Origin of the sequence: Colwellia chukchiensis, assembly GCF_002104455.1 — a bacterium.
In the GTDB taxonomy this organism is placed as follows: domain Bacteria; phylum Pseudomonadota; class Gammaproteobacteria; order Enterobacterales; family Alteromonadaceae; genus Cognaticolwellia; species Cognaticolwellia chukchiensis.
The window spans coordinates 1-53,810 of record NZ_NBOC01000020.1 but is presented as its reverse complement, the minus strand read 5'-3'; the positions used below and the strand labels follow the sequence as shown (position 1 = coordinate 53,810).

The 53,810-nt window shown below is 38.8% G+C and carries 47 protein-coding genes and 1 pseudogene; 28 read left to right on the top strand and 20 right to left on the bottom strand.

The window, feature by feature from the left end; genetic code table 11:
* Positions 1-127 precede the first annotated feature (127 nt).
* The 4 genes from B6K83_RS16315 to B6K83_RS16300 all read right to left on the bottom strand — a co-directional run bounded on the left by B6K83_RS16315 (position 128) and on the right by B6K83_RS16300 (position 5,327).
* Complete coding sequence (locus tag B6K83_RS16315) at positions 128-1,177, bottom strand: DUF2955 domain-containing protein (protein WP_085285931.1); 1,050 nt, start codon at positions 1,175-1,177, stop codon at positions 128-130.
* 8 nt (positions 1,178-1,185) lie between these two features.
* On the bottom strand, positions 1,186-2,250 hold the full coding sequence (locus B6K83_RS16310; RefSeq protein WP_085285930.1) for an HlyD family secretion protein: 1,065 nt from the start codon (positions 2,248-2,250) through the stop codon (positions 1,186-1,188).
* A gap of 160 nt (positions 2,251-2,410) precedes the next feature.
* Positions 2,411-3,598 (bottom strand): two-component system response regulator, encoded by a 1,188-nt coding sequence (locus tag B6K83_RS16305; protein ID WP_085285929.1) that lies wholly within the window; start codon positions 3,596-3,598, stop codon positions 2,411-2,413.
* Between the two features lie 46 nt (positions 3,599-3,644).
* Positions 3,645-5,327 carry a response regulator gene (locus B6K83_RS16300; protein ID WP_085285928.1) on the bottom strand — a complete coding sequence of 561 codons (1,683 nt, stop codon included), beginning with the start codon at positions 5,325-5,327 and terminating at the stop codon, positions 3,645-3,647.
* A 281-nt stretch (positions 5,328-5,608) separates the two neighbouring features.
* On the opposite strand from B6K83_RS16300, the gene B6K83_RS16295 reads away from it, so the two are divergent.
* On the top strand, positions 5,609-8,965 hold the full coding sequence (locus B6K83_RS16295) for an ATP-binding protein (RefSeq protein ID WP_158088372.1): 3,357 nt from the start codon (positions 5,609-5,611) through the stop codon (positions 8,963-8,965).
* Positions 8,966-9,197: 232 nt separating this feature from the next.
* Here B6K83_RS16295 and B6K83_RS16290 read toward each other — a convergent pair whose 3' ends face one another.
* Positions 9,198-9,617 (bottom strand): hypothetical protein, encoded by a 420-nt coding sequence (locus B6K83_RS16290; RefSeq protein WP_085285926.1) that lies wholly within the window; start codon positions 9,615-9,617, stop codon positions 9,198-9,200.
* 52 nt (positions 9,618-9,669) lie between these two features.
* On the bottom strand, positions 9,670-9,945 hold the full coding sequence (locus B6K83_RS16285; protein ID WP_085285925.1) for a hypothetical protein: 276 nt from the start codon (positions 9,943-9,945) through the stop codon (positions 9,670-9,672).
* A gap of 159 nt (positions 9,946-10,104) precedes the next feature.
* Between B6K83_RS16285 and B6K83_RS18180 the strand changes: the two genes are divergently transcribed.
* From B6K83_RS18180 to B6K83_RS16275, 3 genes are all read left to right on the top strand, one after another.
* Complete coding sequence (locus B6K83_RS18180; RefSeq protein ID WP_092251492.1) at positions 10,105-11,004, top strand: endonuclease/exonuclease/phosphatase family protein; 900 nt, start codon at positions 10,105-10,107, stop codon at positions 11,002-11,004.
* A gap of 12 nt (positions 11,005-11,016) precedes the next feature.
* Positions 11,017-11,673, top strand: coding sequence for an esterase/lipase family protein (locus tag B6K83_RS18175; RefSeq protein ID WP_092251490.1), 657 nt, complete (start codon positions 11,017-11,019; stop codon positions 11,671-11,673).
* 232 nt (positions 11,674-11,905) lie between these two features.
* On the top strand, positions 11,906-12,247 hold the full coding sequence (locus B6K83_RS16275) for a hypothetical protein (RefSeq protein ID WP_085285924.1): 342 nt from the start codon (positions 11,906-11,908) through the stop codon (positions 12,245-12,247).
* 18 nt (positions 12,248-12,265) lie between these two features.
* Here the strand turns inward: B6K83_RS16275 and B6K83_RS16270 are convergent, their stop codons facing one another.
* The 3 genes from B6K83_RS16270 to B6K83_RS16260 all read right to left on the bottom strand — a co-directional run bounded on the left by B6K83_RS16270 (position 12,266) and on the right by B6K83_RS16260 (position 14,500).
* Positions 12,266-12,727, bottom strand: a complete 462-nt coding sequence (locus B6K83_RS16270; RefSeq protein WP_085285923.1) for a c-type cytochrome biogenesis protein CcmI/CycH — start codon at positions 12,725-12,727, stop codon at positions 12,266-12,268.
* 197 nt (positions 12,728-12,924) lie between these two features.
* Positions 12,925-13,983, bottom strand: coding sequence for a CNNM domain-containing protein (locus B6K83_RS16265; RefSeq protein WP_085285922.1), 1,059 nt, complete (start codon positions 13,981-13,983; stop codon positions 12,925-12,927).
* 145 nt (positions 13,984-14,128) lie between these two features.
* A complete protein-coding gene (locus tag B6K83_RS16260) occupies positions 14,129-14,500 on the bottom strand; it encodes a hypothetical protein (protein WP_085285921.1) in 372 nt (123 codons plus the stop codon).
* Between the two features lie 266 nt (positions 14,501-14,766).
* On the opposite strand from B6K83_RS16260, the gene B6K83_RS16255 reads away from it, so the two are divergent.
* Positions 14,767-15,153 carry a DUF1428 domain-containing protein gene (locus B6K83_RS16255; RefSeq protein WP_158088371.1) on the top strand — a complete coding sequence of 129 codons (387 nt, stop codon included), beginning with the start codon at positions 14,767-14,769 and terminating at the stop codon, positions 15,151-15,153.
* 177 nt (positions 15,154-15,330) lie between these two features.
* On the opposite strand, the gene B6K83_RS16250 is transcribed toward B6K83_RS16255, so the two are convergent.
* Complete coding sequence (locus B6K83_RS16250; RefSeq protein WP_085285919.1) at positions 15,331-16,239, bottom strand: alpha/beta hydrolase family esterase; 909 nt, start codon at positions 16,237-16,239, stop codon at positions 15,331-15,333.
* A gap of 124 nt (positions 16,240-16,363) precedes the next feature.
* Here B6K83_RS16250 and B6K83_RS16245 point away from each other — a divergent pair, with 124 nt between their 5' ends.
* From B6K83_RS16245 to B6K83_RS16235, 3 genes are all read left to right on the top strand, one after another.
* Complete coding sequence (locus tag B6K83_RS16245) at positions 16,364-18,421, top strand: winged helix-turn-helix domain-containing protein (protein ID WP_085285918.1); 2,058 nt, start codon at positions 16,364-16,366, stop codon at positions 18,419-18,421.
* A 94-nt stretch (positions 18,422-18,515) separates the two neighbouring features.
* The gene (locus B6K83_RS16240) at positions 18,516-18,890 is read left to right on the top strand and encodes a hypothetical protein (protein ID WP_085285917.1); all 375 of its coding nucleotides are present in this window, start codon (positions 18,516-18,518) and stop codon (positions 18,888-18,890) included.
* A 94-nt stretch (positions 18,891-18,984) separates the two neighbouring features.
* Complete coding sequence (locus tag B6K83_RS16235; protein WP_085285916.1) at positions 18,985-20,985, top strand: TonB-dependent receptor plug domain-containing protein; 2,001 nt, start codon at positions 18,985-18,987, stop codon at positions 20,983-20,985.
* A gap of 98 nt (positions 20,986-21,083) precedes the next feature.
* Here the strand turns inward: B6K83_RS16235 and B6K83_RS16230 are convergent, their stop codons facing one another.
* Entirely contained in the window at positions 21,084-21,839 is a 756-nt protein-coding gene (locus B6K83_RS16230) for a hypothetical protein (RefSeq protein WP_085285915.1), read from the bottom strand.
* Positions 21,840-22,086: 247 nt separating this feature from the next.
* Positions 22,087-22,296, bottom strand: a complete 210-nt coding sequence (locus B6K83_RS16225; protein WP_085285914.1) for a hypothetical protein — start codon at positions 22,294-22,296, stop codon at positions 22,087-22,089.
* 535 nt (positions 22,297-22,831) lie between these two features.
* Here B6K83_RS16225 and B6K83_RS16220 point away from each other — a divergent pair.
* Positions 22,832-22,939: pseudogene (locus B6K83_RS16220) on the top strand (IS110 family transposase); the annotation flags it as partial.
* Between the two features lie 330 nt (positions 22,940-23,269).
* Here B6K83_RS16220 and B6K83_RS16215 read toward each other — a convergent pair.
* Both B6K83_RS16215 and B6K83_RS16210 read right to left on the bottom strand, forming a co-directional pair.
* Positions 23,270-23,566: a type II toxin-antitoxin system RelE/ParE family toxin gene (locus B6K83_RS16215; RefSeq protein WP_085285913.1), complete on the bottom strand. Its 297-nt coding sequence runs from the start codon at positions 23,564-23,566 to the stop codon at positions 23,270-23,272.
* Positions 23,554-23,811 (bottom strand): type II toxin-antitoxin system Phd/YefM family antitoxin, encoded by a 258-nt coding sequence (locus B6K83_RS16210; protein WP_085285912.1) that lies wholly within the window; start codon positions 23,809-23,811, stop codon positions 23,554-23,556. The genes B6K83_RS16215 and B6K83_RS16210 overlap by 13 nt, the downstream gene beginning before the upstream one ends.
* 795 nt (positions 23,812-24,606) lie before the next feature.
* On the opposite strand from B6K83_RS16210, the gene B6K83_RS16205 reads away from it, so the two are divergent.
* From B6K83_RS16205 to B6K83_RS16195, 3 genes are all read left to right on the top strand, one after another.
* Positions 24,607-25,263, top strand: coding sequence for a Qnr family pentapeptide repeat protein (locus B6K83_RS16205; protein ID WP_085285910.1), 657 nt, complete (start codon positions 24,607-24,609; stop codon positions 25,261-25,263).
* 185 nt (positions 25,264-25,448) lie between these two features.
* Positions 25,449-26,072 (top strand): tyrosine-type recombinase/integrase, encoded by a 624-nt coding sequence (locus B6K83_RS16200; RefSeq protein ID WP_085285911.1) that lies wholly within the window; start codon positions 25,449-25,451, stop codon positions 26,070-26,072.
* A 360-nt stretch (positions 26,073-26,432) separates the two neighbouring features.
* Positions 26,433-27,089, top strand: coding sequence for a Qnr family pentapeptide repeat protein (locus B6K83_RS16195; protein ID WP_085285910.1), 657 nt, complete (start codon positions 26,433-26,435; stop codon positions 27,087-27,089).
* A 172-nt stretch (positions 27,090-27,261) separates the two neighbouring features.
* Here the strand turns inward: B6K83_RS16195 and B6K83_RS16190 are convergent, their stop codons facing one another.
* The 4 genes from B6K83_RS16190 to B6K83_RS16175 are packed head-to-tail and all read right to left on the bottom strand — an operon-like array spanning position 27,262 to position 32,435.
* The gene (locus B6K83_RS16190; protein ID WP_233144071.1) at positions 27,262-28,926 is read right to left on the bottom strand and encodes a TniQ family protein; all 1,665 of its coding nucleotides are present in this window, start codon (positions 28,924-28,926) and stop codon (positions 27,262-27,264) included.
* 8 nt (positions 28,927-28,934) lie between these two features.
* Positions 28,935-29,906, bottom strand: coding sequence for a TniB family NTP-binding protein (locus B6K83_RS16185; RefSeq protein ID WP_158088370.1), 972 nt, complete (start codon positions 29,904-29,906; stop codon positions 28,935-28,937).
* Positions 29,907-29,919: 13 nt separating this feature from the next.
* A complete protein-coding gene (locus B6K83_RS16180; protein WP_085285907.1) occupies positions 29,920-31,806 on the bottom strand; it encodes a DNA-binding domain-containing protein in 1,887 nt (628 codons plus the stop codon).
* A gap of 2 nt (positions 31,807-31,808) precedes the next feature.
* Positions 31,809-32,435 carry a hypothetical protein gene (locus B6K83_RS16175; protein WP_085285906.1) on the bottom strand — a complete coding sequence of 209 codons (627 nt, stop codon included), beginning with the start codon at positions 32,433-32,435 and terminating at the stop codon, positions 31,809-31,811.
* 515 nt (positions 32,436-32,950) lie between these two features.
* Here B6K83_RS16175 and B6K83_RS16170 point away from each other — a divergent pair.
* The 12 genes from B6K83_RS16170 (at position 32,951) to msrA (ending at position 47,588) form a co-directional block, all read left to right on the top strand.
* Positions 32,951-33,565, top strand: a complete 615-nt coding sequence (locus tag B6K83_RS16170) for a restriction endonuclease subunit S domain-containing protein (RefSeq protein WP_085285905.1) — start codon at positions 32,951-32,953, stop codon at positions 33,563-33,565.
* A 1-nt stretch (position 33,566) separates the two neighbouring features.
* Positions 33,567-35,063, top strand: a complete 1,497-nt coding sequence (locus tag B6K83_RS16165; protein ID WP_085285904.1) for an N-6 DNA methylase — start codon at positions 33,567-33,569, stop codon at positions 35,061-35,063.
* A gap of 420 nt (positions 35,064-35,483) precedes the next feature.
* Positions 35,484-36,122 carry a DUF2971 domain-containing protein gene (locus B6K83_RS16160; RefSeq protein ID WP_085285903.1) on the top strand — a complete coding sequence of 213 codons (639 nt, stop codon included), beginning with the start codon at positions 35,484-35,486 and terminating at the stop codon, positions 36,120-36,122.
* A gap of 852 nt (positions 36,123-36,974) precedes the next feature.
* Complete coding sequence (locus tag B6K83_RS16155) at positions 36,975-37,232, top strand: hypothetical protein (RefSeq protein ID WP_139175624.1); 258 nt, start codon at positions 36,975-36,977, stop codon at positions 37,230-37,232.
* Positions 37,233-38,465: 1,233 nt separating this feature from the next.
* Positions 38,466-41,375, top strand: coding sequence for an AAA family ATPase (locus B6K83_RS16150; RefSeq protein ID WP_139175627.1), 2,910 nt, complete (start codon positions 38,466-38,468; stop codon positions 41,373-41,375).
* A gap of 96 nt (positions 41,376-41,471) precedes the next feature.
* On the top strand, positions 41,472-41,657 hold the full coding sequence (locus B6K83_RS16145) for a hypothetical protein (RefSeq protein WP_143327783.1): 186 nt from the start codon (positions 41,472-41,474) through the stop codon (positions 41,655-41,657).
* Positions 41,658-41,983: 326 nt separating this feature from the next.
* Positions 41,984-42,349, top strand: coding sequence for a hypothetical protein (locus B6K83_RS18225; protein WP_139175630.1), 366 nt, complete (start codon positions 41,984-41,986; stop codon positions 42,347-42,349).
* Between the two features lie 3 nt (positions 42,350-42,352).
* A complete protein-coding gene (locus B6K83_RS16140; protein WP_085285899.1) occupies positions 42,353-43,090 on the top strand; it encodes a hypothetical protein in 738 nt (245 codons plus the stop codon).
* Positions 43,091-43,128: 38 nt separating this feature from the next.
* Positions 43,129-44,436 (top strand): hypothetical protein, encoded by a 1,308-nt coding sequence (locus tag B6K83_RS16135; RefSeq protein WP_085285898.1) that lies wholly within the window; start codon positions 43,129-43,131, stop codon positions 44,434-44,436.
* Positions 44,437-44,472: 36 nt separating this feature from the next.
* Positions 44,473-46,068: a GapS1 family protein gene (gapS1, locus tag B6K83_RS16130; protein WP_085285897.1), complete on the top strand. Its 1,596-nt coding sequence runs from the start codon at positions 44,473-44,475 to the stop codon at positions 46,066-46,068.
* Between the two features lie 575 nt (positions 46,069-46,643).
* Positions 46,644-47,087: a peptide-methionine (R)-S-oxide reductase MsrB gene (gene msrB / locus B6K83_RS16125; protein ID WP_085285896.1), complete on the top strand. Its 444-nt coding sequence runs from the start codon at positions 46,644-46,646 to the stop codon at positions 47,085-47,087.
* 3 nt (positions 47,088-47,090) lie between these two features.
* On the top strand, positions 47,091-47,588 hold the full coding sequence (gene msrA, locus B6K83_RS16120) for a peptide-methionine (S)-S-oxide reductase MsrA (RefSeq protein ID WP_085285895.1): 498 nt from the start codon (positions 47,091-47,093) through the stop codon (positions 47,586-47,588).
* 79 nt (positions 47,589-47,667) lie between these two features.
* Here the strand turns inward: msrA and yihA are convergent, their stop codons facing one another.
* Positions 47,668-48,318: a ribosome biogenesis GTP-binding protein YihA/YsxC gene (gene yihA / locus B6K83_RS16115; protein WP_085285894.1), complete on the bottom strand. Its 651-nt coding sequence runs from the start codon at positions 48,316-48,318 to the stop codon at positions 47,668-47,670.
* Between the two features lie 198 nt (positions 48,319-48,516).
* On the opposite strand from yihA, the gene B6K83_RS18470 reads away from it, so the two are divergent.
* Positions 48,517-49,749, top strand: a complete 1,233-nt coding sequence (locus B6K83_RS18470) for a c-type cytochrome (RefSeq protein ID WP_198951701.1) — start codon at positions 48,517-48,519, stop codon at positions 49,747-49,749.
* Between the two features lie 225 nt (positions 49,750-49,974).
* Complete coding sequence (locus B6K83_RS16100) at positions 49,975-50,595, top strand: c-type cytochrome (protein ID WP_085285893.1); 621 nt, start codon at positions 49,975-49,977, stop codon at positions 50,593-50,595.
* A gap of 75 nt (positions 50,596-50,670) precedes the next feature.
* Here the strand turns inward: B6K83_RS16100 and B6K83_RS16095 are convergent, their stop codons facing one another.
* Positions 50,671-51,180 carry an outer membrane beta-barrel protein gene (locus B6K83_RS16095; RefSeq protein ID WP_085285892.1) on the bottom strand — a complete coding sequence of 170 codons (510 nt, stop codon included), beginning with the start codon at positions 51,178-51,180 and terminating at the stop codon, positions 50,671-50,673.
* Between the two features lie 228 nt (positions 51,181-51,408).
* Here B6K83_RS16095 and B6K83_RS16090 point away from each other — a divergent pair, with 228 nt between their 5' ends.
* Positions 51,409-52,005, top strand: a complete 597-nt coding sequence (locus B6K83_RS16090) for a HutD/Ves family protein (RefSeq protein WP_085285891.1) — start codon at positions 51,409-51,411, stop codon at positions 52,003-52,005.
* 120 nt (positions 52,006-52,125) lie between these two features.
* Complete coding sequence (locus tag B6K83_RS16085; RefSeq protein WP_175474854.1) at positions 52,126-53,649, top strand: S10 family peptidase; 1,524 nt, start codon at positions 52,126-52,128, stop codon at positions 53,647-53,649.
* Positions 53,650-53,810 lie beyond the last annotated feature (161 nt).

Genomic DNA, 53,810 nt, shown 5'->3' with positions numbered 1-53,810 from the left:
GTTTTACTGCTTCTTCTCTGAACTCATCTGTATAATTTCTTGGTTTTCTTCTTTGCGTCATTTTCACACCTTTATTAATGGATTAATTATCCTTCATAAAAGTGTGCGGTTCTATTTAATCAGATCATTATTCATAGGTGTGATGTCGGGTAACACTAAAACGATTTAGCATATGATGTACGATATAAATGGCACTCAAACTAACAATTACTGCCACACAAACTGAGCTAAATCGATACAAAGCACTGTAAATGAGATCTTGCCCTGGCCCTAACGACTGACCAAATAAAATGCCAAAGGTGGTTAAAACGCCAAATCCAACACCCGGCGCACCACCACTTAAAATATGAAAGCGACTAAAAATAAAAGACAACGACCATAGCAATAGCACAGGAAATAATAAAAAGTCGCTATGGGTATACAATAGTAGTTGTGCCAGTAGTGCCGCATTACAGCCAATCAAAGTGCCGATAATACGCTGCCAACTTGCAATGCCAGCCGCTTTCCAACATAGCGAAAATAAAATAATAACAGAGGCAGCTTGCGCAGATATGGAGTCTTGTAGATCCAACACTTGAAACACCACAAATGACATGGTCGCCACCAGACTACAAAGTAACACTTCATGGCGCACACTTTCAGCACTTTTACTGGGCATCACCCGAATAGCTCGGCGACTAACATCAGGGAACAAACCATGCATCAATAACGCAATCAGCACGGTTAAACCAATCGCGAAGATATTACTAAAAATTAACGGATAAATACTGTTACCGCCCGTAACATAACTGGCAAAGTGCAATTGAATGGATAAACTGACAGCGCCCATAGCGCCAAATAAAAACGCTGCCCCCGTACTCATTTGATAAAACAAGATAACAAATGCCGCCAATGCACACAGTGTCATCAACACAGGTAAGTGAGCAAACAAGCCTTGTACCAGCAAAACCACAGTCGCACTATAGGCGGCACTGGCAATAAACTGTCGTATTATTGCCCAATTAATCGTCGGCACTAAGCCTAAGAGCAACATAGGGTACACTGTAAAAAAAATGCCGTTAGGCCACTGCATTAATTTACTCAGCGTAAAACCCAGTGTACAGCCTCCGGCAATACGCAGCGCTTGACGTAAGCCATTGTTATCGAGTTGAGGAGGCGGGTTTATTTTTTGACTCATAACGGCCACTAATAAATATAATGTAGCCAGCTAATAAAGCGTATTTGCATGCTAGCTAACACCTGACCTAGGCTGGAGTTAGGCAGTAACTGCACTGTTGCCCGAGCACCACTTGGCATGGTTTGTAACAACTCAGGATTATGAGTTAACGCTAAGTGAATACGCTGGCGTTGCGCTTCGCGTACCCAACGATTACTGGTATCTGTACTACTAAGCAAACCATTGGCATTTAATTGCCCTTCACTAACCCCAGCTTCAAAGCTCATTATTTTTGCATCAAAAACTTGACCGGGCAGACTATCAAACACTACTTTGGCTAAGCTACCCGGCTGCATATTTAACAATGACTTTTCTCGAAAGTCCGCAACTAGGTCAGCATTATTTGCGACAATAGCCAGCAAAGGACTGCCACGCAAGGCATACGCACCTTCAAGCAATTGCAAGTTAGTGACCACACCATCAACGCGCGAGCGCACCTGCGTACGCGATAAATTAAGTTGTGCTTGCGCCAATAGATTTTCTGCATGACGTAACGCCAAATTGTGTTTGCCGACTTCACCACGGGCTAACATGGCCTCGTCAAGTTGTGCTTGCAACGCCGTAACACTGGCTTTACTGGCAACGAAACTGGCCCGAATATTCTCTAATTTTTGTTCCGATAAGGAGTCTTGTTGGTATAATTTTTCGCCACGCGTTTTTAGTAGCTCTTGCTCATGCTGTTTGGCCAACGCAGCACTAATTTGTGCTTGCAACGCTTTAATTTTAGTGTCTATTTGTTGATTTTGTAAACTTGCCTCAGCAACCGCTAACTCCGCTTGCTCACGCGCTAACAAATAGCTGCTATTGTCGATTTCAAATAATAAGTCGCCAATTTTCACCGGCTGATTATTAACCACTAAAACCTGAGTAACGCGACCACTAATTTGCGGGGCTACTTGTACAACGGGATGAAAAACCCGTGCTTGTGGTGTTACTGGCAGCCAAATATCGGCAATGATGTAATAGATAAAAGCGAGAATAAATCCAGTAAGTGAAAGCCTCACATAGCGAGCAAATTTTTGTTCTGGCGTCATTCTTATCCTTAGTCATTTGAAAATGTTGATGTTAACTGGCGGCGGTAACTCTACCAACCGAACATTATAAAGCACAGTGTAAACTACTGCGCTGAAAATGCGTGATACTACTGTGACTAAATACCCAGAACTAGCAGTGTTTTAACAATGTTTCTGCCCGTTATTTTGACTGGAAGTGCTGGCACCACTGTAAAAACTTTTCAGCCGGTAACGCTGGTGAGTAATTGTAACCTTGCAGAATATTGCAACCTAAATGTTTTAATTCCTTAGCTTGTTCTTCCGTCTCCACGCCTTCAGCAACCGATCGTAAATTTAAATGTTTAGCCAAATACAATGACGCCTTAACCGCCGTATAGCTTTTAGGGTCAACAAACATATTACGAACAAAAAATTGATCGACTTTTAACTCTCTAAACGGACTAGTGATCAGTTGCAACATTGATGACGAACCGGTACCAAAGTCATCTATTGAGATTTCAACACCTTTAATTCGCAGTCGACTCATAGTTTCCAGCGCCTTGCCTAGATGGTTACAAATTTCAGTTTCAGTAATTTCTAAGGTAAGGTATTTAGCTGGCAGTTGATAATGATTTAAAATTTCAAATACCCGGTCGGCAAAGTTAAGATCTGTTAAATCTAGCGGGGAAACATTTACTGATATGCGATACTGCGTCCCCTGCTGGTGCCAACTTACACAAGTTGCAATGGCTAAATCCAATATCGTAAGCGTCAGCTTGTTGATTAAACCAAGCTTAGTTAATTTTTTGAGAAATGCATCGGGTGATAAAACCCCTATTTTAGGATGTTGCCAACGCACTAACGCTTCGGCACCGCAGATCTGGTTATTAGTAGCATTAATATGTGGTTGAAAAAACGGCACAAATTGACCATATTGCAAGCCATTGATTATCTCCTGATCACTGGCTTGATAGCTGACGTTAAATTGGTCAACTTTTTTTTCTTCTAATTGCTCCAATTGTGTAAACAAGCTCTCTAAAGATTTATAATTGATAGGCTTTTTTAGGCTTAATACATTCAATAAGCCATAAGTATCCGCCATTTTGATTACCGAAGATAAAACCTCAGTTTCTGCCACACTAGTAATCACAATTTGGCTATTTAGCTTTTGTTGCGATACCTTTCGCAAAAACTCTATACCATCCATTTTTGGCATATTGAGGTCACAAAAAATCAAATCAGGCTTATGAATATGATTTAAGTGGCTCAGTGCTTCTTGACCATTGGCAGCACGTTGAACACTAGCATGAGTCAATTTTTCTAAAAATCGCGTCATAAGCTGCACCTGAAATCGATCATCTTCTATGATCAGAACTTTTTTAATATTCAAACGTCATTCCTTGTAGCTTTATTATATTGGCACTGTTAAAAATTTTTCACCTTGTACCTAATAAATTATCACTCGCAGATGGCCACTGTATCAGCTCTTTAATATCTAATTGCGCAACTAATATCTGACAATTACGCCGATAGGCTGCGGTATTAAATTTTGATGTGCTGACCAAGCGACATTTTAGTGCTAAACGAGACACCTCTTGCTTACTCCACCCTGCAGGCCAAGCCTTAGTTAAACAAAAAATTAACATACTAGCGACCTCTTCATCTAAGGCATTAAGCTCTTGAGCTTTTATTAATTTTTCCAAGGCCATACCATAACTTTTATTATGCAATAAATTTTTACTTGCCGTTTTCAAGTTTGAAATTTGCGCACTTATCCGCTCAACTTGTTCGCACCAGCGTGCCAAATATCGCCTAAAAGCTTGATGCTCAATGGTTGTGCTATCGCGATTAAACTCGCGCGCGAGCACTTGCATTGTTGCTTGGTAGGCGTCAATGTTGTTAAACATCAAGTACACTTTTGCGAGCTCAATTTGCTCATTAACACTAGCTGGCTGCGACTTTGCTTTTTTAATATACTGCTGATATTCATCAAAATATGCTATTGCTTTAGTAATAGCGCCACCAAGACCGCTAGCACGCGCCATTAAGAGTAATTCAAACCTTTTATATTCTTTAAAGTCAAATCGATTACGCCAACTCTGACATTGTAACGTAAAACGATTTAGGTATTTTTGTTTGTCTTTTGTATCGGCAAACTGACTTCTATCCAAAGTTAATTGGGCAGCAAAATGATGCAATGCCAGTGTTTCTCGAAACGAATTACTAGCCTCCTTTAACGCTCCTGCTGCCCCCTGATACGCTGTTTTCAAATCAAACTGCGCCATCGCAATATGCGCTTTCATAAGATGACGGACAATGTGTTTAGGTGATTTAGCGACTGATTCCACTATTTTTTTCAGTGCTAATTCAAATAAGGCTTGTTTAAATAATACCTCCGCTGATAATTGTAATGCTGCTGTGCAGGTGATTGGGTCTTTTTCCAGCGGCTTTAATACTGTCTCACACAATTTAAATTGCTTTTGTTTAAAGGCAATTTGCGCTAACTCTAGCTGAATTAGGGAGCTTTCAGGGGCGTCATTTATCGATATTAAAACATTTCTCGCGTCATCTAATTTATTGAGCGCAATGAGCGCACGAGCTTTCAATAATAGCGCACTATTGGTCATTTCTGTCGCGCTATCTACCGCGTCCTCAGCTAACTTGATAGCATGATTAAAATCACCACCTGCATAGGTAGTTAGCACCTGACTTATCATACGTTTTCTGCGAATAATTTTGGGTAGGCGTTGCTGCAACGTAAGGAAATTAACCGGCTTTACCAGAAAACCATCTGGCTTGAGATCAGCAAAACCTCGCACTACTTCAGTCGATGCATTCCCGGTAACTATGACTATTGCGCAATCTGCCGGCAACAATTTTCGATAGATCATTTCATCTAATAATTGGTGGCCATTGGTATGACTGCCTAAGTTATAATCACAAAGCACGAGCTGAAACGACTCTGTTTGACAAAAATCCAAGGCTGTTGAGGCGTCTTTAGCCAACAAGATTTGCTCAGGGTTAAGGCCTAGTTTTAATAACATAGTTTTTGATGCGACGCGGTATATTTGACAGTCATCAATCACCAATACGGGCCGTTGGTTATGAAACTCTTTCATCTTGTTTTGACTTAAAACCTCATTAGCGTCAATTTATAGCCTTATCTGCTATATTTTTCTTGAAAGTACATTATAAAAAAATATACTGGTTGACCATCAGTATACTTGAGCACTCCATAAAATTGTACAGATTACATTTTATTGTAATATAACTGTAATAATTTCATTGACAAATTAATGTTAGACTACACTTGCACCATTCGTGCTATACAATTGATAAATTTATGCTTTTTATATTTAATGAGAAATTAACAAAGATGGCTTTGCTGCTAATGCGATCATTGAAAATTTTACAATTTTGGGGTCGTACCATAGCGGCGGCCTTGACGCTTTTCGTGCTTACTAGTACTTTTTTACTGACCTCAGCCGCTAAAGCGAGTCAGCAAGTAGCAAAGCAAAATGATACGACGATAGCATCTAAAGCTGTAATCGTCGGTATTCCGACAATGCTGCAGTCATCAATGGAAGCTGACCCTGAGCTTTTTCAAACAGAAACCCTGATCCTAAGTCAAATGCGTAATTTTTCCATCAGCTTTTGGCGCAACTGGGGTGAAACGTTTGGCTATCAAGTGAGTTTCAAAGATGTACCATACATGGACCCTTTACCGGCACTGATGCGTGATGAAATTCAAATTGTAGCTATGGGTACCTACACTGAATCTTATGCTGACAAGGTCTATTTCAGCTTACCTTATCTTGAAATTCCAAGTGCTCTTTATCGAGCTGCGGGTGAGATATCGACACCAAAAACAATCGCTATACACGCCCCTAAGGGTGCTTACATTCCCCTGATTGAGCAGCAAAAATCGCTACGTACCTATAGCGAAGACCTCAATACCTTGCTTGATGAAAATACACACTTTGATTTCTTGTATTCGTGGCAACCAAAACGCTTTAAGCAAAATTTAATAAAGCGTCAATTACGCGACCAATACCAGCGTATTGACCATGGTAATTTAGCACTGAGCATCCGCTCAATCGTATCACGCAAAAACCGAGCATTGATGCGAGACATTAATGAGGGCCTTCGTCGAATGGATAGGCAAGCCGCGACAGAGCTATGGTATAGCGTAGTACCTACGGACAAAGAGCAACAGTACCTTAGGTTGATACTTGGCCATCATTTGCCAGAAATATCGTTACCATTGCAAGAGTATGTTATCGATTATCCGGTCCTCAAATACGGTACGCTAAAACAAGGTTATCCGCCTTATCAAATAATTCAAAATAACCAAATATTAGGTCTTAGTGAAGATTTGTTTAGGCTGATAAGTTTATATACTGGTGTAGAGTTTCAGCCTGTTACCTATCCTAGCTTTCAACAACAGTTGCATGCGCTTCAGCGCCAAGAAATATCGATATTAGCGACAGTCAATAAATCACAACAGCGCGAAGAAGCCTTGTTATTTACCAGTGCAATCGATAATGCCAGCACCGTACTGGTAAGCAAAAAAAATAATAATATCAGAAGCTTAGAAGGTTTAGGTACACAGCGCCTTGTGGTTATTCGCAGTTTTTTAATTACTGACATCATTAAGGAGAAGTTCCCTAATAGCAATTTTGTGTATGTTGATACAGTGCCTGATGCATTAAAAGCTTTAGCTACAGGGCGCGCAGACGCTTTTGTCGGTAACACCTTAAATACTGAGCATCTACTCAAACGATTCAATTACACCCAGTTCCAATTGCAACATATTGAACTAGATGACGCAGCAACAAAATTTCATATGGCGGTGGAAAAAACAAACGCGCCTTTACAGCAGCTACTTAATATCGGTTTAAATAGTATCGATGAGCAACAACTACAACAGTTGCAGTTCAAATGGCATGGTCATATTACACCGGTGCGAAACAACCACCAGCAAATCGATAAATTAAATGCTAAAAGCCTTATAACCCAAGTAATTACCGTACTTATTATCTGTCTGTTGCTTATGCTTTTCTTGGTTTTTAAGTACTACAGGTTTAAAGCTGATATTCGCATCTCGTTAAACCAAGCGCAAAAATCACAGCAATTGGCAGAGCGTTCAGAGCAAGCGAAAAGTGAGTTTTTAGCACGCATGAGTCATGAAATACGCACACCAATGAATGGTGTGCTTGGTATGGCTGAAGCATTGTCGTTCACTAGCCTTGATGAAACTCAACAAGATCTACTTAACACCTTAAACCGCTCAGCAAATAATTTGATGGCGCTATTAAATGATGTGCTTGATTTTTCGAAATTAGAAGCTGGAAAATTTACCTTAGAAAACATACCTATGAACCTGAGTACCTTGGCAAAAGATGTGCTCGATAGTTTCTCCTTTCAGCTCAATCAAAAAGGCTTAGAGTCATTCCTAACCTTAGACAATAGTTTACATTCAAGTTACTACGGCGATCCAACACGCTGTCAGCAAGTGCTCAATAATTTAATTTCTAATGCGATAAAATTTACTGAGACCGGACACATAGAATTAAGCATAACGCGACTAGACTATGACCAGTTGATTAAAGACGAAAGTCAACACTGGCATAAGATAAAAATTGAAGTTAGAGATACGGGCATAGGTATTGCAGCTGAGCGGCAAAATATTTTGTTTGAAGCATTTTCGCAAGCAGAAGGCAGCACTACCCGCCATTTTGGCGGCTCAGGGCTAGGCCTAAACATCTGCAAGGAAATAGTCGACGCTATGGGTGGCGATATTTATGTATCATCTATCCCTAACCGTGGCAGCTTATTCACTATTATTGTTGCGCTGCGTTTAAGCCAAGAACCCGCCGACACATTAAGCAATACTGCCCCTACCTCTATTGCGACAGCAAACCAAACGGTTGACATTGAGCACCTGAAAGTCTTAGTCGCAGAAGACAACGAGATTAATCGAAAGGTGCTGATTGGTCAAATTCAACGTTTAGGACCTAGCGTTGACAGTGCAGAAGACGGGGAACAGGCCTATAGCATGTTCCAACAAAAAGATTATGATATTGTACTTTCTGACTGTCATATGCCTCACATGGATGGCTTTACCCTAGCCTCGCTTATCAATACCGAACGTCAAAGTAAACGCCCAATTTTATTAGCCATTACAGCTGATGCCATGAGTGACGCTGCACAAAAATGTTTAGATTCAGGCTTTGACGATTACCTTTCCAAACCGTGCCAAATTGCGACTTTACACACCAAACTGATCGAAGCTTGCCAGAGCCTCACCAAGCTTCACGCATCGCGCCACGACAGCAAAGTCGATGGCGTCACACTTGTCAAACAAAACCTCGTTAATGAAGTAAAGACGAACGCTCGACCCGATCAACTCCTAAATCGTGCTTATATACTAGAGCTTAGTGGTGGTGACTATGAGTTGGTTTTCGAAGTTTTACAAGCTTACAAAGAAACTAGCGTCAATGACTGTACCGAGCTTTTATCCGCCTATGATAATTTTAGCGATAAAAAAGTAACTGATTTAGCACATCGCATAAAAGGCAGCCTGCGCTACCTAGGTGCCGACTTGTTAGTGAAACACACTGAAAATATCGAGCTTATTGCCATGAACGGAGCAACACCTGAGCTCGACGCTTTAATCAATGATTTAACACTCGGCATTAAAGTATTAACTGAGGAAGTTACACAGTGGTGTGATGAAATTAGCGCTAAAACTTAAGCTAATGACCCGTGTTAGAACGCTGGGAGGAGGTGTAATCAGACAAAAAAAAGGCCCCTCAAAAGAGGAGCGTCAAAAAACAATAATAAAACAAAACCGAGGGGAGAATCTCTTGCTAAGTAAGAGCGTTATAACTCGCATTAGTTCAAATTGATTATTGATTATTTTTGACATCGCCACCCAGAAAACACTAATCCCTTGTTTTAAATATAAAAATATTTTTATTTTGTTGTTATATTTTTTCAAGACCTCGCTGCTTAGCAATGATATTTAATATTTTTGTCAATTTTTTCGCTAAAAATCCTGTCACTACTTTCGGATTTTGCTGCAACAAATTTAATTCTGACTCCGTAATGGCGAGATAACAATCCTGAGCATGCAAACTCTGATCATAGATTAGTACATCGTCCGCTAAAAATAGGGGCTTTGCGCGCGCTGCTATTTGGCGTTGCTGGGCAAATTCAGTATGGCTTTGCAGCATAAATTTGATCTGAATAAGGTTTGCTTCATCGCCGTACCAATTAGCGGTCATGGTATGAAAATTTAGCTGTGCACTCAGCTTATTACTGATGGCGGCAATCTTGTTGAGTTGTGCCTGTAAATCTTCACTCACCACGATACTAATAGGCAGTGCGTCGTTCATCATATCCATTAATTCTACTACCTTAATTAAATTCTTATCATGCTAGCTCGTTGGCTTGCGGTTAGAGGCGAGCTAATCTAATGACTTGTTTCATTACCATCATCATCAAAAAGTAGCCTAGGTATTGCGCGCTGAGAAAAATCAGCATTTTTGGCCAAAAGGCAGTTTCTGGGCTAAAAAAGCTTAAAGCAAATATGGCCGGCGCCGTGATCAAGCGATAACCGGGCAAAGTGCTGTCAATAAAGGTGTAATGATAGCCAAAGGCCAACAAACCAAGCAGCACACCAATAACCCCAGCGCCTTGGGCTAAACGATAATTAATCTTCAACAATACCATAGCGCTCCATATTTATCGTGCTGCTTAGTGTTGGCATAAGTTAGCCTATTGGCGCACGGTAACCATAGCAAGATTTTTAGCTTACAAACTATTAACATGCTTGAATTTGAAACTCTAACCGTTACTATAGCTAGCCAATCGCTAACCTAGAATACTAACATGCAAAAATTAATGCCAGTGCTTAGCTTTGCTATAGCTTTATTGAGTTTTTCAAGTACCGCCGAGACAATAAAAGTTGCCTCGTGGAATATCGCTTGGCTTGGCTCTCATGAATACAATCAACGACAAGCAACCGATTACCAAAAATTAGCCCGCTATGCGCGTGAGTTAGATGCTGACGTTATTGCCTTGCAAGAAGTTGAAAGCGCAAAATGGGCAAAAAAAGTGTTTGGTGATGAGTATGATTACTTTTTTACCACTAAAGATTGGGTGCAACGCGTTGGTGTTGCGGTAAGAAAAACAAGCGGCTTGCAAGCAAAGGCGGTTGAATACAAAGCGCTAGATCAAGGCTTAGCTCGCCGCGGTATGGATGTCACGCTCAGTAAAAATGGTAAAAGTGTACGTTTACTCGCGGTACACATGAAATCTGGTTGTTTTCATCAACCTCTGGATCAAGCCAGCATTGCAAAAATGCCCAACAATGATGACAAACAGGCGTATGCAAAAACGGCCTGTGCTGAGCTAGCTAAGCAAGCAATTCCGTTAGAAGCCTGGGTTGATGCCCGCGCCAGCGAAGGGGTGCCATTTCTATTAGTGGGTGACTTTAACCGTCGCTTTGTTAACGATATCGCACTCAACTATAGTGAAGTGCAAGGCTTATGGCAGGCCATAGATGACCAAGGTGCAGAAGCGCTTTGGGCACCAACCATACACGCCGAGTCAAAGTGCTGGGATGGTAAGTACAAAGATTATATCGATCATATTATTTTTGATCCGAAAGCCAAGCGCCAGTACGTCGACAACTCATTTGCTCAGTTGGTATTTGATGGCAAATATAGCAAGCATTTGAGTCAAACCTTGAGCGATCACTGCCCTATTTCGGTACAACTGACGCTGTAACGGGGCATAGCCATGAGTAGTCAATCAAGCCCTCGCAATGAATGTGTGATTTTACTGCATGGCTTGGCTCGCTCGGCTCACTCTATGGATAAAATGGCGCAACGCTTATCAGAGCATGGCTATAAAGTATTAAATATTGATTATCCATCACGCGCTTACCCCATTGAACAATTAGCCGAACAAACCATCAGTGAAGCGCTCCAGCAATGCGCTAATATGCCGGTTAGCTTTGTTACCCACTCCATGGGAGGCATTTTAGTGCGACAGTTTCTTAGCAAGCACAGTATTGCAAACTTGAATCGAGTCGTCATGTTGGGCCCGCCTAATAAAGGCACTGAAGTCGTAGACAAGCTCTGCCACTTACCCGGCTTTCATTTGATCAATGGCGATGCTGGTATGCAGCTAGGCACTGGAGCTTTAAGCGTGCCAAATCAATTGGGTAAGGCAAATTTTGATGTGGGTATTATCGCTGGCACACAAAGTATTAATTTGCTGCTATCGTCACTGATCCCCGATGTTGATGATGGTAAAGTCTCGGTTGAAAACACCAAAATAGAGGGCATGAATGACCACATTACTTTGCCCACGACTCATGTATTTATGATGCGTAATAACGCGGTTATCGAGCAAGTGATTTACTACCTTCAACAGGGAAAGTTTCAACACTAATACTTTTGCTTTCAATCCGCTATTGCCTGCTCAGCGGTAATATGGCCGCTAAATTTACGCCATATTGAGCCTGCGTTAACAATAACAACAGAAAACTTTCGCGAGTAACCAGACACCACCACCGTATATGACAATTTAATGACTCTGCAAATAAACACTGGTAATCGACCAAGATTTTAGTATGGTGTTAAAGAGCTTCTGCAGTATTTAATGAATCTGGGGTGGGATCAAGATGAAATTAATGAACCGATTAACGCTAATAACCGTCGTATTATCCAGTGCTTTATCAAGCTTTACCTTTGCCAGTGACATGAAAATCACCGCAAAATCACAAATTATATCACCCGACAGTAAACTACACACCTACAGTGGTGACGTCAGAATCGCGTTTGCAAACGGTAATTTAGCGACTAAATCCAGTCAAGCAAGTTTTCAAAAAGATAAAACCGTTATGGAAGGCGACGTGGAAATTATTCTCAGTAATGCCATAGCCAAAACCCAGCGCGTGACCTTTATCCCTGCACAGCAAGGCATTATTGCCAAAATGGATAAAGTCACTTTTACATATAAATAAACGTGCACTGGCAAAGGGTTACTTTTCGATAACCACCTTGTCGTGCTGATCTATGATCATAGTAACGCTTTGGGCTGGGCCGCTTTGAAAGTCAACACTGGCAGAATAACCGATAAGGTCATCGGCACTTTTTTGATGTGGGTTTTTACTTTTTGTTGCTTTGGCTACTACCACCACGCGCTCAGCTTGCTGTAAGGTTAAATGGGGCAGCAAATACATACTTTGGTGTAGCGCAATTTCACTGGGCAGTTGTGACAACTTACCTTTAAAATTAGCCAAAGGTAAGCGCGTTCCTGGCTTAGTCGCGTAAACATACAACACCCAGTCGTCTGCATCTTCGGGCATTAAGTCGCTGGCAATATCAAGTTGCACATGAATGCTTCGACTAGCTTGTTTTGTTACCTTAGTTTCCGCTTGCGTTAAATTGGGCATTAATAAACACACCAATAAAGCGCTTGTTAGTAGTAATATTTTTCTCATCGTCAGCACCTTAGCTCGCCATTAGCTTAGTCCGATAATTAAGGGGAAATTTAGACTTATAGTTGTACCATTGCCCTATTTAGCAGTGCAAGTAACTGACAGCTGATGAGTAACAAATTGACCATAAAGCTGACCTAGCGCAATAGATCAAATATTTTTAAAGCCGGCACTGATAACAAGTGCCATTAATCGACTTCTTACCCTGCTTGCTCATCATCATTAGATTTGATCAAGCCGCGCAGGCGATCACGGTATTTATCGCGCGCCAACGCTTGCATATCAGTGACCGTATCGCTTTCATCGACAATTTCACGCCCTAGCAAGGTTTCTATGGCATCTTCTAGCGTGACTACACCTGACGTTTGACCGTATTCATCTTCAACTAAGTACATATGCACATGGTATTTAATGAATAAATCAAGCAGTTGCTGTACGGGTAGCTTTTCTGAGACTGCGGTTAGTTCGGTAACAAAATTTCGTATTGGCTCAGCACCTTGGCCATTACGCTCTGCTTCGTATAAATCACCTTTGATCACTTTACCAACATTATCATCGATATTAGCGCCGTAAACCGGCATACGGGTAAATTGACTGGTTTTAGGATGATTTAATGCCTCAGTTACTGTCATATCTTGATGTAACATATGCACTACTGTGCGTGGCGTAAACACATCGGCTGTGCGTAACTCACGCAAGTTCAGCATATTAGATAAATATTCATTTTCTTGCGAAAACAGGCTGCCATCTTTATGGCCTAATGAGGCTAGTGCTATGATTTCTTCTCGGGTTATTTCGCTGGCTTTATCTTGTTTAAAGGTGCGTGTTAAACGTGTTGATAACCATACCAAGGGATAAACAATACGTACCAACCAAGCAATAATATGTGCCGATGGTACCGCCAAATTACGCCAAAAAGTTGCCCCTAAGGTTTTTGGGATAATTTCTGAAAAATACAAAATAACCAAGGTAAGCAATACAGCTATTAGGGTTTCCCATTTTTCACCAAAAACACGTATTGCTTGTGCACCCACACCTGCAGCGCCCATAGTATGGGCAAAAGTATTTAAAATTAAAATACTGGCCAACGACTCTTCAAGGCGGGTTTTAACTTTTGCTAATACAGCGCCCGATTTGGGCTTTTCGGTTTGGGTTTGCTCAACATAACTCGGCGTTATTGAGAGTAAAACGGCTTCGAGTACCGAGCACAAAAAAGATACACCAATGGCAATTGCTAAATAGATTAAAAGTAACGTCACGCGTTTATTCCATATCAGGGAGAAATAGATTTCCTGATGTATAGCATACCACAATGTCAGCCATTTCTAGGCCTTTGTCTGCGCTAGTTTTAACGTTTGTATAAAAATCCATCAAAAACGCTTCATTTATTGCAAGCAACAAAGTTTAAGGTTGTGCCAGTAGTTTTAAAGCTTTTAACTCCGTGCGTTCAATTTCTTGGGCATAAATTGCGGTCGGATTTTCAGCAATATCTGTGTACAACACCACTTTACTATCAGTAACTTGAATACCATAACCCGCTGACGTTAGATAAATGCCACCCGCATAACGGCCCGAGGTGCTCAGCCAATTATCCTTGTTGTCATTGAGCCAAGACTTAAGTAACTGATATTGAGCACTTTCGGCATTCAACACCACTCTAGCTTTACTGTCAGTACTTAAATACACGGTGATTTCTTGGTCAAGTGGCACCTCCACCGTTTTAGTACAAGCCATAATGGTAAACAGTAACAAAGTAAGCAGAAAATATTTTTTCATCGTTGGACCTATATCTATAGTTAGTGAAATTATCACGCCACGTTAAGGCATTTAATTTGCTCAAGCTAAAATTTTACTTTTGTGACATTTTACACTTTTGCGCAATTATTTTTTTGATAAGCCTCAATGTTCGCCATAATAATGTGCCACGCTTAAGCAAGCAATTGCTAAGTTTACTTCTGCTGCTAAGCTGTATTTAACTGGCCAATACGGCTTTCACCATGCTAAATATTAGCGTTTTACCACAAGTTACGACAGGAACAACGATGAACCATTACATTGACGGCTTTGTTTTACCTATTTCGCGCAAAGCCTTGAGCAATTATCAAAAGCTAGTTGAAGCCGTCGGGGCGATCTGGTTAGAACATGGCGCATTGGAATACAGGGAGTACCTCGGTGATGATTTAACCTTGGCCGGCACGCGTTCATTTGCTGAACTTGTGGCGGCAACACAGGATGATGTCCTGATATTTGGCTGGGTGGTATTTCCTTCACGCGCCGCGCGCGATGCCATCAACGCCAAAGTTGCCGCGGATCCAAGAATGACCGACTTAATCACAGCATCACAAACGGGTTTTGATGCTAAGCAGATGGCCTATGGTGGTTTTCAACCGCTCGTGCAATACCCTAACAACAAAGACAACGACCAATAGCGCCCACTACCATCGATTACAGCTTGTTCGAGCTAACTTTTGTATGCTCAAACAAGCCCTTTTAGCAAACGCCGAACCTCAAGCGAGAATCAGGATAAATTACGCATACTGAGCGAATTAATTATCCTTAAGCTTAATGCAGCGCTGAGTTAGCCAAAAATCAACAAGGCATTGCGCTTAATCTATTAATAAATATTGAAAGGTGGCGAGCAGTTTTTCGGCAATGTAATCATCTTCATGGCCCACTAAGCTTAATTTAGATAGTCCCACCGACTTAACACACGTCGTGTATATCTCGCTTTCGGTTTTAGTACTCGCATCTGTCACTCCATCTTGCAATAAAACCTCTTTATCGGTGCCACAACCATTTTTTTGCTGCCAAAACGCTATGGTATCGTCGACCGATGCAATATTGCCATTGCTACGACCACTGTAAGGTACATCACGATCTGACTGGCTATGCAGGTGATGAACCGCGACAGGTGTTGCAGTTGCACAATTTTCAAAATTACCGCGGTATTGCCCCGCCAGGGAGATTATTGCTGTTAAGCGCTCCGGCATTTGACAAGCTAACTTATAAGCCATAAAACCACCCGCCGAATAACCAAAGATAAACACCTTGCTGTCAGTAAAGCTGTACTGACTTTCAATATCATCAATTAACGCGCTCAGATAATCGATATCTTTACTGCTTGTTAAGCTGTTGTTAGTGCTATCCCACTGGTAATCTGAGCCATTACCTTCTGGGGCGATACTGACCAAATTAAATTGCTCGGCAATATGTTTGGCATTAAAAATATTAGCGACTTTTGTCGGTTTGCCTGGCGCACCGTGTAAGAATATCGCAACACCGGCATACTGGTTTTGGCTTGCAGGCGCAAAGGTAATAGCGGCTCTGCCATCAATCACAGCACAGGATTGACTATCATCTATTATACTTTGTCCACACTGGTTGGCAGGCGGCACACTAGGCGCTGCAACGTTATGGCTTTCACTAGTACCTCCGCCGCCACACGCCATTAATGTCCCGCAAAGTAACATACTCAAGGTTAAGTGTTTGGTTTTCGTCAGTTTATTGTTATACATAATTTATCCTCTTTATAAAGCAGTAAACAGCTTGTTAAAGTGGATAAAAAAGAGCAATAATGAGTCAGTAATGAAAAAGTAATGGTTTTATAATGGTAATAAAAACAAAGGTTAACACTCAGTAATGGTCTTCGAATTTGGCACTTTTAATCTCAATATACAAGACTGTTCACTGACGCATAACGGGCAAACAATTGCCATAGAGCCGAAAATATTTGCCTTGCTGTGCTTTTTTTGCCAAAACCCGCAACGAGCAATTTCACGCGATGAACTTATTGAAAAAGTATGGCAGGGACGCATTGTCAGTAATGCTGCCATAAACCGAGCTGTTGGCGAGCTAAGAAAAATTATTGAAACCGATGTTAAAGCGCCACACTATATTGTCACCATTAATAAGGTCGGCTACCGCTTTAATGCCGAGCTTAAGCCGCAAACTAACAACCCAGACGTTTCGCTACCTAGTGCAAACCTAGCGAACACGGACCACAAAAATGTCAAACACTACGGGATATATTTCGCGGTTATCGCGCTGATGATACTGGCAGCGTTTTTTTACCAATCAACTAAGCGCCATAGCAACCCAGATCTCAGCTTTGAACTGTCGCCAGCAACACCATTAACCACCTTAAAAGGCAGTGCTTTTAAGCCACAGCTATTTAGTAATGGCGCTGCGATTTTTCTGCATCGTGATAGCAAAAACAACAATGTGCAATTGTGGTTACAAACCGCCAATGCCGCTGCCCAACAATTAACCCACGACAGCTTTTATTACACTTATGCAATATTTAAAGATGCTAACACCATTCTGGCAACACGTTTTGATAACTTAAACGCCAGAAATTGCCAAATCATCGAAATCAATATCGCCAGTGGAGAAATTAAAGCAGTGGCAAGTTGCGCTAAAAGAGCTGTGACTTACTTGGCGTTTGACGCTAACGCCCGCAAACTGTACTTTAACTATCGCGACAGCGTATCGCAGCCATTCGCTATTCGCAGTTTGCAATTAGATACCGGCCGTATTCAACAGTTAACCCACGCCAATCCCGCCGGTAATGCCCGTGGCGACTATTTGTTTGCGTTATCAGCAAACGCTGAGCAAATGGCAATATTAGAATATCAACAAGACGCCAGCGCGCTACTGAAAATTACCAATATTAATAAACCCACGCAAGTTGCGCGTTATCAAGCATTTGAAGGCGTTAGTGCCATTAGCTGGTTGAACCATCAAACTGTATTAATCACCACTTATGATGGCGTCATTGCTTATGATTTTATTGAAGATAAAAGCAACTACCTGATACAGGGGAACAACATATCACAAGCGACTTACGCGCCTACGCTAGCGCTTTTATCCTATGTAAAGTTTGATGTTACGCGCAACCTTTATCAGCGCTCATTCTCAAACACAGACCAAGAGCATGCAATCACGCACTCAGCCTATGCTAACTTTTTACCAAGCTATGCCAATCATTCTAATGCGCTTGTTTATTTTTCAACGGACGCAGGACGCGTTGATTTTCAGCACTTAGATCACGCCGGCAAAATATCACCATTGAATTTTCCTGAGCCAATTAAGCACTTTGGTAACTTAGTGTGGTCGCACGACGATAGCACTATTTTTGCCAGCGTAAACTCTAAGCTTTTTCAGTACTCAATGGCCAGTGCGAAGTGGCAAATGATAGCAACCAATTTACAAAGCATTCATTATATAGGCGTGATCGATGAGCAGCGCTTAGTGTTAAGCAGCGATGACAGTGGTGACTGGCAGCTTTGGCAGCTCGACTTAACATCAGCTAAAGCAACGCAACTCACTAAAAATGGTGGCTATAGCGCAAACTACCATGGCCGCACAAAAAGCTTACTGCTAAGCAAATATAGTCAAGCCGGCTTATTTTCTTTTGACTTGGCCAGTAAAACTGAAGTCAAACTGATAGAGCACTTTAAAATTACCGACTGGAATAAATGGCAAATTCGCGGCGATAATATTTATTATTGGCAGCAGAATGCGCTAATCAAGCAAAGTATAAACCGTGAGCAATCATCAATAATTTGGCAAGATACTGACTCTCCGCCAGCGCACTTTAGTATTAACTTTGATGCGACTAAAATCGCCTACAGTGTTACCGAGCAAGAAAAGTCAACCATTTGGAAAAACACAATAAAACAACAAGGCAATCATTAAAAATCAACAAAAAGCTCATGTTAATTCACAGTTGCAGGTTCACATTAACAGCAATAGCCCTTAAAATAAGCCCAGCGATTAGGTCGAGGTTGATATGCAAAAAAACAGTGCTAGGATATTAGCGTTATTATTGATGATGGTGGCCTTTATTGGTCAAACCATGACCTTTAATAGCAGCATTCCCTGTCAATCGTCAGCCAATACACAGCTCAGCACGCTTAATGAGTCGCTAAAACAAAACGACCCTAGCGCACTGACCATTGAAAATAACGAAGACTGCTGTGGCTTTACCTGCTGCGACCTCGATTGCAGTTGCTATGCTAATAGTTGCGCGTCATTAATATTTTTTACATTTAATGCACGCACTCTAAAAGCACTTTCCTTAACTGACGCTATTGCCAGCCCTTATGAGGCGTCAATCAAACTTTTCATTAACTCGCCCTACCGCCCTCCTATTTTTATTACTTAGAAATATTTATTTACCCAAAACTATAATTATCGATTTCTCGTGCGCCAGTACAACACTTTTAGCTGACGCGCAAAAACTACTCTAAGGCATAAAAATGTTTAAAAAAACCTTTGCCACCGCATTAGCCATCTTATTGATTCCTGGCTTAGCTTATGGCGATGAAAATAAAAATGAGCACGCACATGATCACCAAGAACAAGAACATCATGCGCATAGCGATGACGCAATAGAAAGAATCCAAGTCAGGGCTTCACGATTAGGCCGTATTGTCACCGAATCAGCAACGCGAACAGAAATTATTAACGGCGAAGAAATTCAAGAAAAAGCCATTATGCGACCGGGCAATATTTCCATGTTAGTCGCCGAAACAGGCGGTGTTAGAGTACAAACCACCTCTCCTGCTTTAGGTAGCGCAAATATTCGCCTACAAGGACTTTATGGACGCTATACACAATTATTAAGTGACGGCTTGCCATTATACGGCGGGCAAACCGCCTCAATTGGTTTATTACAAATTCCACCCACTGACCTTGCCAATGTTGAGATTATCAAGGGTGCGGCGTCTTCACTGTATGGCGGCTCAGCGCTAGGTGGCGTTATCAATCTGATCTCACGCACGCCTACCGATGAGTTTACCGGCGAAGTATTGGTTAATGCCACCTCTAAAGATGGTCAAGATATTACTTCTTATTTTGCTGCGCCAATAAACAATCAATTAAGCGCGTCTGTAACCGCGGGTATTCACCACCAAGCACAGCAAGATTTAGATGCCGACGGTTGGCTGGATATGGCGGGTTATGAAAGAGGCAGTGTTCGACCTCGTTTTTATTGGCAAAATGACTCAGGTGCAAACCTCTATTTAACGCTGGGCGCCATGAAAGAGCAACGTCAAGGCGGCACACGAGCAGGGGCAACTTTGCCAGATGGCAGTGAATTTGTTCAAAACCAAAATACCCGCAGAACTGATATTGGCTTTATTTATGATCAACCATTTGCCGATGTACTCAACCTCAATGTTCGAGGCTCAGCCATGAACCAAGACCACGAACATCAATTTGGCGCCGTGCGCGAAGACGACAGCCACCAAAGTTACCTGCTTGAATCCAGTGTTTCTGGCTATAGTGATGAAACCGCTTGGTTACTTGGCGTAGCATTGCAGTCTGAAAAATACCACGCCACTGACTTTGCTGAGTTTAATTATTCATATCAGGTACCTGGGCTATTTTCACAGCTAGATTATGAAGCAAGTGACAATATCTCGCTGTCTATGAGCGCCCGTGCCGATTGGCATAGTGAATACGGTACCCAAGTCAGCCCACGAGTATCGGTATTATATCGACCAGAAAACTGGACCTTTAGAGGCGCATACGGCAAAGGCTTTTTTGCCCCAACGCCCTTTATTGAAGACATTGATGAAACCGGCTTATCGCGCCTAGCACCGCTAGAAAACCTTGAAGAAGAGCGAGCAACTACAGCGTCAATCGACATGAGTTACCTAGTCGGCGACTTAGAGTCCAGTGTTACCTTATTTGCTTCCGACATTGAAAATGTTACAGAATTAGCCTTAATCGATCAGCCTGAGGCCTATTTTGGCAAACAAGTACGCCTTGTTAATGCGACTGGCGAAAGTAAAATTCGCGGTGCTGAATTATTGCTTCGCTACCGCTGGCACGATATCAAGTTTACCGGCAGTTACCTTTACACGGATGCCACTAAAGCCAGCGACTCTGGCTTTAATCGCTTGCCAATAGCGCTGACACCACAACATAGTGCCGGCTTAGTAGTAATGTGGGAAGAACATGGCAGCCACCTAGTTGGCTTTGAAGCCTACTATACTGGCACACAACAACTTGAAAACAATCCCTATCGACAGCGTAGCGAGCCTTATTGGCATTTGGGGCTATTGGGACAAATCACCCTAGGTAAAGTGAGCTATTTTATCAATGCTGAGAACTTGTTGAATGTACGCCAAACCAAACAAGACCCGTTAGTATTACCCGAGCAGGCACCAAGCGGTCGTTGGACGACCGATATTTGGTCTAGAAATGATGGCTTTACCGTCAATGCCGGCATTCGCTTTCAATTTGGTAGTTAGCACCTAGCGAAACTTAAACCTTTGATTATAATAAATTGATCAATAAGGCCACCTAAAGCTTAGGTGGCCTTATTGCTGCGTTAGTGCTGATATCTAAGTTATAAACCACTCATTTCTTTATTGACAGCATAAATTTCATGCCAATGATTTTTAAAGACTTTATCGTAATTAGATTGAAAAGCTTTATAACTGCCTTTGCCATATATTTCCTCAAAGTGTTTTACAAACTCCCAATCCTCATCCATTTCAGCCCACGCATCGAAAGATGAAAGGCCCATTAAATGCCGATCACTTTTATTGCCCTGAATAAACATATTCTCCATGACTGCCCAATATTTAACTTTGCCAATCTTATCGAGCGTTTTTTTCACTTGCGACATTAAATATTTAATTACCGCCGGCTCTTGGTTTTGAGCAACCGTTAAGTATCTGGCGGTAAATTTATCAGGATCGTCGGCTTTCGCATCCAAATTATTTATTACCAAGCCGTCCATAACTCGCCAAATTTCACTTTCATGGTAAGCGGTTATATAGGGGTTAATATTCTCGGCCCAATCTTGATCATGCTTTTTATCATCGGCACGGGCGTCTAGTTCAGAAAAGCTCACTGGCCCCATTACCCAAATCAACTGATTGGCATTTGGACCATAAACAATATTATATATTTTGGTTTTAAGGGGGGCTTTGACATGATACTTCTTAATATGAGCTCGCATATTTTCAGTGAACTTTTCTGCATGCTCGTTATCGATAGAAAACCGAAATGTATCCCATTGAGCATAGCTTTTAGCGTCTTCGGCGATTGCCGACAGTGTGAAGAAAACCATCACAATTAGTGTTGATATTTTTTTCATAATAGTACCTTGTTGTATACTATTACAGCGTTAAACCAAGTGATCTAACGCAGAAGTCAATAATATGAATTGAAAACAATGCCAGTATAGTCAAGAATTTTTACCTTGCCTAATTCGTGTTCAAGCAAATAGCTGAGAGAAATTATCATCGCTTTATTTAGGTGACCAAAATCACTATGTCACTGCAGGCGACTAAAAAAGGTATTATTGCCTATTGACGAAGAGAAGGCTCATATGTGTTATGTGCTTACTTTTGAAACCATTTATCAATATCTTTAGGGTTAGATTTGACAAACTTTCGAATAAATATGGCAACAATAAGATAAAAGATCACCATGAAAATTGAGCCACCTAATGTAATATTATCGAAAGCCCCCTGAGGATAAAGGCTTGCAGTAGCTCCAACGCCAAACATTATGAAAATACTCCAAAAAGCTACTTTTTGATTATGACTCATAAATCCACTCCATCGAAAAACACATAGACATAAAATAACGTTGGGTATGCTAAAGAATAACGTTGGGTGTCCTAATATTTAATAAACTTGTAAGAAGTACTGATTTTCACCAACCCTCCAAGTGAGAACCAACTTCCTCACCCCTTTCTGCTTCTGATTTAGCAAGATAGCGTAACCGATTGTTTTCGTCCTTTAAACTTATCCGGTGAAAAAATATGCATAGACCCAAATAAGATAGCCAAAAGAATATTAGGAGGCCAACAAACAATAGCGTTTTTTCAGGTAAATCTAAACCACCTCTAAAGAAGGTGATTGGCATACCTATTAGTGCAACAAGCCAATAGTGCAACAAGCCAAAAAATATGTAGAAATGACTTTTTCGCCGCTACCTTTAATATTCTCATATTATAAAAAGACAACTCAGTTCCCTCTGGCACTTTTAACGAATGATATGGACTCCCTTACCAAACGGCATCTATGTGCCATATTGAAAGGTGTTAAAACGTTCAGTTAAAGGAGAGTCCATAAGCCTTTAATTAAAGCTGTTGACATTGATTTAGCCAAGTTAGTTTTTAGTATTCACGGTATTGACCAACATGACAAGTGTGAATTTCGCAAAACAGTTAAGCGAAACAAGCTGTTAGCCTAAATAACAAAGCAAGTATTTTAAGGACAATACATTATATAAATAACTCCGCCAATCAAAGACAATGATATAAATTTTGCTTCTCTATAAATTTATTAAGCTAATCTAGCTTGTAAAGAAACAAAACAGTCAATTTTACCCACACGAATATCAGCGAGACGTTGCTTAGGAATTTCAATCTATTTAGTTTGGTGATTTCAGTGGAATATTAACGCTTGCTGTCGATGTCCACTAATCCATTGTCTACCTGTGTGGGCAGCAAAAGCATTAAGCTCTGCTAGAAAAAACGTTGGGTATCCTAATATTTCTTGTAGTTTAGGCGCTTTACTAAGTTAAAAGAAACCGCCTAAGTTCTTGGTCTTGACGCATTATGTGTAATATGAAAATTTTTCCGTTCTCAAATTTATAGAAGATTCGACAAGGGTTTACTACAACCTCTCGATAACTTAACGCCGGAATTTCAACAGGCACTTTTCCTGACTCCGAGTGACTTGCTACTCGCTCTATTTTCGAAAAAATAGTATTGACTAGTTTCTCAGCTGCAAATTGGTTTGATACCGAGATGTAATCTGCGATGTCATTAAGCTCATTTAATGCTGGAACCATCCAAACTATTTCAGCCATTTTTTCATTTGATCTTTAGCTGACTGGTTTGAAAGTACATGGCCTTCCCGTATAGCTTTTTCACCAAGAGCAATTCCCTCTAAAATAGCCATGCGTTTTTGCATCATTTCAAAGTCATCTACATCGACTAAATACGCTGACGGTTGTCCATGCTCTGTGATTAGTACTGGCTCTTTAGATGTGTTGAGTTCTGCTAAGATTTTTGTAGCTTGTCTCTTTAAGGTTGTAACTAATTCGACTCTCATGACAATCACCTTGGAAGTTAAAGTGCTACTATAGAATCACTACAACTCGGGGATTCAATAGTAAAGCTAACGGTAATTATCTAGACGTCTTAGTAATGTCCGCCTACAACATGCGCTTTAAAGCGACAAAAACACAAAACAATTCAATATTTTATCAAGGTAATGCCTGAACAAAAGTACTTTACGGCACAAATTTCATTAAAAGACGCTATCAAGCCCCTGTGGATCTTCGAATATTTCAAGAATGAGTGATCAGGGATGATAAACCCTATAGACAAGCAAGTGAATTTATTTATGGCTTTTCGTGTCAAACATCATGAGAAAATTGCTCTTATATCTATAAATAACGAGAATATTACTATCCGATGTTGGAGTTGAGCCAGATATTCATTTAACTTGCCTTTTTATTCAAGCGTCGATTTAAATCTTGCTAGATGGGTGATGAATTAAATCAAATCTGACAGTCGCAAAAGCCACCACAGCGGTCATTCACGTGAGTGTCTTTTTATGACTTTAAAGTGTGCCGATTGCAGTCGATTTTCAAAAGCTAACTTTACATAGATAGTTAATGATTCAATGAAGAATAGTAACCACCTTCACCCTTCATTTAAGATGGTAAAGTTTATTCTTTAACGTAACATGTATTTTTATGTTTTTATGCCCTTTAAACCTCATTTTGGTGCCTTTAAGCACCCAAATAACGAAGTTTTAAGTCATTGATATTAAGGTGTTTTTATTGGTGGCTTTTTTGTGTATTGATGATAATCTTCTCGAATTATCACTTGGAGGGCAATTATGCTAACAACGAACAAAACCTTTATCGACCACGACTTTTCTAACCAAGACCTCAAAGATATGCACTTTAAGCAGTGTAATTTCTATAACTGTAACTTTAATAGGTCTGATCTAACGGATATCAAATTTATTGAGTGCAACTTTGTCGAGCAAGGTGTCGATGATGGGTGTCGATTTGATTATGCCAACTTACGAGATGCCAGCTTTAAGGGGTGTAGATTATCTATGTCTAGTTTTATCGGAGCGAATTGCTTAGGTATTGAATTCAGGGAATGTGACTTGAAAGGTGCTAATTTTTCTAAAGTGAGTTTTGAAAATAAAATATCACGTAATGCATACTTTTGCTCGGCATACATCACTGGTTGTAATTTATCTTATGCAAACTTTGCTGGAGTACGCATTGAGAAATGTGACTTATTTGAAAACCGCTGGAGTGGTGCAAATCTTCAAGGTGCTTCACTTACAAATTCAGACTTAAGCCGAAGTGAGTTTTCAGAAGATGCTTGGGAGCAATTCCAAATGCAAGGCTGCGACTTAACACATACAGAATTAAATGGTCTCAACATTCGAAGAGTAAGGCTTGATGGGGTTAAAATTTGTGATTGGCAACAAGAGCAACTGCTAGATAGCTTAGGAGTTATCATATTACCAAGCTAAATAGGCAAACTATTAACTTAAATTTAAGCCTATTAGCTCCTTATGGAGTTAATATTATAAATTGTTCTATACATGTTTTCTAATATCTCAAAGAATACATCAAGTGATAGAAGGTCAATGACAGCAAAGAGCTTAAAGTTCACAATAGACCATACTTAGTTCTCCTTTAATAACGGAGAACTATCATGTTTACTTTAACCGTTTATAAACCATCAGAGCCTTGGAATAAAAACAAAATTGTTGGACAGAAATTACCGCTTAAGCTGCAACAAATTTGGGCAATTCGAATCAGGCTTGAATTAGTAAATAATATAAGAGATCTTGCTCTTTTTAACCTTGCTATTGATAGTAAGTTAAGAGGATGCGATTTAGTAACTCTAAAAATAAGAGATATTGCTCACGGAAAAACTATTCAGTCGAGGGCTATTATTGTTCAACAAAAGACAGGATTACCAGTTCAATTTGAACTTACCGAAAACACTCGTAATTCAGTTCAAAGTTTAATTACAAATTTTCAACTAAGCTCAAATGATTATTTATTCAAATCTCGTATTCATTCATCAGAACACCTATCAACACGTCAGTATGGAAGGATTGTTGATGCTTGGGTTTCCATGATTGGTTTAGATCAAACCCAATATGGAACTCATACGATGAGAAGAACGAAGCCATCATTGATATACAAAAAAACTAAAAATTTACGAGCGTGCCAATTGTTGCTAGGTCATCGAAAGCTTGAAAGCACTGTCAGGTATTTAGGGATAGAGGTAGATGATGCTCTTGAGATTTCAGAAAGTATCGATTCTTAATAATATGCCAGTTCTACATTTAGGAACTGGCATCTACGCCACCACAGCGGTCATTCACGTGAGTGTCTTTTTATGACTTTAAAGTGTGCCGATTGCAGTCGATTTTCAAAAGCTAACTTTACATAGATAGTTAATGATTCAATGAAGAATAGTAACCACCTTCACCCTTCATTTAAGATGGTAAAGTTTATTCTTTAACGTAACATGTATTTTTATGTTTTTATGCCCTTTAAACCTCATTTTGGTGCCTTTAAGCACCCAAATAACGAAGTTTTAAGTCATTGATATTAAGGTGTTTTTATTGGTGGCTTTTTTGTGTATTGATGATAATCTTCTCGAATTATCACTTGGAGGGCAATTATGCTAACAACGAACAAAACCTTTATCGACCACGACTTTTCTAACCAAGACCTCAAAGATATGCACTTTAAGCAGTGTAATTTCTATAACTGTAACTTTAATAGGTCTGATCTAACGGATATCAAATTTATTGAGTGCAACTTTGTCGAGCAAGGTGTCGATGATGGGTGTCGATTTGATTATGCCAACTTACGAGATGCCAGCTTTAAGGGGTGTAGATTATCTATGTCTAGTTTTATCGGAGCGAATTGCTTAGGTATTGAATTCAGGGAATGTGACTTGAAAGGTGCTAATTTTTCTAAAGTGAGTTTTGAAAATAAAATATCACGTAATGCATACTTTTGCTCGGCATACATCACTGGTTGTAATTTATCTTATGCAAACTTTGCTGGAGTACGCATTGAGAAATGTGACTTATTTGAAAACCGCTGGAGTGGTGCAAATCTTCAAGGTGCTTCACTTACAAATTCAGACTTAAGCCGAAGTGAGTTTTCAGAAGATGCTTGGGAGCAATTCCAAATGCAAGGCTGCGACTTAACACATACAGAATTAAATGGTCTCAACATTCGAAGAGTAAGGCTTGATGGGGTTAAAATTTGTGATTGGCAACAAGAGCAACTGCTAGATAGCTTAGGAGTTATCATATTACCAAGCTAAATAGGCAAACTATTAACTTAAATTTAAGCCTATTAGCTCCTTATGGAGTTAATATTATAAATTGTTCTATACATGTTTTCTAATATCTCAAAGAATACATCAAGTGATAGAAGGTCAATGACAGCAAAGAGCTTATTGCGGTCTGTTAGGTTTTGTAAAGCTGTGATATTTATTAAAGTACTAATTCAAGCTGCTCTTGTTTGTCCCATGTTGTATAAACCTTTGCCATTAAAAAGTCTTGTAAACCTTGTGTCTTTTTGAAGATGAATGGTGGAATATCTGCTTTGAACCCTGCTTGATGCAGACTACTTAGTACCTTTCCTCGGCTAGCATTGTTTAGAGCTGACCAACGTTCAATACAGGTGTAATTCGCTAGAAACTGGGCAATTGAAGCACCAGCAATCATATGTTTGTTTTTGGTGCTCGGTAGCTCTACAAGCACGCCTTGTTTAGCTAACATTAGTACTTGGTTACGAGGAATGCATAAAATGTTTTTAGCGCGTGTTAATGAAATTGAATGCTCATTTTTTAAATATGTAGTTTCTAGGTGATTGGCAATTACTTTTTCGTTTATTGATATTGCCTCAACTAGTGTTTCAGCAGCGGAATTAATGTGAATCGGTAATTCATATAAGTAGATTTGCATGATGAAATCATCAGTTGTCATGGTGAACGTTTTCATCAGGTCAGTTGGACTAGTTAGTGGTGTTGTGTTTGCAATATTTTCAGAGTTTATTTTTACTGATTGCTTAATAAAGTCAGTAGTATCAATGAAACTAAACCGTCCACGACCTACGGGTGCTAATGATGAAATCGACGGGATTTTAAATATCCTTCTCGTTAGCTCTAAACTACAGCCTGTCATTTGAGAAAAACCATGCTGGTCGAGTTGATGTATAAGGCTAATATCAGCAGCTTTCATGCTTAAATCTGTTACCGAGTTATTTCGAGCATTGCAGCTAGTAAATTGATGAGAAGGAAGAAAATTGGTTAAAGGCGATACATTGCAAAGGCTTGGCTTTATAGCGTTTACCAGCCAGTTCAGGTGCAGCTTTTGCTGCAACGTTATTAGTGGATAGAAAACTGCGTTACTACCAAAAACTTCATAATCACTTCTCACATGCGCCATTGAATGACACCAATCCTCAATAACATTTCTGTCAGTTAACATGTCATATGCTTGGGTAGACAGTTTGGTCCAGTCAACGTTACACTTTGGTAGCTGCTTAATACCGTGATGTACAGAGTCGTATGGTCTTAAAGCTCTCATACAAGCAGTTAAGAGATCTTCTAAAAAATCGGCTTGCGCTTGTCCATTTAAGCGATAGAAATGAAGTACATGATCAGGAGCAACTTGTTGTTCTTGTTGATGAGCAATTTCAGCCCAAGATGCAAAACAATTACTGCACCCATATTCTAATAGTTCTTGATCCCACTTGAATTTTTCACCACAACAGCAATGAGTCATTAACTTCAAATTATGCTTCGGGCAGTGTGTGATCGGATATAGTTGCCATTGAGTATTGGTTAAACTTTTCTCAGCTAGGCATGATGGACACACATGAGGGTGTGTATCCATCATTGGTTTTACGCCTATCCGGTTTGATTGTGATTTCGTTTCAGCGATATGTATCGGTGAAAACACCGACACATCTTCTATATCAACTAATTTTTTTACAAAGTCCAAAAGGCTAGCATCACTGCTTTCGATACAAATGTTTTTATCACCCTTATGCTCAGTAAAAAGACGTTTTACACTGTCATAATCATTGGCACTAGATAATCTAACGATAAAACTTCGAATGCTCTCTAAAGGCTTTGGAGCAAGACTAGTCATTAGTTCCACTATGCTTTCTCCTTGCCTTTATTTTTGGACTTTCCTTTGCCCTTTAGTAGTAGCTTTGTGAGGCCAACTTCAACTTGGGCTAATGTTGCAGAAAAAGGATTAAACAATAGTTCAGTATCTTCTGGCTGAAACTCGACATAAGCTTTTGCTAGAACCTCCTGTGTGATTGCCTTCGTGCTACCAGCAATTTCTATGGCTTCCATGAATAATGGCGTTAAAAAACCAAACAAACCTCCTGTTGCTGCAAAAAGGCGCTTAAGCATACCTTCTGATGTTAGGTTAACCTCACACTCAAGAATTACTTGATACTGCTTAACGAGAGATTTCCAGTGTTCAGTACCTACTTCATACGGCGCTAGAACATGGAGGCGACGATTTCGACGAAACAGTTGTCTTTCATGTTTGAATCGAGTTTTTCCTGTCAACAATGACTTACTGCTTTCCATACCTACACACACTACTGGAATTCTAGTATCAGTCATGATGGTTTTAATTGCGTCAGCCGCATGTTGAATTGATATACTTGAGGACTCTCGTGTTAAGTGTTGAGTTTCATCAATAATAATCAGTTCAGTTTTCGCTGCGATTAATCGCGATACCAATCTACCTTGTATATTCTCCTCGGTTCCTGAAATAGTCTTTAGCTCAGTTAGGTTTCTTAACAATCGAGATACCATCACTTTCGACGTAGCCTTTTCGGGCAAACTTGCATAGAGCACAGGAACAATTTTCTGACCATCTTCAATATATCGCGGGGATTCTTCAACATATTGCTCTGATAACCACGACTTACCGCTCCCAGATTCACCAATAAATGACATTGATTGAACACATTTAGTACCACGAGTTGCCCGGCAGCGGTCAAACTTCTGCTTGATAATAGTAATGTCTGGCGTTTTAATTTTTCGCTCTAAAAACACCAAGGAATCATCAAGTAGTTCACAATCATTTGCCGCCTGTAATTTAGTCATATCGATAGTCTCCTTATTCATCATCAACTCCAAATCCATCTGTTGCATTTCGTTCTGTTTCGGTAATAGTGCTAGTTGCTGCATGGTCTTCCTCTAGTTCTTTAGTGGTATTTTCAATAATTTCTGAATCTTGAATTAAGGTGTCAGATTCAACATGAGTGCCGTTGATACGACGAACACGGTTTTGAGCCTGAGCTTGTCTTGCTGACATCGGGACGGGTGCATTAGCACTATCAATTTGTTTAGTTTGTGATTTCAAAAAACTAAATCCTTGGTCGCGTTTTACATCATCAACATTAGGAACTTCAATCATGATCCCATCACTGATTACCGTAATTGCAGAAGCATCAAAGTCATCAATTAACACCTCCATTTTGCATGAACGGCTGCCAGAGTTTTTTAATTTACGAGTGATAATTTCTTTTAGCTCATGACTATGAAAGCGTTGACCTCTATGGGCTATACCACCAGAAACTGAACAAGTTAATGTTTTTGCATTACCGCGAAGCATTAATCGGTCATCGAAATCAGCTAGCGTGATAACTTCTTCTTCATCAATATGGTTATTCCACATTTCATAGGGTGTAAATCCATTGATGCCGCGATTACCTGTGTGGTGATAAACATTTTGAATATAGTCTTCGAACATCAGCATAAATTCACTAACACTGAGTTTTGCAGCTTGCTTCAATGTTTGTTCTGTAACTTTCACTTCACTTTTCTTACCAAGATAGCCATCTAAATTTTTGAAAAAAGCTTGGCGCATAGTGCCTATAGCCCGCTCCACATGGGGCTTTTCGTCGGCTCTTCTAGAACGACATCTCACGATATCTGAACCTATAGCGTTAAGAAACTTTGCAGTCATCTCAGCTCGATAACCCGCACCATTATCAAATACATAGCAAAGACCAATACCTGACATGGGATTTTTCTCTGGATCGTCTTTAAGGCGCATAGAGTGAGCTAGTGAATGAATAACAGCCGCGGCAGATTCTTTTGTATGACCTACTTGTACTGCATACCCTAAAATTGCACGACTAAAGACATCCATAACAAGAAAAATTGTGACTTTGCCAGCGTATGTACCGTCTTCATTAAGTAAGCCAATATTTATTTCACAAGCATCACACTCAATGCGTTCAAGAGGGAATGAAGTCTTATAGACTTTAAGTGCAGCACGATTCTCATTTTCAGCATACTTCTTACCATAACGAGCTAAGTCCACTTCATATTTAGACAAGCCTTTGATGTAGCGTCTAAAGGTTGAAAGTGACGGAATAGAAAAACCTTCCAATTCTCGCTTACCTTTTGCAAACGCTATCTGAAGCTGTTTGTAAGCAAACACCACCGTTGGGCGACTCGTTTTCAGATAATGTTTTTTGATAACTTTATCCATCACTTCTTGAACTTCATCTACAACGCGAAAGCCTTGATCTTCTTTTAACGCCACCTGAAGGCGCATATCTTTGCCATCGATTAAATAACGTGAAAACCAAGCATGCACTGTTTTCCATGCAGGTTTTTTGGGGTGCTGTTTTTGTATTTTTTTAAATACAGAATCAACGACTCTCTCTGGAACTCCCGCGGTACAAGGATTTTCAACTTGGTCAAATGCTTCACAGTAAGCTAAGCGTCTATCATGCTCTTTTTGCTGTTTTTTGGTTAAGCTAACCACGCAACGTAAGTGAACGGGTGCAGCCATCAAATGAAGTTTTTTCTCATTGGCTGCGGCTTTTAACTCTAACGTTGGGTAGTGTCGATGTTCACCGTTAGCAAATTTAACCAAAGTGACTTCTTGGTTGGCAAATTGAACAATACCGTGGCGGCCAGCAAGTTTAATTGACTGACCATTGCTAAGGTTAATTGATTGGTCGCTAGTAAGTGAGATTGCAGTATTCATAATTAATGTACTCCTAATGTAAGTTGGGTTTTTTCTGTCAGTGACTCTTTATAATCAAAAATAAATTTTTGATGCCCTAGTAGAGCCAGAGTCTGTTTTTTGGGGTAACCAAGTGATTTCATGTGTTGACTGAGTTCACCAAAAGTTGGGTTTGTACCGACAGCGCATATCACGCCATCCATACAAATGTGATCAATACTTAAACGATGGTAGTGATGTATTTTCTGTAAATTAGCTACTTGTTCTCCCTGATATACATCCTCATCAGTGATGTAGGAAAGAGGTGCTTTACCTGCTTCTGAAAAACAAAGGCGCAGATGATTAAAACGCTCAACTGCACGCTTACCTTTTGTGAAAATTGCAGGTTTCGTTTCTACGTTTTTTGGCCCCTTAGTTGTGTCAACTTCAGTATCAGGGGTATAAAAACGAGTAACGCCTTTATCATCTATATAGCGATACTCTTTGGGCTGGGTCTTATAGCTCAAGACATCCAAGTCGTATTCAAAGTTTCGTTGAGCCATTGACTCCAGATGGGACTCTCCCCATTTGTACTCCCCGCCATCTTTGTATGATTTACTCAGGCGAATCTGTCTGTCCGAGCGCCAGTTATGCATTACTCGTTGTGCCATTTTTATTACCTCATTTGTGAATTTTGAGCACAAGAATCCCCTAAGCGGATTTCTCGCTAAATTTTTCTGTACAGTTATGTAAATTTTCTTAAAAAAAGCGTGCAAAAGTCCGTAGATAAAAAGTGTTTTTCATCTAAATTCTTTCTTTAAAAATTAAAGAAGCTGTTAACTAAGCACGCTGTTCGGCTAGAATCTAAGCCTTGTCGGTAGTTCGGTATTATCAATAAATGACAATATCTTTGGAGACATCAAAATACGTGAAAACTTAAATGTAATTGATTGTATTAACCTTGAACTATGACGCTTATTAATTTTATTGTGTTTTAAGTTAAAACAAATTCTTCGTTTTGCTTTATCGAAACAATGTTTTTTGATTAACAATTAAATATCCTCCGCGTCAGTAGCCATGTAGATGAAGCAAAGTTTAGGGGGGTAAAAACACTACGTCAACACCTGAAAACTTGAAACGCACCACGCGTTGCGATAAGGTTGTAAAAAAACACTCCAGACTCCTTATGAAAAGTACTGTCAAAAATATTCAGATAATTACACTAAACGGCAAGTTTTTTCGCGAGGGTGTGAAAAAGTTAGTTGAAGTTGCAAAAAAGGCAAAAAAGAGAGAGCATTTTATTATTCAATTAAGAGATATTGTTAAAAATGAACGTGGTTCGTATCTAGATTTATCAAAAATTGCGAGAGTAAACGTAGTAAATAGCAAACCAACAGACTTTCTTAAAAAAGATGATGTTTTAATTGCACTAAAAGGGGTGGAAAAAAAAGCATTCCTTTTAAAAGAAGTTCCTTATAAAGCAATCGCAACGAATCATTTTTTGATTTTAAGATCCCCCAATAGTCAAAAAATAATGCCGGAGTTTATTGAATATATTCTAAATTCAAAAGAAAGCCAGAAATGGCTGTATGTAAACGCTGGCGGTTCGTACAGCAGCACATTAAATAAGAAAACTTTATCAAACTTACCTTTTCCTGATCTTTCTATTGAAGACCAACGAAAAATAATTGCACTTAATGATGAGTCCAAAGAAGAAAAAAAATTGCTTCTAGACTTGATTGAAAATAGGGAGCAGCAAGTTCAAGCGTTTGCCACGAAGATTATTAAGGCAGGAAATTAGTATGTTAGAAAAAATCATAATTGATATTGTACAAAACTATAAATTTACCAAATTAAAGGCTTTCATTGGTGATATTGAAAAAAGAGATTTTTTTCTGTTCGTATTATTTTGTCGATTGATTAATAAATCTCAAGACTCTGTCGTATTTAAATTTGCAGAAATTAATAGTGCTGCTCCCCTTTCTTTTGAAACTTTGATAGATGATATTTCAAGCGCAATAATCGATGAAAAGCAACAAAGCGGTATTAGACAAGCTGTAGAAGTATTTTTAAGTACAACCTATCAACTATCCAGAAAAGCCTTACCAAAAGGCATGTTCGCAACATTAACAAAATTAGAACAAAACGAAATAGATAATGGGTTGCGTTTTACTTTCTCTGATATTCTTGCTCCTGATGACAACACACTTTTCTTTAAACTGTTGAGTGAAATAAAACTATCTTTAGTAGGAGATATTAAATCAGCTATTGATGAAATATTAGCAATAAGCTCTCTTAATGCAGTTGATTTTCTCACAACTTTTGATGCCATCGAAGTTTACAGTAGAGTATTAACTCGCCTACAGGCAACCAACGTGTCTATGCAATTTGAAGAAGGTTTTCAGTATGAAGAAATTCCATCTGATTTTATGGACCTGATCTTTGAAATAGCTGATTTAGATAGCTCAAACAGCATTTACGCCCCTTTTGAAATCACCGCAGAGCAAAGCCTATATGCTGCTCTAGAATATCCAGACAAAGAAATTCGAATTGAATCTATGGGGCAATCAACACATCATTTATTGCGAAAGTTTGCACTTGCTCAAGCTAAAAATATTCATTGTTCATATACTTACTGTTTATCAAATAATTCTACCGTTAAAAAGAATTATTACGATACATCCATTTGTTTATTACAACCTAAAATGCAAGTGGATAAAATTACAGACACCACTATTGAACAGTCAGAAAGAAAGCATGTCACTTATAAAGAACATTTATACATTAAACATATGATTGAATGCTTAAACCCCTATGGTAAGGGGTATATGGTGATGGGAAAAGGTCCATTATTTAGAAGAAAAGAAAAAGAAGAGAGAAAGCTTTTAATTGAAAATAATTGGGTAGATGCCGTTATCACATTACCCTCAAAGCTAATGACGTTTTGCCCAATACCATTGGTATTGCTTGTCATTAATAAAGGCAAATACACTAATGACGTATTGTTTATTAATGCCTCGGAATTTCAAAAAGAAGGTGGTAATCGTTCAACCATTGACAATATAGATAAACTTGCACAGGAATTTAAGAGCAGGCCATTATATAGCCCTATCAGCTTTACCGTTTCGAATCACGATATTGCTGAAAACAATTATTCGATCAATAGCCTTAACTATTTAACCAATGAAGAGACTCAGCAGTACAACCTTCACGAATTATCAATTACTAGAAAAAATTTATTAGAAAAACTAAATGAAAAGCACAGTAAGATTGAAAAGCTTTTAGATGCTGAGAATTAAAGGTTGTTATTGAATTACCTTTTCTTACGTTTCATACTGATTTGCTCAAAGTAATATCTTCGAGCTAGGTCTGAATCGCTATGATTATTCAAAACATTCAACAGTTCATCCAGCGTGATATCTTCAGGTATTAGCTCATGAGTGCTTTTGTGAAAATTAAAGCAGAGTTGTTGGCCATGTGACTTCAACATTCAATTTAGCCTTTAGTTATCAGTAATAATAATTATATTAGCTCAAATTTTAAAATTAATTTGCTGATTGAATTATTCTGCTATTAATGCAATACAAATAACTAGAGGTCGCAAAATCAATGGTATAGCTGATATTAAACCTTATAGAGATAAGTTAATAGAAGCATTTGAAGAAACACTTTTACTAAGCTGAAGTTTACAGAATTATTTATGAACACAGAATTAAGATATGCAACATAACGATAATAAAAAAACAATGAGAGTTTACCATTTTACGACTTGTGAAATTGCTAAGTTAATTCTACAAGGGAAAAGGTTAAAGCTGTCAGATATAAGAAATTTGAATGACCCTTTTGACTTTCATGTTTTTAAACATCGTAATGAAGTTGATCTAGGTGCGTGGAACAATACTATTAATCAGCTTGCTCCAAAATTCGGAACAATTAGTTTCTCAGCTAATAATACTAATCCAGTACAATGGTCACATTATGCAGAATCCCACAAAGGTATATGTTTAGGGTTTGATGTCATTACATCAGCTTTAAAGAAAGTCAGGTACTTTAGTAATCGCATTAAGTTTCCTTTAAGGCCAAAAGAAAAAGATATAATGAAAGCGTTTATTACTAAATATAAGCACTGGCAATATGAAGAGGAATACAGGGCTTTAGTCCCTAAAAAAGAGTCAGATGCCGATGGAAATTTTTACTTAAATTTTAATCATGAGATAGAACTTAAAGAAGTAGCTATTGGCTATAAGTCTGATATAACCAATAAAGAATTAATACCCTACATCCGCGACAATGACGTTAATGTTTATAAAGCATTTCCAGATGAGAATAAATTTGAAATGAAATTACTACAAGTTTAATTATTTTGTAATTCAATTATATAGGCATATTTACCAGCAGGCTGGGCAGCGTATTCTGGTATAACTGGCCAAGTGCCAACAGCGGAGTGGGCATTTTGGTGCAGCGCCACTAGATTTTCAGACCGGAGATGTTGCCTAGTTAAACCAGCATGTAGTGCCAACATCAATGCTATTTTCTGCTCAAAGTTCAATAAAACCTAAGAACGTAACTTAAAATATAAATCACTTCAGAAAATAATAGGCTGGAGTTTGTATATTTATAATCTAGTTATTCACATGTATGTTTTTCTGAAGGATATTTTCACCTTGATACATTGACCTAAATTCATTATTTAGGGTGCATCAAAATGAAAAAACATTTTCAACTAAGTATTAAGCTGAATTTATTCGGATTAGACGTGAAAATAGGGCTGACTGTTTTTAATATAAGCTTTGCAAAATCATTCATGATTAGCTGGGAAAATATTATTGATACAGTTATCTTTATCTTTGATTATTTGAGCTAATAGATTCATAAGAAAATTTGTTTGCTTGGTGGCTTAGACGGTTCCATCTAAGACCTTCAAACTTAATCTCAAAGCAATTTTTTATGCTTGTTAGGTTATCCTTAATTCTAACAAACAAGTCATATGAGTTGCTCTAAACCATCAGAAAAGAAATGTTCCAACATCATAGAAATAAGAGGGATCGGAGGCGCTTGAGAGTTATTCTCATTTTTCTTTTCTAAGTTTAGAATCCAAAGCCTCGCACTCGCGGGGCTTGCTGTTTTTCAATGGGGTTATCTGAAGATTGTTTTGGCGTGATTCAACCTAACCTATTTTAATCAGTTTGTTTTGAGCTATGATTATAATAATGGTGAATAGGAGAGATAAAATGGGTTATCAATTTAAAGTCGGCAAAAATCATGAAATACCTTTGCCAGATGACATCTGTGATCAGCTTGATGTCAAAATAAATGATATTTTAATTTGTGAAGTAGATGCGAATAAATCATCAATCTCAATGAAAAAACACAGTAATCAGGCACTTTCTGATGATGAAGTCGTTTCATCAGGAAATTTGACTCGCGTAATCTATTACGATCTAGAACAAGAAGATATTGCCGACTAAAATTTTGAGTAGTTAAAGCAGTCAGCCATTATCTTTCATTATAGTTTTTAATCTAAAAGTTTATTGGCTAACGTTTTTTTTGGGTGCTTTGAAGCCAAAGGGATACTTCATGTTTCTTAAATAAAATCCGCATTAATAGTTTGTTTTATATGGTGTTTTGTTGTTTTTCTTTGTTGGCGATACTTTTTGATAAATAGAAGTGAGCTACTTAATAGCTCTTAATTTTAATCAAAAGGAATACTTAAAATGTTTAATTCTAAAAAAATTGTTTGCATACAACACTTTGGCTTTGCATTTAGCAATAACAGTAACGCTACATTAATAGCAACTAGTAAAATTCAACATATAGTAATGCTACATTAGCAGTGTTACTTTATTTCGAAACTAATTTTAGTTTGAATCCAAAGCTTCGTACTCGCGGGGCTTTGCTTTTCTGGCTTAGGTGGCTTTATTTTTGGCTGCTTTTGAAGCCAAAGGGATGGGAGTAAGTGGATGCATATTATCGAAACGGTGAATAAATGTAGCGTGACTAATTTTATTCAAGAAGCTGAAAATTTATAGTTTATGACAACTTTCACAATAAAAAAGCACCTGATTTGGATGCTTTTTATTATTGTTATATTATACTTCTGCTGTTTAATGTTAAGGCCTAGGTTTAATCTTTGGCGAGATACCTAAGCTTTTTCATTTCTTTTTATTATCCTCCTTTGATTTTTTGTATTTAAAATAAGCTGTAAAGGAACCAGCTAATGCAATAATCATATATATGATCAAGTTGTATTCGTTCATAGTATATCCTGTTGTCTATTGGGATAAGATTATTAAACTACGGTACTTTATTCTCAGCAATAAAAAAGTGGTTATTCCTTATAATAGTAGGGGGATGTTTTATAATTTTACTTACAGGGCCTTATTTATCTACTAGTAAGCCTATAAAGTAAATTTCGGTCATGGAGTGTCTCCTAGTTACCTATTTGTAAAATGTGTAACACTACTACTGGGGAGTGGCTATTATTAGTAGTGCTAACTAATTAAAAAAGTAATAGAGTCAAATGTTTTGAAATACTCATATTTACTTCATTAATGTTGTTAATGACTATTAAGCCGCGCCGTCGTGGGGGTTTTATGGTGATAAAGCAAAGATTTTTTGATAGATAGTTATATGTTTAAACTTGTTATATATTACTGTTATCTAGGAATAAAGCCTTTGGTAAAGGAGTTACTTTGGTCAATTTGTCTCAAAAAGAAGTTGCATTACAAAAACTACAAGATGTAGCTAATAAATTTAAGGATAAAGAATGTAGCATTCATTTCGCAAATGAAGCAAAAACAAGACTTTTAGTTATAGATGAAGTTTTGAAAGTGTTAGGTTGGAATTCTGACGAATTTAACCCTGAAACACATACATCGACTAATGGCTATATAGATTATTTACTTAAATATAATAACGCCCCAAAGTTAGTTGTTGAAGCTAAGAAATTAGGTTTAACATTTTGCACTCCTACCAGTAGAAAGCCAACCCACCACGAATATACCGTTTCATATTTTAAACAAGCATTTAAATCTTTGCTTACTGAGACAATTAAGCAGGCATCTTCATATTGTTATGATAGCTCAGTGGTACATGCGGTTATAACAAATGGTGCAGAATGGATGGTACTACAGCTAATACCCAAACCGGGGAAAACTATAGACAGCATGAAAGGTGTCTATTTTGGCAATATTTTTACTGATAATTTTTACTTTGACCTTTTTTATGAACTTCTTTCCAAAGAGCATGTTGTTTCAGGTAATTTAGAAAGTTATTTAAGTGAAATAAATTATGTCCCATCACCTGTTTGTAAAATCCTTAAATCTGATTTTGGTAACTTAAAATGGCGTACGTATGAAAAAGAAAGGTACTTGGATGAGTTTTACCGTACCTTTTTTGATGAAATCACAAATAGCAATCAAAAGAAAATGCTTGAGTATTGCTTTGTTAGCGACTCAAAGCTTGACCAATATCGCGGTGACTTAAAGCGGATTTTAAGAGATACGCCACCAAACTTTCTTCCTTTAGGTACGGAGGATATGGAGCCGGGAGAAGGCGCTGCTTCAATAATTGAAGAAAAAGGTTCTGGTAAAGTTGTATTAATAACAGGATCTGTTGGGTGTGGTAAAACGACTTTAGTAAAAAAAGTCCTAAACGAAACTAAACAGTTTCATAAAACGACAACCGTCCCTATCCTCGTTGATCTTATTAACGATGTATCTCGAAATGTAAGGCAAGCAAAAGATGTAATCTTTAAACGAATCAACGAAAGCTTTATCAATGAATTTCCAGAAATACATCACCTTGATTCACTTAAAAGTACCTATCGGGCTGAGCTTAACGCTCTAAAAAATGGTGCTTATAAAAGTGTTTTTGAACGCGAACCAGAAAAGTATATTGAAAAAGAAGCTGAAGAGTTACAGCGTCTAAAAAGTGATAATGAAAATTTTGTTATACGTTCGTTAAAAAACCAAACAAGCCAAAATAGTAGTGTAATTCTAATCATTGATAATGTTGATCGGGCTTCAGAAGATTTTCAAGAAGAAACATATGTAATTGCGCATAAGTTATCCAAAGAGTCTGGAGCTACAGTCATAATAACAATGCGTGAATTTACATACTTTAAGAATAAGGATAAAGGTTGGCTAGATGTTCGTAGTGGTGACAGAGTTATTCATTTAAAGGCACCTGATTTTAGCAAATTAATAGCTAAACGTATTAAATATATAGAAAATCATTTTGATGACGATTTTAGAACTAAAGAATGGCGAAGAAATTACAACTATAATGAATTTAAAAGTTTCTGTGTTAAATATGCCTCAGTAGTTAGACTTAGTTTACAACAAGGTTTATCTGGCCAACGAGTATTAGAAACTCTTTCGTGTATATCTTGGCATAACATAAGGCTTTTTCATGACTTACTTAGGCAAATTCATAAGCAATTAGGTTCATCTGTAAGTGGCTGGAAATATGAAGAAGTGATCGCGGCGTTGATGGTTAGTCAAGAAGATGGTCAGGCTAGCATTTTACCAAACCTCTTCATACCTTATCAAAATGTAAATCAAGCTTATTATTTGAAATTAAGGATTTTATTATTTCTTAATTATTCGCTGAAGCCAAATGAAAGAACTCATGGTATTCCACTAAATAGAATTGTATGTTTCACACAGATGTATGGCTACAGAGGGAGTTGGTCTATTGCTGTAGTGGAAGAGTGTGTTAGACAAAGGCTTGTCGAGTGTGTTGAGATTCCTACTGATGGTGATGATGTTGTAAGTTTCAATATCACTGATGGAGAAACATTTAAAATTTCGCCATTAGGATCAATAATTTTGCAGGAAATTTTAAGTGAACAAATTTATTTATCTCTATTAGCTCCTGATCTACCATTTCATGATATCGAATCTTATAAGAAAATAAAGCAGGAATATGCCGAAGTCTTGACATATATGGGGGATAGTACACAAAATGAAATTCTTAAAGATGGTATTGATCTGCTTTCTACTTCGAAATTACCTAAAGAGTTAGGTTGGTATTTATCAGAACAATATAAATTAGAAAATATTACTTCGGTTGGGGCTAATGCTTTATCTGAAATCCGACTTACAGAAGATAAACTACAAAGCTTTATTTATTCAATAAAATCTCGACAAAAAACGCTAACGCCAAAAATAAACAATCCAAATCAATATACATTCGAATTACCAGAGTTTTCAGATACGATATCAGCAGCACCAACAATAAATAATAGAGATACATCAATTGAAGTTGAATTGATTAAAGAAATATTACCTGAAAAGCTAGATAATCTAAAAGTTGATAAGTCCGAGTTTGTTCCTCTCGTACTTTGTGCATTAGTAGTCAGAAAGTTGATAGGTTTTGAGAGTAGCTTTGGTGTTGATATCACACAAACTATAAATGATCACCTAGTTGATGAAGGTAATAAAAAAGAGTCAACTAATGTATCTCGTTCATTGAGATCCACAAAGTTTAAACTATTACCTTGGCTTCTTATCAGAGAAGATTTACATCCTAAATTTAAGTCGTTTTCTCTAAATGACAACTGGCAGAGTTATTGGCGAAAATACTTTAATGAAGAGCCTAAAATTTAATTTTAAGAAACTTTGTTATCAAAGCTAGCGGAAGATGGTTTTGACAAATTATAAATGGGTTATAATTCAACTAACTGTTATTGGTCGCAAAGGTGCATGATGAGCAAATCTACTATTGAATCAAATCAAGCGATAAAAAATGTTCGAGAAGCAATTGCTAACAACCGCATTGACAACCTCCCTATCAATAAAGCTCTTGTCGATAGAGTAACCAAAGCATGCGAAAATAATGAAAAACTTGATTTTGAAAAGCTTATTGATGAGTTCGTAACATCAAAGTAGATTATAGAGATATCCCATACAGTTTATTAGGCCGCTTAATGTAGAGCACTATTAATTAAAAAATACAATACTGTGGTCAGGTTGATTAGCCACTACATACAGCCTCACGGCACTCAATTGTTGAGGGTTGCTTACCCGCTTGTATCAAATCATCTAAGGTTATTTTTCTGTAGGCATATTGATTCTCGTCCCATCGAAAATAGACACAATCAAAATGTAATCGATAACCATATGACTTTTTCATCTGGAGTAACTTTCACTGATTAGTTATATTAATTTTAGTTGAAAAACAAAATATTGGATTAAAAAGCAAACGGAATTTAATTATGGCAAGACGCTACAGAAGAAAGTCTCACTCATCTCAAATCATTAATGATTCAATTTATGCAAGCTCTAGGCTTCCGTGGTGGGGAGCATTGACGTTAGGGCTAGCAACATTCACTTTTTTTTACTTCATCGCGCCAGCTTGGGTGATGTCTTCTATTGATGAACAACTTTCTCGACCTATAACTGAAGGGTTAAAAATGGTACTTATAAGAAGAGTTCACTGGCTAGAATATCTTGGAATAGTAAGCGGAATTGTTGGGTTGTTTTTTACTTTTCGTAATTACTTCATAAGCGCATATGCACGTTCTGGAGAAAGATCTGTAGTTAATATTTTAAGTCGAATAATTGGTAGGAGTATTGATTAATTTATGTATGATAATTACGAAAAAAGGTTATGCCTTTTTCTAGATATACTAGGTTTTTCCTCACTTGTAAAAACTATGGAATGTAGCACCGTTCATGAAGTAGTGAGTGATATAAAGCACACGCTTAAGTCGAATAAAGAATTCATGAGTAAGATTGGTAGCGAACCAATAGCTACAACTTTTAGCGACTGTATTGTTTTGTCCATAGCAACAAAAGAGTCTTACGTTGAAAGTGCAGCAAACATTTTAGTTACCGCAACCGTTAGAATGTTGCAAGATACCTATTTGAACCAAAGTATTGCACTACGTGGTGGAATGTCATACGGGGAATTGTACCATGCAAGAGATGCTGTATTCGGCCCAGCAATGATTCGAGCATACGAGCTAGAAAGTCAATTTGCTGATTGGCCCAGAGTCATTTTTGATAAAACCGTGATCGATCATCTATCTAATAAGGGCGGTTTGCTTAGCATTGGTTTCACAGATTATGGAGACGGTTTTTGGGGGGTAGACTGTTTAAATCGAGTGGAAGATATATTAAATGTTGAGGTACACAATTTATTTGATAGTGATGTTGCAAGAGCAGCTCTAGAAAAGCTTTGTCAAATTAGAGACATCACTCAAAACAAATTAACAGGGAGCTACGGAAACCCTAAAGTATATTCAAAGTATTTAAAGTTGGATGCTCGTATTTACTCACTAATGAAAAAATTTGGACAAGTACCAGCACTTTTCGAGTAAAAGAACAAAGATTTATCGGTAAAGGAAAATCAATTGCAATGGACATTTTGAACAATAGGGAAATAGCTACTGGTATTTGGGCTATAGTTTTTTTGATCTGGGCTTTTACGATAAAAAACGTAAGAGCGTTATTTAGGCAGATCGTCGAAATATTTTTTAGTAGATTTATTATTGTCTCTTTTATTTTGATGGCTGTATATACTTTGGCTATGATCGCTGCCATTGATTCATTTGGTCTCTGGGAAAGTCATCAAATAAAAAACGTAATTTTTTGGTTTTTCTCTGCTGCTTCTTATTCTTTTTTTCAGATTACTAAGGCTTCTGATGAGCCGTATTATTTTAGTAAAGCAATCAAAGACAACCTTAAAATTATTGTAGTAATTCAATTTGTCTTAAGTGTTTATACATTTAGCCTTTGGGTAGAGTTAATTTTTATTCCATTAATGGTAGTAATTGGTGGAATGATTGCTGTTAGCCAACAAAAAGAAGAGCATAAAATAGTTGAACAACTTTTGACTAAGTTAACTGAAGCTATTGGATTATTTATAGTTATTTTTACAGTTTATAAGCTCATTACCGCTTTTGGTGAACTTGGACAACTTAAAACTATTTACGATCTAATTATTCCTACAGCACTATCACTTTTATTGCTTCCATTTTTATATTTACTAGCAGTATTTAACAACTACCAAAGCATTTTTGTAAGGTTAGGATTATTTATAAAAGACCCTCAACTACTCAAGTATGCAAAGTTAACTTCTATTAGAAAATGCCATCTTAGATTTGCCAAATTAGTAAGATGGGCAAACAATGTCGCTTGTTTAGACATTAAATCTAAAGCAGATATTAATTCCTCATTTGATAACCTGTTTCAGCAGATAAAAGACGAGAAAAACCCTCCTTTTATACCTTTAGAACAGGGTTGGTCGCCATACATTGCAAAAGATTACCTAATAGATTTAAATCTAGAGACAGGGTTATATAAGAATATTTATGATGATACTTGGCACGCATCCTCAAGGTATCTTGAGATTGGAACTGGTATATTACCGAACAACATTGCGTATTATATTGAAGGTGGTAGGGTATCAGCGAAGCAACTTACTTTAAAACTTAATGTTAATGAAATAGATGATCTCGACAAATCGCATGAAACCTTTTTAGAACTTGCTTCAACATTATTTGAACTAGCTATGGGATGTGTAATTCCTGATGATGCTTATTTAGCGCTGGCTTCTGGAAAAAGTATTGAAAAAAACATCGGGAATCAACTCCTTTCTATTTCAAAAACGGATTGGCATAAAGATGGTAAATACGATTACATATTGAAATTGCAAACTATGTAGTAATTGTTTTGGATATCGAAGAGGAGCTGATTGATTATGTCTTTTGAAGATAAGGTAATTAAAATCAGAGAAAAAATAAAGTCCTTTACTCATGAATCATTAGTTAGCTACTTTATTCGATATTTACACTACAAACCTGATAATGAACACTCTGCCGAGCGTAGACCTTGGATTGCCTTTTTAGCTTTGGAGTGGGCTTTAGAGTTAACTCCTCGTAGTAATCCCAAAATAGCCTCAGATAAACAAGCTCAACAAATTCTTGAAGATATTTGGAATATCCAATCTGATGCGTCAGATATCACTAATAATAAAAACTTTAGAATGGTTCTCCGAAAAATGATCATTCCTCAATTAAGGTTTCAAACACACCCGATACAACACCTTTATTTCTTATTTCGATTTTATTCAATGCTAATGCAGCCATCAGCCAGCTCATTGCCCAAAGAGGACTTCAACAGAATCACAGGTATTGAATTTGAGCGTTTCTTATTGTTTTCAGCATTGCTCCAATTGGTTTTTACATGGAATCACTCGCCCGTAATTAAGTATCAAGAACTTGTGGAATATATGTGCCCTTATTTTAGCTTTAGGGAATTAAAAAAATTACTGAATCTCGTTGGAGGGAATGTTTACGAAATAGAGTCATTAATTAAACAAAAGCGCCTACTAAATAGAACAATAAGGCGGGATGAGTATTTTGAAGAACCATTTTTGATTCAAAAGCCTGTATTAATTATACCTGATGGAATTACAACTCCTCATTCTACGGTGCTTAGTATTGGTATTTCAGAGTTTATATTGAGGATTCTTAAACAAGCAGATCCAAGTAGATTTAAAGATAAATTCACCTCATCATTTGAACGGTATTTGGAAGAGCTATTGATTGAGTTTAAGCATAGATTTTTCACAGAAACTAACATCAAATCTATTTACAAGGAAAATAAGTTAGAAGGTAAAGTAGTTGACTTTATTGTTATTGAAAAAGACAAAACACTATTAATTGATGCTAAAGGTGCGGAACCTAAAAGCCGAGTATTGATTACGGATAACCCTCGTATCTTAAGAGATCAAATCAGGGATATTCACCTAAAAGGCGTAGAACAAGTATCACAATGTATTCAACTTTTGGACTCAGTAAAAAACGATAGTATTAAAGAATATGAAAATCGGCATGCACTGATTGTTACTCACCAAAATTACTATATTGGTGATTGTTGTGATTTGCTAGAATATTTGCTCCCAGAGCACAGCCAAAAGCTAAAAAAAACTATCAACAATATGCTTCCACCTGAGAACATTCATTTCTGTGCTATCGAAGACTTAGAAGGTATAGTTCATATTTGCAATGAAGCTAACACCTCTATGTGTGATTTTCTTTCTTTTTGTGCCAAGGAGCAAAAATTTCCAGAGACTCGAAAATTTGATATGCATCAACATATCTTGGAGTTTGCAGCAATGCATAAACTAGGAAATACCTCTCCGATAGGCTCAACTGCATCTAAGGATGCCAAAGATAAGATATTTGAAGGATTGATTGATATGATGAAAGGCAATCAAACGTATTGGAACAAAGGCTGGATTAAGAATCAGAAAGTACTAGCAGGCTTTGCTTTTGGAAAAATGTTATTTTAGATTTTAGCCTTCTCTTATTTCAGCCATGACAGACGGATTAACTAAGTAATGGAATTCAGTGATTGTTAATCTCAAACATTATGCGTAGTCACAAATTCTCATTTGTTGACACCATTCTCATTATTTATGACACCTCCACACCCCCATAACCACACTCATTTGATTTAAATCAAGCTTATTAGTGTAAATACTTTACAATTATAGAGCTGATGCTCTATAATCTCTTTGTTCTCGTTAGAACGCCTGTTGTATTAATTTTGAATTATAGCTTCCCCAAAGCTAACTACGCCGATGGCCACTTTAGCCATCGGTTTTTTTATGGCTATTTTTTACGTCGATGAGCACGAGCTGGTGTTGAAATTACTCATAACCACTACCGCTGCTAACCAATATTGGCATTAGCTTATGTTCAACACTATGCCTTAGCCCTGCGATTAAATAGTAAATTGCCCTAAACTGCACTTATGCTCAGAATTAGTGAAATTAAGTGACCATTTTCAGGTCTATTGTTTAGCGCTAGCTATCACGATATATTGCAAGCAGCGTTGTTTGTATGCACCCACTAAGGAGTACCTATGCCTGAATATAAAAAGTCTAGCGCCGCTATTGCTGCCTTATCGGCTGAGCAATATCGTGTCACCCAAGAAAATGGAACTGAGCGACCTTGGACTGGCGAGTTACTAGAAAACACCGCCCCAGGTATTTATGTGGATATTGTTTCTGGCGAGCCTTTATTTGCCTCTAGCACTAAATTTGATGCCGGTTGTGGTTGGCCAAGTTTTACCCAGCCAATTTCTAACGACAACGTGCAAGAGTTAACTGATCAATCACATGGTATGCTTCGTACCGAAGTACGCTCTACACACGGTGATAGCCATTTAGGTCATGTTTTTAATGACGGCCCGGTTGCGCAAGGTGGTTTACGTTATTGTATAAATTCTGCATCGCTGAAGTTTATCCATCGTGATGATATGGTTGCAGCAGGTTATCAAGATTATTTAAGCTATGTAGAGGAGTAAACTATGACCATAGAACGCGCGGTATTGGCTGGTGGTTGCTTTTGGGGCATGCAAGAGCTGATTCGGCAATTGCCTGGGGTCATCAAAACGTGTGCCGGCTATTCAGGTGGCGATACTGAAAATGCCACTTATCAAAATCATGGCGATCACGCTGAAGCGTTAGAAATATATTTTGATAGCAGCGAAATCAGCTACCGCAAAATTCTTGCTTATTTCTTCCAAATTCATGATCCAACAACTGAAAATCGGCAGGGTAATGATCATGGCCGCGCTTATCGTTCCGCAATTTATTACACCAGCGATGCACAAAAAGCCATGGCTGAAAAAACCATTACAGATGTTGAAGCGTCAGGGCTTTGGCCAGGTAAAGTGGTTACCGAAGTAGCGCCAGTGGGCGATTTTTGGCCCGCAGAAGTAGAACATCAAGATTATTTACAGCGTGTGCCTCACGGCTACACTTGCCACTTCCCGCGCCCTGATTGGCAATTGCCAGAGTCATAATATCAATGTGAAAGCCGTAAGCTTTCAAAGCAAAAAACGCCGCAACATTTGCGGCGTTTTTATTAGCAAATAATAACCATTATGCGTCGCTGCTATCAAGCTCATCGCTTACGGCGGCATTATCTTGATCTTGAAACCACTGACAAATAATCGCATCTGCTTGCACAGCACCTGTGCGTTTAAGTGATGAAAATGCCTGTACTTTTATATCGGCATTGAGTGTAGCTAGCTGTTTTTTTACCGCTAATACTTGCGCGCTGACTTTCCCTTGTGACAACTTATCACTTTTTGTTAATAGCGCTAACACAGGTAAGTCACTGTCTGCCGCCCATTGAATAAGGTCCATATCCAAATCTTTTAACGGGTGCCTTATATCCATTAAGATCACTAAACCTTTTAAGCACTCACGTTTTTCTAAATACTCTCCTAGCGCTTTTTGCCATTTTTTCTTCATTTCCATCGGCACTTTGGCAAAGCCATAGCCAGGTAAGTCCACTAAACGTTTGTTTTCGGCAATTTCGAAAATATTAATCAACTGTGTGCGGCCCGGTGTTTTACTGGTACGCGCTAAGCTTTTTTGATTAGTTAGGGTATTTAACGCGCTTGACTTACCGGCGTTTGAACGACCAGCAAAAGCCACTTCAATACCGCTATCAGCGGGTAAACGACGAATATCGGGTGCGCTAATGGTAAAAGTCGCTTTGTTAAGGTGAATGGCTGTAGTAGACAAGATTTAGATCCAAGCTAGTAATAAAAACCGCATTATATCGTTTTTTGACATTAAAGATGCAATTGTATTAAATATTAAGCAACTTTTTTTCGCTAAAACCCCCTCTAAAGTCCATTATTGGTGTATGATGTCGGCAATTTTTTTCGGCTTATTGAATCAATTCAATAAAAATACAAAAAGCATGTTGAGAGTTTTGTTATGAAACACATTTTAATTTCGCTAGTTTTAACCCTATTTGGTATTAATATCGCTGTCGCGGCATCAGGCGATGCTAGCGCAGGTAAAACTAAAGCGGCTACTTGTGCTGCCTGTCATGGTGCCAATGGTATCGGCGCGGCCGACAACTTTCCTAACCTAGCCGGTCAACATGCAGATTATATTGTTAAACAATTAAAAGCGTTTAAAAATGGAGATCGTAACGATGCGTTAATGGCGCCTATGGCCGCCGGTCTTCCTGAGCAAGACATGGCAGACGTTGCCGCCTACTTTGCCAGTTTACCGCGTGACGGTGCTAGCCCAGAGGCAGCTGCGACTGACACGGGTAGCCCAGCAACAGCCGCACCAGCAGCATATGTACCAGACCCTGCTGCAGGCAAAAGCCTTTATGAATTAGGTGACGCGTCTCGCAGTATTGCGGCTTGTATCGATTGTCACGGAAAAGAAGGTCACAGTGAAGTATTGATCTACCCTAACCTGGCTAATCAGCATCCTGAATATATTGCCAAGCAATTACATAACTTTAAAAATAAAGCGCGTACTAACTACGCCATGAACCAATTTGCTGGTGCTATGACCGAAGATGATATTGCTGACATGGCGGCGTATTTTGCCGACCCAGCCGCAGTAGCGCACATAAAGTCACGTAAAGTTGCGCCAAGTGCAGCGATCACTGATGAAGTGATTGCCGGTAAAGCAAAAGCCGCAACTTGTGCCGCATGTCACGGTAACGATGGCAACAGCCCAGTTGCCATTTATCCAAAACTTGCTGGACAAAATGCGCAATACCTAGTTAAACAACTGCAAGAATTTAAATCAGGTGCGCGTAAAGACCCTGTTATGGCGCCTATGGCCGCCGCACTAAGTGATCAAGACATGCAAGAGATTGCCAGTTACTTTGCTGCACAAAAGCTTGTCACTGCCGACTTACCTAGCTCAGATATTGGTAAGAAAATTTACTTTGGTGGTGATGTCAGCATTAAAGGCAAAGTCACGGCTTGTGTTGCCTGTCATGGCGTGAACGGTAAAGGTATGCCTAACGCTGGCTTTCCAGCTATTGCAGGACAAAACGAAGCTTACCTAAAAGCCCAACTATTAAAGTTCAAACAAGGGCAACGTGATAATGACTACAACACTATGATGCAAAGCGTGACCTCAAGCTTATCAGCCAGTGATATTGATGAATTAGCAAAATACATGGCGGCAATGAAGTAATCAGCGCCCTGTAGTTGCAATAGCTAAGACAAAAACCAAAAAGCAGCGATCGTCGCTGCTTTTTTACTTCTAAATGGCCATCTAATTACGCACGATTTCATTGATTTTTTAACGCCAATATTTCACATTTACTAAATTCGTGTAGAATGCCAAAGTTATAATAATCGCAACCGCGAACAAGTTAACCTTTCTTTTTCGTATCAATGACAAGCAGAGACCAAGCTAATGAAAAAATTTATCATGACTGTTTTATTCGGATTAAGCGCAGTAACCACTGCCCAAGCGGTTGAAGGTAATGCCGCTGCAGGTGAAAATAAAGCCGCTATGTGTGCTGCGTGTCATGGTGCTGACGGTAACAGCCCAGTTACCATGTACCCTAAATTAGCAGGACAAAGTGCAACTTACTTAGCAAAGCAATTAACTGAATTTAAATTGGCAATGACCACAGGTGGCAAGTCTGGTCGTGTCGACCCTGTTATGGGTGGTATGGCCATGGGCCTTAGTGAACAAGATATCGCCGATTTAGCGGCATTTTATGCCAGCAAAACAATTAACGCAGGTAACGGTAGCGACAATGCCTTGGGTAAAAAGCTTTACTTAGGCGGCAATGCTGCGATGCAAGTCACTGCCTGTGTTGCTTGCCATGGTATTAACGGGAAAGGCATGGAAAGTGCGGGTTTTCCTGCCCTTGCTAGCCAAAACGTAGAATACTTAGCAAGTCAGTTAAAAAAATTCCGCGACGGCTCACGTAATAATGACCTTAATGCTATGATGCAAGGCGTTGCTGCTAACCTTTCTGATGAAGAAATAGATGCACTAGCCCAGTACATATCATCGTTAAAATAAGCGCTTAATTTTGAAGTATTATGCATAATTTAGGGAAGCCAATTGGCTTCCCTAGCGGTAATAAATATCAAAATGCTAAAAAGCGTATTTAAAGGCAACCGTCCACATGTCTGTACCATCATAATTTTCATATGAAGCTTCAACACGGGTATTAGCGTTTAGTTTTTTACCCAAACCTGCGCCTAAACCTAACTCCCAGCTGTCATCACTCGCAGAGCCATAAAATGAACTCGCTTTTACTTCTAAGTTGGCATATGAAGGCATAACATAGGCATAAAAGCCACTGTTGTGGTTATACTGACCACGCACTGATAGTGCGATAAAACGTGTCACTTCCACTGTAATAGCACCACCAACGCCTGGCACCTTGTCGTCATCAATACCTGTACCTAAGCGCAGCTCTGGCATAAATGAGAATTCGCTGCCTGTTTCAGCAAACTCGTAACCCACTGCGCCGTATATCACGCCAAACTTAATATCATCTTCAGACAAGTTTGCATAGCCGCCTCCGGCTGACCAGTTTGCCGAAGCGCTTAGCGGCAAGGTTAAAAACGCCAACGCCATTAACGATTTTTTAAACACCATAATCTCCTTTTATTTAGTCATAAGAATTCACGTCGAATGCTAGCAACCCCGCTTCGGTTAATCAATCTGTTCGCCAACTTAACAGTGCTAAAGTGAGGATAAACGTACAATAAAGCTAATTTTGAGTGCAAACACAGTAAACACAAGTAAAGGCATGATATTCACGCTACACTAGCCCAACGCTTAGCACGCCTTTTTAATTGCCCAAATACCTTGAGATATTAAACCATGATAGAAATTATTACACCGCAACACTTTACTACTGTGCCATGGAAAAACGGCAAAGGAGAAACACTTGAGCTGGCCATCAACCCTGGTGGAAGCTTAGATAATTTTCAATGGCGCTTAAGCATGGCCACGGTCAGCGAAGATGGGGTGTTTTCCAACTTCTCTGGCTACACGCGTAATTTAGTGCTGATTGATGGTAACGGCATCAACTTGCAGCATGATGACAATAAAATAGATCGCTTAACGCAGTTGCTTGATGTTGCCACATTTGACGGTGGCGCGAAAACCGTTGCCAATTTACCTGCCGGTGAGATCACTGATTTTAATGTTATTACCGATAGTGCCAGCGTTAACGCTAAGGTAAATTGTCAACCTAACGCCACCGACATTACGCTTGCCGCCAGTGAGATCTGCTTTATTTATAGTTTATTTAATCCGGTAACGTTAACGGCTTTATCGCCAAATAACCCCAACACAGCGCTAAAAACTGTCGCCGCCGGTGAGCTGATCAAAATCACCAACCTTAACAAAAACAGTATGCAAATTAGCGGCGATCACTTAATTGTGGTTTATTTGAATACGGCGTCAGTTGACTAACATGATAGTGCAACACGCATGCGGTAGTTAGTCGCTTAAAAATACCCTTTTAACTATAAAGTATGATTTTTTGCTCATGCTGACGTAGGCTAATAAGGTAATTAATTTAAGGATATTGTCATGACCATCAGGCGTATTATCATTTTATCAAGTCTACTTGTATTACTATCACCTTGGGCCCATGCTGAGTTTTCACGTCAGTTACCTATAGATGAAAAAAATACCACTAGCCACAGCACCAAAGTCAATGGTAAGTCGTTTGACTATACCGCCACCACCGGCACACAACCAGTTTGGGATGAGCAAGGCAAACCGATTGCCAGCTTATTTTATACTTATTATCAACGCTCAAAAGTAAAAAACAGAGCCGCTCGCCCGCTTTTGATCTCATTTAATGGCGGCCCGGGTTCCGCATCCGTATGGATGCATGTGGCCTATACCGGCCCGAAAGTGCTCAATGTTGACAGCGAAGGCTTTCCTCTACAGCCTTATGGTGTCAAAACCAATGAGTTTTCTATTCTAGACACTGCCGATATCGTTTTTGTTAACCCGGTCAACACTGGCTATTCTCGCGTTTTACCTGACGCTGACGGCAAAATGCCTTCAAAAGAGCAGCAGCAAAAAATGTTTTTTGGTGTTAACGCCGATGTAAAATACTTAGCGGAGTGGATCAACACCTTTGTCAGTCGCAATAATCGTTGGCAGTCGCCAAAATACTTAATTGGTGAAAGTTACGGTACCACGCGTGTTTCTGGCTTAGCATTAGAGTTACAAGCAAGACAATGGATGTACCTAAACGGGGTGATTTTAGTCTCGCCTACCGATATTGGTATCAAACGTGACGGTCCAGTTAAAGCCGCTAATCGCCTACCCTACTTTGCGGCAACCGCTTGGTATCACAAGGCACTAAGCAGCGAGTTGCAAAACCGCGACTTGTTAGAAATTTTACCTGAAGTTGAGCAATTTACGCTCGAGCAATACTTACCCGCCCTCGCCAAAGGTGGCTTTATCAGTGCGGAAGAAAAGCAGCGCATTGCACAACAAGTGGCACACTATTCAGGTTTATCGGTGCAAACTGTTTTGGCCAATAACTTAGATATTGAAGCCTCATATTTTTGGAAAGAAATTCTTCGTCATCGCGAACAAACTGTAGGTCGCTTAGACTCACGCTACTTAGGCATAGATGAGAAAGTTTCGGGCAGTCGCCCTGACTATAACGCCGAGCTCACTTCTTGGTTGCATAGCTTTACTCCTGCCATCAATTATTACTTGCGTGAAGAGCTTAATTATAAAACCGACATCAAATACAACATGTTTGGTAATGTGCATCCGTGGGATAGAAGCAAAAATAAAACTGGCGAAAATTTACGTCTAGCCATGGCGCAAAACCCGTACCTTAATGTCATGGTACAAGCCGGTTATTATGATGGTGCAACGAATTACTTCGATGCAAAATATACACTATGGCAGCTTGACCCAAGCGGTAAAATGCGTGATCGCTTATCGTTTAAAGGCTATCGCAGCGGACACATGATGTACTTACGCTATCAAGACCTAGAAGCCTCTAATCAGGATATTCGTGACTTTATGCAGGCAACTTTGCCCAATAAAACCACGCCAGCAAAATATCACAGCAAACACTAAGTGATGCTAACGACATGAAAAAGGCCACCTAAGGGTTAATGCCGTTCGGATAAGGATCATTCCTTATATCGCAACGGATATCGGCTCGGAATATAAAGCACCGAACGTGGAAACGTTCGGTGCTTTCTTTTATCTGGAAGTATGAAGTGTTTTATATCTGC

Excerpts from the sequence above, each read along its gene's own strand:
- B6K83_RS16170 (WP_085285905.1), top strand. The coding sequence starts at position 32,951 with ATGAAAAGTACTGTCAAAAATATTCAGATAATTACACTAAACGGCAAG.
- B6K83_RS16310 (WP_085285930.1), bottom strand. The coding sequence starts at position 2,250 with ATGACGCCAGAACAAAAATTTGCTCGCTATGTGAGGCTTTCACTTACT.
- gapS1 (WP_085285897.1), top strand. The coding sequence starts at position 44,473 with ATGTCTTTTGAAGATAAGGTAATTAAAATCAGAGAAAAAATAAAGTCC.
- B6K83_RS16090 (WP_085285891.1), top strand. The coding sequence starts at position 51,409 with ATGATAGAAATTATTACACCGCAACACTTTACTACTGTGCCATGGAAA.
- B6K83_RS16230 (WP_085285915.1), bottom strand. The coding sequence starts at position 21,839 with ATGAAAAAAATATCAACACTAATTGTGATGGTTTTCTTCACACTGTCG.
- B6K83_RS16200 (WP_085285911.1), top strand. The coding sequence starts at position 25,449 with ATGTTTACTTTAACCGTTTATAAACCATCAGAGCCTTGGAATAAAAAC.
- B6K83_RS16145 (WP_143327783.1), top strand. The coding sequence starts at position 41,472 with ATGATGAGCAAATCTACTATTGAATCAAATCAAGCGATAAAAAATGTT.
- B6K83_RS16290 (WP_085285926.1), bottom strand. The coding sequence starts at position 9,617 with ATGGATATGATGAACGACGCACTGCCTATTAGTATCGTGGTGAGTGAA.
- B6K83_RS16100 (WP_085285893.1), top strand. The coding sequence starts at position 49,975 with ATGAAAAAATTTATCATGACTGTTTTATTCGGATTAAGCGCAGTAACC.
- B6K83_RS16255 (WP_158088371.1), top strand. The coding sequence starts at position 14,767 with ATGAACCATTACATTGACGGCTTTGTTTTACCTATTTCGCGCAAAGCC.
- B6K83_RS16180 (WP_085285907.1), bottom strand. The coding sequence starts at position 31,806 with ATGAATACTGCAATCTCACTTACTAGCGACCAATCAATTAACCTTAGC.
- B6K83_RS16095 (WP_085285892.1), bottom strand. The coding sequence starts at position 51,180 with ATGGTGTTTAAAAAATCGTTAATGGCGTTGGCGTTTTTAACCTTGCCG.
- B6K83_RS16250 (WP_085285919.1), bottom strand. The coding sequence starts at position 16,239 with ATGTATAACAATAAACTGACGAAAACCAAACACTTAACCTTGAGTATG.
- B6K83_RS16215 (WP_085285913.1), bottom strand. The coding sequence starts at position 23,566 with ATGGCTGAAATAGTTTGGATGGTTCCAGCATTAAATGAGCTTAATGAC.
- B6K83_RS16270 (WP_085285923.1), bottom strand. The coding sequence starts at position 12,727 with ATGAGAAAAATATTACTACTAACAAGCGCTTTATTGGTGTGTTTATTA.
- B6K83_RS16155 (WP_139175624.1), top strand. The coding sequence starts at position 36,975 with ATGGTGAATAGGAGAGATAAAATGGGTTATCAATTTAAAGTCGGCAAA.
- B6K83_RS16185 (WP_158088370.1), bottom strand. The coding sequence starts at position 29,906 with ATGACTAAATTACAGGCGGCAAATGATTGTGAACTACTTGATGATTCC.
- B6K83_RS16315 (WP_085285931.1), bottom strand. The coding sequence starts at position 1,177 with ATGAGTCAAAAAATAAACCCGCCTCCTCAACTCGATAACAATGGCTTA.
- B6K83_RS18470 (WP_198951701.1), top strand. The coding sequence starts at position 48,517 with ATGAAACACATTTTAATTTCGCTAGTTTTAACCCTATTTGGTATTAAT.
- B6K83_RS16235 (WP_085285916.1), top strand. The coding sequence starts at position 18,985 with ATGTTTAAAAAAACCTTTGCCACCGCATTAGCCATCTTATTGATTCCT.
- B6K83_RS16190 (WP_233144071.1), bottom strand. The coding sequence starts at position 28,926 with ATGACTAGTCTTGCTCCAAAGCCTTTAGAGAGCATTCGAAGTTTTATC.
- B6K83_RS16195 (WP_085285910.1), top strand. The coding sequence starts at position 26,433 with ATGCTAACAACGAACAAAACCTTTATCGACCACGACTTTTCTAACCAA.
- B6K83_RS16225 (WP_085285914.1), bottom strand. The coding sequence starts at position 22,296 with ATGAGTCATAATCAAAAAGTAGCTTTTTGGAGTATTTTCATAATGTTT.
- B6K83_RS16140 (WP_085285899.1), top strand. The coding sequence starts at position 42,353 with ATGTATGATAATTACGAAAAAAGGTTATGCCTTTTTCTAGATATACTA.
- msrA (WP_085285895.1), top strand. The coding sequence starts at position 47,091 with ATGACCATAGAACGCGCGGTATTGGCTGGTGGTTGCTTTTGGGGCATG.
- B6K83_RS16165 (WP_085285904.1), top strand. The coding sequence starts at position 33,567 with ATGTTAGAAAAAATCATAATTGATATTGTACAAAACTATAAATTTACC.
- B6K83_RS16245 (WP_085285918.1), top strand. The coding sequence starts at position 16,364 with ATGGTCTTCGAATTTGGCACTTTTAATCTCAATATACAAGACTGTTCA.
- B6K83_RS16240 (WP_085285917.1), top strand. The coding sequence starts at position 18,516 with ATGCAAAAAAACAGTGCTAGGATATTAGCGTTATTATTGATGATGGTG.
- B6K83_RS16175 (WP_085285906.1), bottom strand. The coding sequence starts at position 32,435 with ATGGCACAACGAGTAATGCATAACTGGCGCTCGGACAGACAGATTCGC.
- B6K83_RS16285 (WP_085285925.1), bottom strand. The coding sequence starts at position 9,945 with ATGGTATTGTTGAAGATTAATTATCGTTTAGCCCAAGGCGCTGGGGTT.
- B6K83_RS16205 (WP_085285910.1), top strand. The coding sequence starts at position 24,607 with ATGCTAACAACGAACAAAACCTTTATCGACCACGACTTTTCTAACCAA.
- B6K83_RS16260 (WP_085285921.1), bottom strand. The coding sequence starts at position 14,500 with ATGAAAAAATATTTTCTGCTTACTTTGTTACTGTTTACCATTATGGCT.
- B6K83_RS18175 (WP_092251490.1), top strand. The coding sequence starts at position 11,017 with ATGAGTAGTCAATCAAGCCCTCGCAATGAATGTGTGATTTTACTGCAT.
- B6K83_RS16160 (WP_085285903.1), top strand. The coding sequence starts at position 35,484 with ATGCAACATAACGATAATAAAAAAACAATGAGAGTTTACCATTTTACG.
- B6K83_RS16275 (WP_085285924.1), top strand. The coding sequence starts at position 11,906 with ATGAAATTAATGAACCGATTAACGCTAATAACCGTCGTATTATCCAGT.
- B6K83_RS16300 (WP_085285928.1), bottom strand. The coding sequence starts at position 5,327 with ATGAAAGAGTTTCATAACCAACGGCCCGTATTGGTGATTGATGACTGT.
- B6K83_RS18180 (WP_092251492.1), top strand. The coding sequence starts at position 10,105 with ATGCAAAAATTAATGCCAGTGCTTAGCTTTGCTATAGCTTTATTGAGT.
- B6K83_RS16210 (WP_085285912.1), bottom strand. The coding sequence starts at position 23,811 with ATGAGAGTCGAATTAGTTACAACCTTAAAGAGACAAGCTACAAAAATC.
- B6K83_RS16135 (WP_085285898.1), top strand. The coding sequence starts at position 43,129 with ATGGACATTTTGAACAATAGGGAAATAGCTACTGGTATTTGGGCTATA.
- msrB (WP_085285896.1), top strand. The coding sequence starts at position 46,644 with ATGCCTGAATATAAAAAGTCTAGCGCCGCTATTGCTGCCTTATCGGCT.
- B6K83_RS18225 (WP_139175630.1), top strand. The coding sequence starts at position 41,984 with ATGGCAAGACGCTACAGAAGAAAGTCTCACTCATCTCAAATCATTAAT.
- B6K83_RS16085 (WP_175474854.1), top strand. The coding sequence starts at position 52,126 with ATGACCATCAGGCGTATTATCATTTTATCAAGTCTACTTGTATTACTA.